The 56,644-nt window shown below is 69.9% G+C and carries 51 protein-coding genes and 1 tRNA gene (1 of these 52 cut by a window edge); 22 read left to right on the top strand and 30 right to left on the bottom strand.

From position 1 onward, the window contains the following. Positions 1-1,283, bottom strand: partial view of a Vgb family protein gene (locus OM076_RS22995; protein WP_270042420.1) — the 5' portion only. The gene continues 334 nt to the left of window position 1, outside the view; 1,283 of the gene's 1,617 nt are visible here — the first part of the coding sequence; its start codon is at positions 1,281-1,283; the stop codon falls past the left edge of the window. A gap of 64 nt (positions 1,284-1,347) precedes the next feature. On the opposite strand from OM076_RS22995, the gene OM076_RS22990 reads away from it, so the two are divergent. Genes OM076_RS22990 through OM076_RS22970 form a run of 5 tightly spaced genes read left to right on the top strand, consistent with a single transcriptional unit; the run spans position 1,348 to position 4,162 of the window. Beyond that, a complete protein-coding gene (locus OM076_RS22990) occupies positions 1,348-1,923 on the top strand; it encodes a TetR/AcrR family transcriptional regulator (protein ID WP_270042419.1) in 576 nt (191 codons plus the stop codon). Next, positions 1,920-2,261 (top strand): cupin domain-containing protein, encoded by a 342-nt coding sequence (locus OM076_RS22985; RefSeq protein WP_270042418.1) that lies wholly within the window; start codon positions 1,920-1,922, stop codon positions 2,259-2,261. Before OM076_RS22990 ends, OM076_RS22985 begins: the two co-directional genes overlap by 4 nt. Next, positions 2,242-3,252 carry an alkaline phosphatase family protein gene (locus OM076_RS22980; protein ID WP_270042417.1) on the top strand — a complete coding sequence of 337 codons (1,011 nt, stop codon included), beginning with the start codon at positions 2,242-2,244 and terminating at the stop codon, positions 3,250-3,252. Before OM076_RS22985 ends, OM076_RS22980 begins: the two co-directional genes overlap by 20 nt. Next, on the top strand, positions 3,249-3,671 hold the full coding sequence (locus OM076_RS22975; protein WP_270042416.1) for a cupin domain-containing protein: 423 nt from the start codon (positions 3,249-3,251) through the stop codon (positions 3,669-3,671). Before OM076_RS22980 ends, OM076_RS22975 begins: the two co-directional genes overlap by 4 nt. After that, positions 3,668-4,162: a GNAT family N-acetyltransferase gene (locus OM076_RS22970; RefSeq protein ID WP_270042415.1), complete on the top strand. Its 495-nt coding sequence runs from the start codon at positions 3,668-3,670 to the stop codon at positions 4,160-4,162. Before OM076_RS22975 ends, OM076_RS22970 begins: the two co-directional genes overlap by 4 nt. On the opposite strand, the gene OM076_RS22965 is transcribed toward OM076_RS22970, so the two are convergent. Next, positions 4,137-5,168 (bottom strand): alanine racemase, encoded by a 1,032-nt coding sequence (locus tag OM076_RS22965; protein WP_270042414.1) that lies wholly within the window; start codon positions 5,166-5,168, stop codon positions 4,137-4,139. The two genes, OM076_RS22970 and OM076_RS22965, sit on opposite strands and share 26 nt — an antisense overlap. 26 nt (positions 5,169-5,194) lie before the next feature. Between OM076_RS22965 and OM076_RS22960 the strand changes: the two genes are divergently transcribed. Then, a complete protein-coding gene (locus tag OM076_RS22960; protein WP_270042413.1) occupies positions 5,195-6,655 on the top strand; it encodes an amidase in 1,461 nt (486 codons plus the stop codon). Here the strand turns inward: OM076_RS22960 and OM076_RS22955 are convergent. Continuing rightward, positions 6,614-7,489: an NAD(P)H-binding protein gene (locus tag OM076_RS22955; protein ID WP_270042412.1), complete on the bottom strand. Its 876-nt coding sequence runs from the start codon at positions 7,487-7,489 to the stop codon at positions 6,614-6,616. The two genes, OM076_RS22960 and OM076_RS22955, sit on opposite strands and share 42 nt — an antisense overlap. 32 nt (positions 7,490-7,521) lie before the next feature. Here OM076_RS22955 and OM076_RS22950 point away from each other — a divergent pair, with 32 nt between their 5' ends. Then, positions 7,522-7,785, top strand: coding sequence for a 4Fe-4S dicluster domain-containing protein (locus OM076_RS22950; RefSeq protein WP_270042411.1), 264 nt, complete (start codon positions 7,522-7,524; stop codon positions 7,783-7,785). 26 nt (positions 7,786-7,811) lie between these two features. Here OM076_RS22950 and OM076_RS22945 read toward each other — a convergent pair whose 3' ends face one another. The 7 genes from OM076_RS22945 to OM076_RS22915 form a co-directional block, all read right to left on the bottom strand. Further along, the gene (locus OM076_RS22945) at positions 7,812-8,957 is read right to left on the bottom strand and encodes an Mrp/NBP35 family ATP-binding protein (protein ID WP_270042410.1); all 1,146 of its coding nucleotides are present in this window, start codon (positions 8,955-8,957) and stop codon (positions 7,812-7,814) included. A gap of 22 nt (positions 8,958-8,979) precedes the next feature. Beyond that, positions 8,980-9,546 carry a response regulator gene (locus tag OM076_RS22940; protein WP_270042409.1) on the bottom strand — a complete coding sequence of 189 codons (567 nt, stop codon included), beginning with the start codon at positions 9,544-9,546 and terminating at the stop codon, positions 8,980-8,982. Positions 9,547-9,640: 94 nt separating this feature from the next. Next, complete coding sequence (locus tag OM076_RS22935; protein WP_270042408.1) at positions 9,641-10,300, bottom strand: response regulator; 660 nt, start codon at positions 10,298-10,300, stop codon at positions 9,641-9,643. Then, positions 10,297-11,265, bottom strand: a complete 969-nt coding sequence (locus OM076_RS22930; RefSeq protein ID WP_270042407.1) for a sensor histidine kinase — start codon at positions 11,263-11,265, stop codon at positions 10,297-10,299. The genes OM076_RS22935 and OM076_RS22930 overlap by 4 nt, the downstream gene beginning before the upstream one ends. 403 nt (positions 11,266-11,668) lie before the next feature. Beyond that, positions 11,669-12,322, bottom strand: a complete 654-nt coding sequence (locus OM076_RS22925) for a hypothetical protein (RefSeq protein ID WP_270042406.1) — start codon at positions 12,320-12,322, stop codon at positions 11,669-11,671. 198 nt (positions 12,323-12,520) lie between these two features. Next, complete coding sequence (locus OM076_RS22920) at positions 12,521-13,555, bottom strand: Rv3626c family coenzyme F420 biosynthesis-associated protein (RefSeq protein WP_270042405.1); 1,035 nt, start codon at positions 13,553-13,555, stop codon at positions 12,521-12,523. 5 nt (positions 13,556-13,560) lie between these two features. Continuing rightward, positions 13,561-14,439, bottom strand: a complete 879-nt coding sequence (locus tag OM076_RS22915; RefSeq protein WP_270042404.1) for an inositol monophosphatase family protein — start codon at positions 14,437-14,439, stop codon at positions 13,561-13,563. A gap of 20 nt (positions 14,440-14,459) precedes the next feature. On the opposite strand from OM076_RS22915, the gene OM076_RS22910 reads away from it, so the two are divergent. After that, entirely contained in the window at positions 14,460-17,612 is a 3,153-nt protein-coding gene (locus OM076_RS22910) for an ATP-dependent helicase (RefSeq protein WP_270042403.1), read from the top strand. On the opposite strand, the gene OM076_RS22905 is transcribed toward OM076_RS22910, so the two are convergent. After that, positions 17,613-18,482 (bottom strand): PAC2 family protein, encoded by an 870-nt coding sequence (locus OM076_RS22905; protein WP_270042402.1) that lies wholly within the window; start codon positions 18,480-18,482, stop codon positions 17,613-17,615. Positions 18,483-18,527: 45 nt separating this feature from the next. Between OM076_RS22905 and OM076_RS22900 the strand changes: the two genes are divergently transcribed. From OM076_RS22900 to OM076_RS46250, 4 genes are read left to right on the top strand one after another with little or no spacing between them, the layout of a single operon-like run. Beyond that, a complete protein-coding gene (locus OM076_RS22900) occupies positions 18,528-19,397 on the top strand; it encodes a 3'-5' exoribonuclease YhaM family protein (RefSeq protein WP_270042401.1) in 870 nt (289 codons plus the stop codon). Between the two features lie 6 nt (positions 19,398-19,403). Beyond that, entirely contained in the window at positions 19,404-20,342 is a 939-nt protein-coding gene (locus OM076_RS22895) for an NAD-dependent epimerase/dehydratase family protein (protein ID WP_270042400.1), read from the top strand. 52 nt (positions 20,343-20,394) lie between these two features. Then, positions 20,395-21,483, top strand: coding sequence for an imelysin family protein (locus OM076_RS22890; RefSeq protein WP_270042399.1), 1,089 nt, complete (start codon positions 20,395-20,397; stop codon positions 21,481-21,483). A 4-nt stretch (positions 21,484-21,487) separates the two neighbouring features. Beyond that, entirely contained in the window at positions 21,488-23,911 is a 2,424-nt protein-coding gene (locus OM076_RS46250; protein WP_270042398.1) for an FTR1 family iron permease, read from the top strand. Here the strand turns inward: OM076_RS46250 and OM076_RS22880 are convergent. The 3 genes from OM076_RS22880 to OM076_RS22870 all read right to left on the bottom strand — a co-directional run bounded on the left by OM076_RS22880 (position 23,816) and on the right by OM076_RS22870 (position 28,765). Then, on the bottom strand, positions 23,816-25,294 hold the full coding sequence (locus OM076_RS22880) for a right-handed parallel beta-helix repeat-containing protein (RefSeq protein ID WP_270042397.1): 1,479 nt from the start codon (positions 25,292-25,294) through the stop codon (positions 23,816-23,818). The genes OM076_RS46250 and OM076_RS22880 overlap by 96 nt on opposite strands. A 75-nt stretch (positions 25,295-25,369) precedes the next feature. Next, positions 25,370-27,853 (bottom strand): laminin G domain-containing metallophosphoesterase family protein, encoded by a 2,484-nt coding sequence (locus OM076_RS22875; RefSeq protein WP_270042396.1) that lies wholly within the window; start codon positions 27,851-27,853, stop codon positions 25,370-25,372. Positions 27,854-27,925: 72 nt separating this feature from the next. Beyond that, a complete protein-coding gene (locus tag OM076_RS22870; protein ID WP_270042395.1) occupies positions 27,926-28,765 on the bottom strand; it encodes a hypothetical protein in 840 nt (279 codons plus the stop codon). A 75-nt stretch (positions 28,766-28,840) separates the two neighbouring features. On the opposite strand from OM076_RS22870, the gene OM076_RS22865 reads away from it, so the two are divergent. After that, positions 28,841-28,933: transfer RNA gene (locus OM076_RS22865), tRNA-Sec, on the top strand. Positions 28,934-29,038: 105 nt separating this feature from the next. Here OM076_RS22865 and OM076_RS22860 read toward each other — a convergent pair. After that, positions 29,039-30,235, bottom strand: a complete 1,197-nt coding sequence (locus tag OM076_RS22860; RefSeq protein ID WP_270042394.1) for a tyrosine-type recombinase/integrase — start codon at positions 30,233-30,235, stop codon at positions 29,039-29,041. A 1,026-nt stretch (positions 30,236-31,261) separates the two neighbouring features. On the opposite strand from OM076_RS22860, the gene OM076_RS22855 reads away from it, so the two are divergent. Continuing rightward, positions 31,262-31,864 carry a hypothetical protein gene (locus tag OM076_RS22855; RefSeq protein WP_270042393.1) on the top strand — a complete coding sequence of 201 codons (603 nt, stop codon included), beginning with the start codon at positions 31,262-31,264 and terminating at the stop codon, positions 31,862-31,864. Further along, entirely contained in the window at positions 31,861-32,121 is a 261-nt protein-coding gene (locus OM076_RS22850) for a hypothetical protein (RefSeq protein WP_270042392.1), read from the top strand. The genes OM076_RS22855 and OM076_RS22850 overlap by 4 nt, the downstream gene beginning before the upstream one ends. A 192-nt stretch (positions 32,122-32,313) precedes the next feature. Here OM076_RS22850 and OM076_RS22845 read toward each other — a convergent pair whose 3' ends face one another. From OM076_RS22845 to OM076_RS22830, 4 genes are all read right to left on the bottom strand, one after another. Continuing rightward, a complete protein-coding gene (locus tag OM076_RS22845) occupies positions 32,314-33,702 on the bottom strand; it encodes an ImmA/IrrE family metallo-endopeptidase (protein ID WP_270042391.1) in 1,389 nt (462 codons plus the stop codon). Between the two features lie 47 nt (positions 33,703-33,749). Beyond that, a complete protein-coding gene (locus OM076_RS22840) occupies positions 33,750-34,529 on the bottom strand; it encodes a hypothetical protein (RefSeq protein ID WP_270042390.1) in 780 nt (259 codons plus the stop codon). An 18-nt stretch (positions 34,530-34,547) separates the two neighbouring features. Continuing rightward, positions 34,548-35,561: a tyrosine-type recombinase/integrase gene (locus OM076_RS22835; RefSeq protein WP_270042389.1), complete on the bottom strand. Its 1,014-nt coding sequence runs from the start codon at positions 35,559-35,561 to the stop codon at positions 34,548-34,550. Between the two features lie 162 nt (positions 35,562-35,723). Further along, positions 35,724-37,292 (bottom strand): TIR domain-containing protein, encoded by a 1,569-nt coding sequence (locus OM076_RS22830; protein WP_270042388.1) that lies wholly within the window; start codon positions 37,290-37,292, stop codon positions 35,724-35,726. A gap of 454 nt (positions 37,293-37,746) precedes the next feature. Here OM076_RS22830 and OM076_RS22825 point away from each other — a divergent pair, with 454 nt between their 5' ends. Next, a complete protein-coding gene (locus OM076_RS22825) occupies positions 37,747-39,483 on the top strand; it encodes an AIPR family protein (protein WP_270042387.1) in 1,737 nt (578 codons plus the stop codon). An 84-nt stretch (positions 39,484-39,567) separates the two neighbouring features. Here OM076_RS22825 and OM076_RS22820 read toward each other — a convergent pair whose 3' ends face one another. Next, positions 39,568-40,470, bottom strand: coding sequence for a hypothetical protein (locus tag OM076_RS22820; RefSeq protein WP_270042386.1), 903 nt, complete (start codon positions 40,468-40,470; stop codon positions 39,568-39,570). Positions 40,471-40,508: 38 nt separating this feature from the next. Then, positions 40,509-42,209: an N-6 DNA methylase gene (locus OM076_RS22815; RefSeq protein WP_270042385.1), complete on the bottom strand. Its 1,701-nt coding sequence runs from the start codon at positions 42,207-42,209 to the stop codon at positions 40,509-40,511. A 702-nt stretch (positions 42,210-42,911) separates the two neighbouring features. Between OM076_RS22815 and OM076_RS22810 the strand changes: the two genes are divergently transcribed. The 6 genes from OM076_RS22810 to OM076_RS22785 all read left to right on the top strand — a co-directional run bounded on the left by OM076_RS22810 (position 42,912) and on the right by OM076_RS22785 (position 46,444). Next, positions 42,912-43,799, top strand: a complete 888-nt coding sequence (locus tag OM076_RS22810; RefSeq protein ID WP_270042384.1) for a hypothetical protein — start codon at positions 42,912-42,914, stop codon at positions 43,797-43,799. Between the two features lie 306 nt (positions 43,800-44,105). Beyond that, positions 44,106-44,471 carry a hypothetical protein gene (locus OM076_RS22805; RefSeq protein WP_270042383.1) on the top strand — a complete coding sequence of 122 codons (366 nt, stop codon included), beginning with the start codon at positions 44,106-44,108 and terminating at the stop codon, positions 44,469-44,471. Positions 44,472-44,511: 40 nt separating this feature from the next. Beyond that, positions 44,512-44,640: a hypothetical protein gene (locus tag OM076_RS22800; RefSeq protein ID WP_270042382.1), complete on the top strand. Its 129-nt coding sequence runs from the start codon at positions 44,512-44,514 to the stop codon at positions 44,638-44,640. A gap of 284 nt (positions 44,641-44,924) precedes the next feature. Then, positions 44,925-45,263, top strand: coding sequence for a hypothetical protein (locus tag OM076_RS22795; protein WP_270042381.1), 339 nt, complete (start codon positions 44,925-44,927; stop codon positions 45,261-45,263). Between the two features lie 85 nt (positions 45,264-45,348). Continuing rightward, positions 45,349-45,735: a hypothetical protein gene (locus tag OM076_RS22790; RefSeq protein ID WP_270042380.1), complete on the top strand. Its 387-nt coding sequence runs from the start codon at positions 45,349-45,351 to the stop codon at positions 45,733-45,735. Between the two features lie 343 nt (positions 45,736-46,078). Next, positions 46,079-46,444: a hypothetical protein gene (locus OM076_RS22785; RefSeq protein ID WP_270042379.1), complete on the top strand. Its 366-nt coding sequence runs from the start codon at positions 46,079-46,081 to the stop codon at positions 46,442-46,444. Here the strand turns inward: OM076_RS22785 and OM076_RS22780 are convergent. From OM076_RS22780 to OM076_RS22740, 9 genes are all read right to left on the bottom strand, one after another. Next, a complete protein-coding gene (locus OM076_RS22780) occupies positions 46,441-46,980 on the bottom strand; it encodes an RNA polymerase sigma factor (RefSeq protein WP_270042378.1) in 540 nt (179 codons plus the stop codon). The genes OM076_RS22785 and OM076_RS22780 overlap by 4 nt on opposite strands. Continuing rightward, positions 46,977-47,543 (bottom strand): hypothetical protein, encoded by a 567-nt coding sequence (locus OM076_RS22775; RefSeq protein ID WP_270042377.1) that lies wholly within the window; start codon positions 47,541-47,543, stop codon positions 46,977-46,979. Before OM076_RS22775 ends, OM076_RS22780 begins: the two co-directional genes overlap by 4 nt. Before the next feature lie 177 nt (positions 47,544-47,720). Continuing rightward, entirely contained in the window at positions 47,721-48,245 is a 525-nt protein-coding gene (locus OM076_RS22770) for a zincin-like metallopeptidase domain-containing protein (protein WP_270042376.1), read from the bottom strand. A gap of 472 nt (positions 48,246-48,717) precedes the next feature. Then, positions 48,718-50,232 carry an arylsulfatase gene (locus OM076_RS22765; RefSeq protein WP_270042375.1) on the bottom strand — a complete coding sequence of 505 codons (1,515 nt, stop codon included), beginning with the start codon at positions 50,230-50,232 and terminating at the stop codon, positions 48,718-48,720. Between the two features lie 250 nt (positions 50,233-50,482). Continuing rightward, positions 50,483-51,124, bottom strand: coding sequence for a hypothetical protein (locus OM076_RS22760; RefSeq protein ID WP_270042374.1), 642 nt, complete (start codon positions 51,122-51,124; stop codon positions 50,483-50,485). 14 nt (positions 51,125-51,138) lie between these two features. Further along, positions 51,139-52,026: an HAD family hydrolase gene (locus OM076_RS22755; protein WP_270042373.1), complete on the bottom strand. Its 888-nt coding sequence runs from the start codon at positions 52,024-52,026 to the stop codon at positions 51,139-51,141. Between the two features lie 614 nt (positions 52,027-52,640). Then, positions 52,641-53,048 (bottom strand): ArdC family protein, encoded by a 408-nt coding sequence (locus OM076_RS22750; protein WP_270042372.1) that lies wholly within the window; start codon positions 53,046-53,048, stop codon positions 52,641-52,643. Positions 53,049-53,123: 75 nt separating this feature from the next. Next, positions 53,124-54,812 carry a ParB/RepB/Spo0J family partition protein gene (locus tag OM076_RS22745; RefSeq protein WP_270042371.1) on the bottom strand — a complete coding sequence of 563 codons (1,689 nt, stop codon included), beginning with the start codon at positions 54,810-54,812 and terminating at the stop codon, positions 53,124-53,126. 902 nt (positions 54,813-55,714) lie between these two features. Then, a complete protein-coding gene (locus tag OM076_RS22740; RefSeq protein ID WP_270042370.1) occupies positions 55,715-56,251 on the bottom strand; it encodes a DedA family protein in 537 nt (178 codons plus the stop codon). Positions 56,252-56,644: the final 393 nt, after the last annotated feature.

Here is a 56,644-nt window from a genome sequence, read left to right as displayed (position 1 = left end):
CTCGGGTCGCTGACGGTCGCCCTCGCGCTGACCACCGGGGTGAGCGTGACCGTCTGGGCCGGCGGCGAGTTCGTGGCGGGAGGCGTGGCCGGGGACTGCTCGCCGCCGCCACCGCCGCCGCCGCCGCCGGGGCCTGGATCACCGGAGAACGCGTTCCCGAGCCGCCCGAACCCGCCCGGCCCACCGAATGACGAGCCGCTGAACCAGACGTTGCCCTTGGTGTCGGTGGCGATCGAGGTGGGTGCGATCGCGGCGCCGATCTTGTAGACCGTCGCCTGCGGCGCGCCGACGCCGGGGACGAGCTTCACGATCGCGTTGGCCGCCGGCTTCGCGAACCCCGAGACCGCGAGCCAGACGGACCCGTCACCGGCCGCGGCGAGGGCGAACGGCTTGCCTCCGCTGAGCGTCGGGTCCATGCTCACCAGGCTGAATTCCTGATAGTCGTGTGACGCGGGGTTGAAGCGGCCGACGGTGGAGTTGAACTCGTTCGTGTACCACAGCGTCCCGTCCGTTGCGGCGACGACGTCGGTCAGCGCGGTCACCCCCGATCCGCACGGGCACAGCCGGTACTCCTCGTACTCGGCGCCTTTGGTGGTGCCGATCCGCCAGCCGGGGTTGCCACCGTCGGAGGAGACGAACCACGGCTTGCCGTCGACGCCGATCGTCATGCCCTTCGGCTGGGCCGCGTAGCGCAGGCTGTCGAGTGTTGTCCGGCCGCCCTGCAGTGCCAGGTTGACCTGCTCATTGGGACCCCCCAGCGCACGCGAGACATAGGCGATCCGGTTGCCGGCGTACGCGGGGCCAACGTTGGACGCGCCCTTCTCGCTGAACCAGGCACCACCGTCCGGCGCGGCGGCGATCCCGAACGGCTCGATATTGCCCGTCAGCGTGATCGACGACATGCCGGTCGCGTCGAGCTTGCCCACCTGACCGTCGCTGCGCGTCCAGAACAGCGCGTTGGACTTGGCCGAGTAGGACATGTCGCGGAAGAGCCGGACGCAGCACACGGCCGGGTCCGGGTGGGGCGGCGACGCGATGAGCGTGACGCCCTTGGCGGTTCCCGCCGAGACCTGCGCCGGATCGACCTTGGCGATCGGGGGCGTCTTGGAGTTGTCGTCGGTGCCGACATAGACCGTCCCGTCCGGCGCGGCGGCGATCCCTTCGGCCGATTTGACCCCGATGGGAAACGTGTACGTGTCGAGCGTGGGGTCCGCCGACGCGGTCGGCACGGCGGAGACGAGCGCTCCGACGACGACCGCGAGACCCGTGATCAGGCGTCGCATGAAGGCGATCATCTGTCGCGGTTGGTCGCGGCGTCCTCCCCGACAGCCTAGGATCGGCGGCCGGATGCCGCAGATTGACGCCCCGACGGTCGCCGAGCATCGCGCGCAGCAGCGTGAGGCGCTGCTGGATGCCGCTGAGGCGATCCTGCTCGAGGACGGGCATGCCGCCTTGTCGTTCCGGGCGCTCGGGGAGCGGACGGGGCTGGCGCGCAACTCGATCTACCGGTACTTCTCGTCGCGCGACGACCTGATCGCGGCGCTGTGCGAGCGCGACATGCCGCGGTGGCTTGAGGAGCTGGAGGCGGCGATGGCCGCGGCCGACGGGCCCGATGCCCGGGTGGCGGCGTTTGTGTCGACGCAGCTGCGGCTCGTCGCGCACGGGAGCCACCGGATGGCGCAGCTGCTCGGCGACGCGCCCCTGGGTCCCGCGGTGCGCGCCCGCATCAATGCGCTCGCCTACCGCCCCGCCGCGCTGCTGGAGCCCGAGCTGGGCGCGGAGGACCCGAAGCTGGTGGCGCAGCTCGTGCAGGGCGTCGTCAATGCGGGTGTGCGGCTGCTGCACGGCGCGGGGACGCTCGAAGAGGTCGAGCCGCTGACCGTCACGCTCGCCCAGACCCTCGTCCGCTCCCGCGCGCGGTGAAGCCGGCGCTCGAGTTCTTCCCGGTCGCCTCGATCGAGTGGGTCGAGGTCTCGCCCGGGGTCTCCGAACGGGTTCTGGCGCGCGATGACGCCGGGCAGACGCTCACGCGGATGCTCCGCTGGGCCCCCGGGACCGACACGTCGCCGCAGGGCGTCGCGGTCCACGACTACGTCGAAGAGATCCTGATCCTCTCCGGCTCGATGCGCGACCTGACGCTGGACCGGACGTTCCGGGCGGGTGACTACGCCTGCCGGCCGCCCGGGATGGAGCACGGGCCGTGGACGTCCGAGGAGGGCTGCGAGATGTTCGAGGTGCGCCATGGCGACAGGCTTCGCTGAGCTGCCGCAGCGGTTCGCGGCGCTCACGCGCGAGCACGAGCGGGTCGCGGTCGTCCTGCTCGACGCGTTCGGGTGGAAGTTCGTCCAGCGCCACGCCGACCACCCGTTCCTGCAGCGGCTGGCGATCGAGCCCGTCGCCTCGCAGTTTCCCTCGACGACCACGGCGCACCTGACCACGCTCTACAGCGGGCTCCCGGTCGGCGAGCACGGGCTCTACGAGTGGCAGATCTATGAGCCGGCGGTCGACGGGATCGTGCTGCCGCTGCCGTTCGTGGACCAGCAGGGCGAGCCGTTGACGCTCGACCCGAAGACGTTCGTGCCGAGCCCGACGTTCTTCGAGCAGCTCGAGGTGCCCGCGACGGCGCTGCAGCCACAGGCGATCTGGCCGTCGACGTACAGCTCGGCCGCGCTCGCGGGAGCGTCGGTCGTGCCGTTCGCGACCTTCGAGGAAGCGGCGGCGCAGCTCGGGACCCGCGACGGCCTGACGTACGTGTACTGGGACGCGATCGACGCGGCGGGTCACCGGTTCGGCCCGTCGAGCGCCGAATTCGACGCGGCGGCGCTCCATGCCCTCGACGCACTCGACGAAGTCCGCGACACGGTGATCGCGGTCACGGCCGACCACGGGCAGCTCGACGTCGGCGAGATCGACTACCTCGACGCGCTCTGGCCGCCGCTCACCGAGCACCTCCGGCACGGGCCGGCCGGCTCGGCGCGCGACTGCTTCCTGCACGTCAACGACCCGGAGACGGTCGTGGGTGAGCTGGCGAACGCCCTCGGCGAGCGGGCCGAGGTCCGTCTCGCCTCCGAGCTGTTCGATGACCCAGGTCCGAGATTGCGAGCGCGCCTCGCCGACGTCTGCGTCCTGCCCGCGCCGGGCCGCATGGCCTGGCTGGAGGCCTACCCGTCCCGCCAGCTGCGCTTCAAGGGCCACCACGGCGGCCTCACGCCCGAGGAGTCGCAGACGTGGATCGGCATCATGCAGGCATGAACTCCGGCGTCAGCTACACGTCCCTGCAGCCCGACACCGAGGAGCGCTTCACCTCGCTCCGCCGAGAGCTGGGCGTCTCGACCTTCGGCATCAACCAGATCATCCTGCGCCCCGGTCAACGCGGCCGCATCCACCGCCACAAGACCCAGGAAGAGGTCTACATCGTCCTCTCCGGCACGTTGACGATCGTCTACGAGGACGAGGTCAAGGCGCTCGGGCAGGGCGAGATCGCACGCGTGGGGCCGGAGGTCCGCCGCTACATCGCCAACCGTCACCCCGAGGACGTGCTGCTGATCGCGCTCGGCGGCGCGCTCGAGCACGTGGGTCGCGACGGGGAGGCGTTCGCGACCTGGGAGGACACCGAGCCGACCTCGCCGCAGGAGCTCCCGCTGCCGCCCGACGAGCCCGTGCAGCAGTGATCGAGCACGAGGACGGCTTCGCCGACTTCGCCGCGATCATCGACGACGAGGTCGATCCGTTCGGGCTCGACGACGTGGCGATCGAGTGGCGCACGAAGACGCACCACACGGTCCAGCGCGACGCCGCCGGGCGGCCGATCGCCCACGTCGGCCTGCTGGTGGCCGAGGTCGCGGTCGGCGAGCAGACGATCGAGGTCGTGGGCGTCGGCGGCGTGATCGTCACCCACTCACAGCGCGGGAAGGGCCTGCTCCGGCCACTGCTGGAAGCGGCGCTGAGCCGCGACCTCGGACCGGAGCGGGCGATGCTGTGGTGCACGGCCGCGAACGCCGGGATCTACGCGCGCCTCGGCTTCGAGCACATCACCGCGCCGGTGACCGTCGAACAGGCCGCGGGCCAATATGTGATGCCGATGCCGACGATGTGGAAGCCGCTGCGCCACGGAGCGACCTGGCCCGCCGGCGAGGTCAGGGTTCCCGGGCTGCCGTTCTAGCCGCGGCGACCGGCCAGCGGTGCACCGTGCCGTCGGCCTCGACGGCGTGCAGCGCCGCGTGGAGGTTGACGGTCGGGTCGACGTGGGCGGGGATGAGCAGGATCGCGTCCCCGACCGCCAGCTCGCTCTCCGCGGAAACCGTCAGCGTCGCGTGCTCGTCGGCCAGCCCGACGACCTCGATCGCCGGGTCGACCGCGAGTGGCAGGCCGTACTCGGCCGAGAGCGCCTTCAGGCCCGCGTCGCAGACGGCGCGGGTGCCGTTGCGCGAGACGATCGTCGTCCGGCACGCGAGCGCGAGCTCGAACGGCAGGTCGACCTTGGCGTAGCTCGCGTCCATCAGGACGTAGGAGCCGGCCTGGATCTCGTCGAGGTGGGTCGAGAGGTCGTAGGTTCCGGTGCCGCCGCCGGAGACGAGCTCGCAGTCGAGCACCGAGCGGAGGCGGTTCAGGATCGTGGCCGCGCGCTCGACCTGCTCCTCCCGCGACACCCGCTCCGGCAGCAGGACCGCGTGGCCCTCATAGCCCTGCAGGCCGCGGAAGCGTTCGCCGGCGCGCTCGGCCAGCGCGACGATCGCGGCAACGTCTGCCGGATCGAGCCCACAGCGGTCCTGGCCGACGTTGATCTCGATCAGGACGTCGCAATCGATGCCCTGCAGGAGCTCGAGGTGGCGCGGGCTGTCGATCGCGACAGTGATCCGCGCGTGCTCGGCAGCGCGGCGCAGCGACGCGAGCCCGCCTGGGTCCGCGACCTCGTTGGCGACGAGGATGTCGTCGTGCAGGCCCTCGCGCGCGGCCACCTCGGCCTCCCACGCGGTCGCGCACGTGACGCCCGTGCAGTCCCCGCCCGCCAGCTGCCGGCGCATCAGCTCCGGGCACTTATGGGCCTTGAAGTGCGGCCGGAGCCGGACGCCCGCCGCGGCGATGTTGCGGTCGGCGGCGACGAGGTCGACGACGAGCGCCGGCGTCGCCAGACCGGCGGTAGCTCCGAGCAACCGTTCGATTCCCATATGCGCGATGGACCCTAGTAGGTAGGGTGCCGGTCCTCGTGGACGATTTGGGGTTCGTCTCGGCCGCAGAGACCGCCGCCCTCGTGCGGACCGGCGGAGCGAGCGCGCGCGAGGTCGTCGAGGCCGCGCTGCGGCGCATCGAAGCGCTCGACGGCCCGATCAACGCGTTTACCGAGGTTGACGCCGAGCGGGCGCTCGCCGCCGCCGACGCCCTCGTGCCCGGCGACGGCGCGCCGTTCGCCGGCGTGCCGATCGCGATCAAGGGCAACGTTCCGGTCGAGGGCTACGAGATCAGCGCCGGCTCGCGGTTCCTGGCCGGCTACCGGCCCGATCACTCCGCTTACCTCGTCCGCCGGCTGCGCGAAGCGGGCTTCGTGATCGTGGGGATCACCAACCTGCCGGAGTTCGCGATCCTGCCGACCACCGAGCCGCGCCACAACGGCCCGACCCGCAACCCCTGGGACCTCACCCGCACGCCGGGAGGGTCGAGCGGGGGCTCCGCGGCCGCCGTGGCCGCGGGGATGGTCCCGATCGCCCACGGCAACGACGGCGGCGGCTCGATCCGCACCCCCGCCTCGGCGTGCGGGCTCGTGGGGCTCAAGCCCAGTCGCGGGCGGGTGTCGAGCGGGCCGGATCTGGGCGAGTCCTGGCTCGCCGCCAACGGCGTGCTCACCCGCACGGTGGCCGACACGGCGATCGCGCTCGACGTGCTCGGCGGCTACGAGGTCGGCGACGCGAACTGGGCCCCGCGCCCGCCGGAGCCGTACGTGACGTCGATGCGCCGGTCCCCCGGCAAGCTGCGGGTGGCGCTGACGGCGACGAACCCGTTCGACGCGCCCGTGGACGAGGAGGCGATCCAGGGCCTGCGCGTCGGCGCGGAGCTGCTGCAGGCGCTCGGGCACGAGGTCGTCGAGGCCGCCCCCGCTTGGCCGACGCCCGAGTCCCTGCGCGTGTTCATCAGCGTGTTCGGCCCGGGCATCGCGCTCGGGATCGACGCCGCGACGCGGCGGGCGGGTCGCGAGCCGGGCGAGGACGAGATCGAGCCGCTCTCACGGGCGGTCTACGAGCGCGCGAAGCAGACGCCGTCGGTCAGCTACCTCGGCGCGGTCGCGCAGATGCAGGCGATCGCGCGCGGGCTCGTCGCGTTCTTCGCCGACTACGACCTGCTGATGACGCCGGGACTGGCGGAGCGGCCGCTGAAGATCGGCGAGTGCAACGGGCTCGGCGAGGACCCGATGGCCGACCTCGAGCGCTCCGGCTACTTCACGCCCTACAACTCGCTGTTCAACGTCACCGGCCAGCCCGCGATCTCGATCCCCGTCGGGTTCGGCGCCGACGGCCTGCCGACCAACGTGCAGCTCGTCGGCAAGCCGCTCAACGAGGACCGGCTTTTGCAGGTCGCGCTGCAGATGGAGTCCGCCCACCCGTGGGCGCACCAGCGGCCCTCAACCGAGGACGTCGGCGACGCGGCGGGGCCGGACGCCTAGCGTCTCGGCGTCGCGCGTCCCGCGGGCGGAGAGCATCTCCACGGCCAGCATCTGGGCGTCGTCCCACGTGACCAGCGCGGCGGGACCGGCCAGCGTCTCCTCCGCCTGCAGCGCCGCCCGCAAGCCGACGAGCGGCAGCGGAACCGTTCGCCGGCGCCGCCCGCTCGCCGCCAGGACGGTGCGCACGAACTCGCGCTGGGTAAGCGTCTCCGGGCCGGCCAGCTCGTAGCGCACGTGGTGATCGGGAGCCCGCCCGTCGAGGGCCGCGATGACGCAGTCCGCGGCGTCCTCGGCCCAGAGCGGCTGCGTGCGGGCGATCCCGCGACCCACCAGCGGCACCGCGGGCAGATAGCCGAGGCGCTCCAGCCAGCGCAGATGGCGGTCGCCGGGGGCGTAGATGAGCGAGTGGGCGAGCGTCGTGGTCGGGATGGTCGACTCCTCCAGCGCCGCGGCGGCCAGGGCCTTGGCCCGCTGCATGCGCATCGGGTGGTGCGGGGTCGCGCCAAGCGGGGAGATCCAGACGAAGTGGCGCGCACGCACTCGCTCGGCAGCGCGCAGGAGCCGCCACGCGGCCAAGCCGTTGAGCTCCTCGACCGTGGCCCGCGGCTGATCGCGGGAGCCGCCGGCGAGGTGGACGACGGTGTCGACGCCCCGCAGCGCGTTCCTCCAACTTGCGGGGTCGGCGAGATCCCCGATCGCCAGCTGCACGCGTACGCGCTCGGGCCCGAGGCGGCGCGGGTCGCGCACGAGGCAGCGCACCGGGATCCCGTTCGCAGTAAGCCGTCGGACCACGGCATGGCCGAGTAGTCCTGTGGCGCCGGTCAGCAAAAGCATGCTTGGCACCAGCCTATGCGAGGATTAGCGCCATGGCCTACGTCATCGCCGAGCCCTGCATCGGAACCAAGGACAATTCCTGCGTCGAAGTCTGCCCTGTCGACTGCATCCATCCGACGCCCGACGAGCCCGACTACGACAAGGTCGAGATGCTCTTCATCGATCCTGAGGAGTGCATCGACTGCGACGCGTGCGTCGAGGCGTGCCCCGTGGACGCGTGCTTCGCGGAGGACCAGCTCCCCGAGGAGTGGGCGAACTTCGCCGAGCGCAACGCCGCGTACTACGCCGGCCGCTAAGGCCGGCGTAGCAGCACGCGGTTGCTCTAAGCCATCGGAAGGGACATGCCGACGGGCTGCGGGGGACCTGCCTGCACCACGTCGAGGACCGGCAGCGCGATCGGCGCGGCCGGTGTGAGGGCGATCAGGCCACGCGCGGCGTGGCGGATCGCCTGGGAGGCCGGATCGTCCGGATCGACGGCCACGAGGGGAATGCCGGCGTCCGCGTGGGCGCGCAGCGGCATCGTCAGCGGGACCTGGCCCACCAGCGGCACGTCGAGCTCGTCGGCCAGGCGCTGACCGCCGCCCTCGCCGAAGATCGGGAAGCGCTCCCCGCTCGGCGTGGTGAAGCCGGACATGTTCTCGATCACGCTCGAGATCTCGAGGTTGACCTTGTCCGCCATCTGCGCGGCGCGGCGCGCGACCTTCTGCGCGGCGTCCTGCGGCGTGGTGACGATCATGAAGGTCGCCTGCGGCAGGAGCTGGGAGAGCGTCATCGAGACGTCGCCCGTGCCCGGCGGCAGGTCGATCAGCAGGTAGTCCAGCTCGCCCCACGCGACGTCCTCGAGGAACTGCGTGAGCGCCTTGTGCAGCATCGGCCCGCGCCACACGACCGCCTCGTCCTCCTTGAGGAAGAAGCCGATCGAGATGACCTTCAGGCCGTGGGCCTCGAGCGGGAGGATCTTCTTCTCCGGCGAGACCTTCGGGCGCTGGCCGCCGAGGCCGAGCATGCGCGGGATCGAGTAGCCCCACACGTCGGCGTCGAGCACGCCGACGGTCTTGCCCTCGGCCTGCAGGGCCGCGGCGAGGTTGACGGTCAGCGTGGACTTGCCCACGCCGCCCTTGCCGGAGCCGATGCAGACGACGTTGGCGACCTGCGCCAGCGCGCCGGCGGGCAGCCCGTTCGGGCGGCCGAGCGTCTTCTGCAGGCCCTGCTTCTCGACGTCGGAGAGGACGTCGAAGCCGACGCCGACGGCGGTGACGCCTTCAACAGACTTCACGGCGCTGGTCACGCCGGTCTGGAAATGGCCTTTGATCGGGCAGCCGGGGGTCGTCAGCGAGACCGTGACATTGACGGCCCCCTGCTCGGAGATCTCAACGGAGCGGACCATGCCGAGCTCCACGATGTTCCGATGCAGCTCGGGATCGATGACGACCTTCAGCGCCTCGAGAATCTGATCTCTCGTGGGCATGCCGTCATTGTCGCAGCCTGGGCTACGCGGCCGCGAGGGGATGCCGTCGCGCGGACGCCGTGAGGCGCGAGAGCATCGCCCAACGACGCGCCTCGAGCCACTCCGGCTCCAGCCCGAGCGTGACCGCGATCTCCTCCGGACCGACCCCATGCGAGAGCATGCCGAGGATCGGCAGGTCGGCGGCGTCGAGGCGTTCGCCGATCGCCCGCAGCGCGCGGGTGTCCAGCTGGGTCTTCGCTCCGAACAGCAGTGCGTCGAGCAGCAGGCGGGGCGCGGTGGCCTTCGGCAGCACGCCCTCGGCGCCGGCGATCACCCCTCGCACGGCCAAACCGGCGTCGGCGAAGGCGGAGTAGATGATCACCCGCGGCGGGCTCGGCAGGCTGCGGGTGCGCAGGCAGAGCGACAGGCCGTCATCGTCGGGCAGGTGGAGGTCGACGAGCGCGACCTCGGGCTGGGTGTCGGCGATCGCCTCGAAGCCTTCGCGCGCGGTCGCCGCGGTGGCGGCGACGCGGAGCCCGTCCTCGTCCTCGACCAGCCCGCGCAGCCCCGCCCGCACGGCGGGGTGATCGTCGACGAGCACAATGTCCATCAGGACATGGTCCTGACGTGCGGGGTTCCGGTCCATCCGGGAGAACCCCCAAATGGGCGTGGTCCCACCCACCACCCCCACCAGCCGGTGACCCCTACGGTTCGACGAGCCCGCGCCGGATGGCGTAGCGGACGAGCTCGACGCGATCGCGCATGCCGAGCTTGGCGAGGATGTTCGTGCGGTGGCGCTCGACGGTCTTCTCGCTGAGCACCAGGTCGGCCGCGATCTCGCGCGTGGTGCGCGCCTCGGCGATCAGCTTCACGATCTCGACCTCGCGCGGCGTGAGCGGGTCATCCGACGGCGTCTCGCCGCGGCGGGCGCGCTCGACGAAGTCGCGCATCAGGCTGCGCACCGCGCCCGGGTACAGGAACGGCTCGCCGCGCATCGTCGCCCGGCACGCCTCGACGAGGTCGCGGTCGGCGACGCTCTTGAGCACGTAGCCCGAGGCGCCCGCCCGCAGCGCCTCGAACAGGTACTGCTCGTTGTCGTGCATGCTCAGGATCAGCACGCGCAGGTCGTCGCGGCGGCTCGTGAGCTCGCGCGCGGCCTGCAGGCCGGTCATCCGCGGCATCGAGATGTCCAGGACGGCGAGGTCGACGTCGTCGTGCAGCCCGCGCTCGACCGCCTCCGCCCCATCGCCCACCTCGGCGACGACACGCAGGTCAGGCTCACCCTCGAGCACGAGCCTCAGGCCGCGACGGACGACCGCGTGGTCATCGGCGAGCAGGATGCGGGTATGGAGGCGTTGGTTCACGTGGCGGGCAGCTCGAGGGTGACACGTGCGCCGCCGAGGTCGCTGCGACTGAGGCGCAACGTGGCGCCGATCAGGACCGCCCGCTCGCGCATTCCGCGCACGCCGCCGCCCTCGCTGCCGTTGCGGGCGAAGCCGCGGCCGTCGTCCTCGATCTCCAGCAGCGGGCGGCCGCCGGAGAGCTCGAGCCTGACCTGGGCGCGGTTGGCGTGCGCGTGGCGGGCGACGTTGGTCAGCGCCTCCTGCGCGACGCGGTAGACGACGAGCTCGGCGTCCTCCCCGAAGTCCGGGAGGCCGGGCTGGACGTGCACGTCGACGTCGAGCTCGGAGTGCTCGGCGACCCGCTCGCCGAGCACGTGCAGCGCGCTCGCCAGCCCGAGGTCGTCGAGCGCCTCCGGGCGGAGCATGCGGGCGATCCGGCGGACCTCCTCGAGGCTGTCGCGGGCCGTCTCCTGCGCTTCGAGCACCCGCTCGCGGTCGGGTTCTGGCATGTCGCGCGCGGCGCGCCCGAGCTGCAGGACCACGCCGGTGAGCGACTGCCCGACACCGTCGTGGAGCTCCTGGGCGACTCGCAGGCGCTCGCCCTCCTGCGCGGCGAGGGCGCGGGCGACGCTGTCGCGGCGCTCGACCTCGAGGCGCTCGAGCATCTCGTTGAACGCCGCCGCCAGCTCGGCGGCGTCGGAGTCGCCGCCGGCCACGTCGAGCCGATGCCCGGGCTCGAGCGGGTCGATCCGGCGCGCGAACGCGGTCAATTGCCGCAGCGGCGCGAGCGCGCGGCGCAGCAGCAGCAGGTTGACGGCCAGCATCAGCGCGAGGCCACCGATGAAGATCGACAGCTCGCGCAGCGCGACGTCCTGTGCTTTGGGGCTGAACACGAGCGCCGTGATGGTGCAGGCGGCCGCGAGCACGGCGGCATTGCCGATCGCCAGGCGCCAGAAGAGCGCGGGTCCGCGTGAAGGTGCGAGCACGGACCTCAGTGTGACCGTTGGATTCGGGCTCCACCGGCACGCCAACCGAAGCGTGCTCGAGGGGGTCTGGCCGCGAGCACGCCGCCAGTGAGACGGTCGGCGATGCCGGTGGGCCCTACGTCCATGTCGCAAGGAGAAGAATGCCGCTCGCGATAGCCCGTGCCCATAGGGGGAAACCCGTATATGAGAGTGGGGGGAGTCCTAATCGAACGTCGGAACACGGCGTTTAAAGACCACCGCCGCGCCCTGGACGGGCACGGCGGCGGTTGAGGGAGGAGAGGGTGCTACACCCGCCCGGCAAGATATGAGGCCGGACGAGTCCTACCGGCGAGATATGAGGCCGGGAGGCGTACCCGCGAACGCCGCCTCTCCAGGTCGGCACGCGGGGGAAATCGGGTGGTGCTTACGCGATGGCCGCGATTCGGTCCTTGGCGAGGGTGCCGACGCGCTGCGCGGTGGCGACGCCCACCTGGGCGGCGTCCTCGATGCGGCCGGAGACACCGGCGAGCTGGCCGGTGACGGGGTTCGGGCGACGCGCCGCGTCACGCTCGACGGCGTTGCGGTTGCGGCGCACGACGCGCTCGAGGCGGGTGCGGGTCTTCTTCACGTCGCGCTCGAGCTGGTTGCGCGAGGTGGTGCCGCGACGCTCGTAGCGGGCCTGGAGCTTCTTGAGCTCGCGCTCGGCCTTCGCGCGGGTGCCGAAGGTGTCGGTCACCGTCGTCGCGGCGTCGATGACGCGGTCGCGCGCCTCCAGCGTGGCGCCGACGTAGGTCAGCGCGGCGCGCTCGACGAGCGACTTGCCCTGCTCCGCCGTGGTGCGGGCGGCGCGGACGTTGGCCTTGGCGGCGTCGCGGGTCTCGTTGCGGGCCTGCGTGCGGACGCGGCGGCCGGTCGACTTCGACGGCGTGGTCGCCGTCGCCGAGCGGGCGGCCGGGCGCTTGCGCGCGGCCGGCTTGCGCTTACGAGCAGCCGCCGGCTTCTTGGCGGCGGCCGGCTTCGCAGCGGCGGGCGCGGTCGTGGTCGGCGTGGTGGTGGTGTTCGTGTCGTTCTCGGCCATGGTGGCTCTTTCCCCCTGCCCTGAGGTTTGGTTTCGAATCTGTGTTCGCCCTATGTGTTCCCAGCGAACATATGTACGTAAACCGAAGTCCTGGACGGGTTACAGCGATCTGCCTACTTTGTATCACGCCGGTCCGATCGGCACGTGAACCAGCCGTAAACCGGGCGATACTTTGTGCGTATAGGAACGCAGGTTCGTTCAGGCGGCGGGGTCGAGCCGGAACGGCTCGGTGCGGGCGAGCCAGCCGAGCGGGTCGCTCAGCTCGGCCACGGTGGGCATCGCCTCAGGCCCGATCCAGACCCGGTTGAGGCCTTCGATGCCCGCACGCGCGACGACGCCGTCGCAGAAGCTCTTGCCCTGCTCGTACTGGCGCAGCTTGAGGTCCATCCCCAGCAGGCGATCGAGCAGCTTCAGCAGCCCGGAGCGGTCGCGGCGGCGCTTGCCCAGCGAGGAGCGCAGGCCCGGGAGGTCGTCGAGGATCGCGGCGCCGGCGGCGTCCATCACGTGCTCGGCGTAGCCCTCGAGCACGGCCATGAAGGCCTGCACGCGGTCCAGCGACTCGCGGCGGTCGCCGCCGATCATCATCGTCGCCAGCCCGTCCTCGCGCACCCGCTCGACGAGGTTCTTGAGATCTGTGACATCGGGCACACGGAACAGGCTGCGCGGGTTGAACTCCAGCGCGCCGAGCAGCTCCGTGAGCATCTCCTTCAGGTGCGGGCGCAGCCACGGGACGCCGCCGAACTGGAGCGCGTGCGTCATCTCGTGCAGGGCGACCCACCGCAGCAGCTGCTCATCGGCCGCTTCCAGGCCCTTCGCGGCGTGCGCGAGGTTGGGCGCGACGAACAGCAGCCGCGCGGGCGCGTCCGGCTCCAGCACCGGGAACTCGTACTGCCCCAGCACGCGCCCCGCGAGGAACCCGGAGACCGCGCCCGCCTCGATGGCGACCACGCCGCCGGCGAGCGTGCCCAGCGGCCCTGCGTTGCCCGCGATCCGCACCGCAGCGGGCTCCAGCACCGCCGCCAACCCGGTCAGGTTGGCCTCGATCCAGCCCGCCCGATCGACGGCTTCCGCGACGGGCACCGACTTCACCGGCACCAGGCCGGTGTAGGCCGAAACGAGCCGTTCAGCCTCTTCCGCGGGCCCCGCGAGCTGCTCGAACGGGGTTGGGTCGCCGGCGGGTTGCAGGTTCGCGACACCGCGAGCCACAGTCCCGGCGAGCTTCCAATCGATCACTTACTTCAGTGTGGCAGGGGCCCGCGCTCGGCCTGCGGCCACACCGGCACCTTGGCGACGTCGGCGAGCCCCGCCGCGGTCCGCGCGGCGATCACCGGCGAGTGACCCTCGAGGTCCAGCGGCGCGGCCAGCGGGTCCTCGAACGCGATGAAGGACACGAGGCCGCCGGCCTCACGCACGATCAGCTGCGCGGCGGCGGCGTCGACGGCGCGGCAGCGCTTCAAAGACGCCATCGCGTCGAAGCGGGCGGCGGCGACCTGGCACAAGGACACCGCGATCGCCCCGATCGCGCGGATCCGGTGGGTGGTCTCCTCCAGCGCGTCGACCGACTGCACGACCCAGCGGGGATCGGCCGACTCCACGCCCACGACCTCGAGCTTGCCGAGCCGGTTGCGCCGCTCCACCAGCGTCGGATCCAGGACCACCCCGTCAAGCCAGGCACCTTCGCCGCGCATCGCCAGCCACTCCTCGCGCGGCCCGAAGTCCTGCACGAAGCCGAAGAACACGTCCGCCATCGTCGGCCCGTCGGCGACCGCGACCGAGAGCGCGAAGTGCGGCAGCCCGCGCTTGGCGTTCAGCGAGCCGTCGATGGGATCGATGACCACGAGGAGCTCGTCCGAGCCGAAGGAGACCACCCCGCGCTCCTCGCTCACCGCGGTGAACCGCGCACCCGCGTCGTAGAGCCGTTGCAGCTCGCCAAAGACGACGTCCTCGGCCGCCTGGTCGATCTCGAGCGTGCGGTCGCCGCCCTCGCCGCGTGTGCCGGTCTCGATCACCCGCTCGGCGATCGTCGGCTTGTCGGAGAGCATCGTGCGGATCGCGGCCACCGACCGCCGGCACGCACCGAGCCAGTCGGGTGCGTCAGCGGGGGATTGAGCGGCCATCTGAGGCCTATCCTACGGCGGTGCCTGTGCTGACCTCCGCCCAGCGCGAGGCCGTCGAGCACGCCGGCGGCCCGCTGCTCGTCCTCGGCGGTGCCGGCAGCGGCAAGACGACGGTCTTCGTCGAACGCTTCGCCTGGCTCGCCGAGCGCTCGTCGGCGGGGGTGGGTGGTGGGCCCGAATCGGTTCTCGGGCTGACGCTGGGCGAGAACGCCGCGGACCGCCTGCGCGAGCGCGTCGAGGACCGGATGACCGTCCCGTACGAGGAGCTCTCGGTCACGACGTTCCCGGGCCTGTGCGCGCGGCTGCTGCGCGACGAGGCGCTGGAGGCCGGCCTGGACCCGTTCGCGACGCCGGTCGCCGCCGCCGACCGCCTCGCGATGCTGCTCGAGCGCATCGACGACCTGCCGCTGCGCCATCACGACCTGCGCGGCAACCCGAGCGCGACGCTGGGCGCGATCGTCCGCCGCGTCGACCGGCTCAAGGACGAGCTGATCAGCGCCGCCGACTACCGCGCCTGGGCGGCGTCGCTGCCCGATGACGCGCGCGGTGCGCGCGAGCGCGAGTTCGCGGAGCTGTTCGCCGCCCACGACCGGCTGCTGGGCGAGGCGGGCGCGCTCGACGTCGGCGACCTCGTCCTGCACGCGTTCCGCCTGCTGCGGGAGAAGCCGCACGTGCGCTCGCGCCTGTCCGCGCGCTACACCCACGTGCTCATCGACGAGTTGCAGGACGCCAGCTTCGCCCAGGGCCTGCTGCTGCGGCTGCTCGTCGCCGAGCACGGCGGGATCACCGCCTTCGCCGACGACGACCAGGCGATCCACCGCTTCCGAGGAGCGGCGACGAAGAACATCCGCGACTTCCGGGCCGAGTGGCCGCTGGCGACGGTCGCGCGCCTGAACGAGTCCCACCGAAGCGGCGCCCGCTTGCTGGCCGCCTCCGGCGCCGTGGTCGAGCCGATCGACGACCGGCTCGACAAGACGCTCGGCGCGACGCCGGGCGCTCCCGGCGGCGAGGTCGCGTTCTGGCGCTGCGCCTCCGAGCGCGCGCAGGCGCAGGCCGTGGCGGCGGAGGTCGAGCGGCTCGTCTCACGCGAGGACGTGGCACCCGAGGACGTGTGCGTGCTCGTGCGGTCCGTCCGCGCGGAGGGCCAGGCGATCGCGGTCGCCTTCGAGGAGCGCGCGGTGCCGTACCACCTGTCCGGCGCGGCGGCGTTCTTCCAGCGCGCCGAGGTGCGCGACCTGCTCGCCTGGCTGCGGCTGCTGGTGGACCCGGGCGACGCGGGCGCGGTCGTGCGCGCCCTCGCCCGCCCGCCGGTCGAGCTGCGGGCGATCGACCTCGCCCGCGTGACGCAGATCGCCCGCCGGCGCAAGCTCGACATGGTCGCGGCGCTCTCCGCCGCGCTGGAGTCGCCGCAGATCCCGCCCGAGGCGCGCGAGCGGATCGTCATCTTCCTCAAGCTCTACCGCAGCGCGGCGGCCGCGCTGGACTCGTCGCGCCCCGATCTCTACGTGCACCGGCTGATCGAGCGGCTCGGGCTGCGGCGGCAGCTGCTGTTCGCGGCGACGACCGAGGTCGTGGAGCGGCTGCGCAACCTCGCCCGCTTCGCGGAGCTCGCCGCCGCCTACGTGCGCCGCGCGCCGCAGGCCACCGCGCGCGAGTTCGCCCGCTCGATCGCCGCGGTCGCCGAGGCGGGCCTCAGAGAGGAAGAGGCCACCGACGACGAACGCGCCCGCGGCGTGCGGGTGATGACGATGCACGACGCCAAGGGCCACGAGTTCGATCACGTCTACGTGCTCGGCCTGATGAGCGCGCGCATGCCCGGTCCCCGCCGGCAATCGCTGGAGCCGATCCCGGACGCGCTGATCAAGGAGACCGTCCCGCCGCTCTCGCGCGCCGCCCACGCCGCCGAGATGCGCCGGCTCCTCCATGTGGCGATGACCCGCGCCCGCAAGCGGCTCGTCCTCGCCTACCCGGAGAAGACCGACCGCGGCGCGGCGCAGCAGCCGTCACCGTTCGCCGAGGAGGCGCGCGCGGCCGTCGCGGGCGAGTGGGAGCCCCGCGAAGAGGAGCTCTTCGGGCCTGCTGAGACGCTGCAGTCGACGTTCCGGCTCCTGCGCGACGAGCTGTTGACGACGGTGCAGCAGGTGGGCGGCCGGCTCGGCGAGCTGCGCTTCGACACCGACCTCGACGTCTCCCACGCGGTCGTCCGCTACCTCGAGCTGATCAAGCTCTCCGCCCTGCTCGAGCGCACCCGCACGGGCGAGCAGTCGGTCGAGGAGGCGCTGCCGGAGATCAACCTGCGCCTGCTGCAGTCCTCCACCTCCGAACAGCGCGAGATCTTCGAGACGTCCTCCCTGGACGAGTACCTGCTGGACGCCGAGCGCGACGAACGCCTGCGCGCCCGGGCCGTCGCCGCCCGCAACGAGCCGTCGCTGGAGCCGTTCCTGCCCAAGCGCGGCGGCGGCCTGCTGCTCTCCGCCACCGACATCGAGACCTACCGGACCTGCCCGCTGAAGTACAAGTTCGCGCGCGTCTTCCGGATCCCGAACGAGCCGACGATGAACCAGCGCTTCGGCATCCTCGTCCACCAGGTCCTGGAGCGCTTCCACGGCGGCGCGAACGAGGCGGGCCTGCCGGAGATGCTCGGTCTCCTCGAGGCCGGCTGGCGGCGCGGCGGGTTCGGCGACTCCGAGGAGGAGCGGCAGTTCCGCGCCAAGGCGACGCAGGCGCTCGTCCGCTACCACGATCGCTTCAAGGAGGAGGACGGCGAGCCGGTGTGGTTCGAGCGCGCCTTCCAGTTCCGGCTCGGCCCGCACCTGCTCCGGGGACGCGTCGATCGCGTCGATCGCCTGCCCGACGGCGGCTACGAGCTGATCGACTACAAGACCGGCCGGCCCAAGACCGCCGCCCAGCTGCGCGAGGACGTCCAGCTCTCGCTCTACGCGGTCGGCGCGCGCGAGTCGTGGGAGCTCGAGGCCGCGTCGCAGTCCTACTACTACGTCCTCGACGACGAGAAGGTGCCGGTCGAGCGCTCCGAGCACGACCGCGACTGGATCACCGAGACCGTCAACACCGTCGCCGACGGCATCCTCTCCCAGGGCTTCGAGCCGACACCGAGCTGGTCGGCCTGCTCGATGTGCGACTACCGGATCGCGTGTCCGGCTGCCGAAAGGTGATTACTGCTCGCCGCGCTGCCTGAGGAAGCGCTGGAACTCGCGCGCGAGGACGTCGCCGGAGGGCAGGGAGCCCGGGTCCGGGCGGCCTGACTCCTCGTCGGCCGCGCGCTCGAGGCGCTCGACGAACGCCTGCACGTCCGGGTCCAGCTCGACCGCACGCGAGACCTGCTGCTCGTAGTCGTTGGCGGCGTCCTCGAGGTCGGTCGCGTCGACCGTCACACCCACGAGGGACTCCAAGCGCCGCAGGAGCGCCAAAGCGCCCTTCGGGTTCGGCGCGACCGCGACGTAGTGCGGCACCGCCGCCCACAGCGAGGCCGCGGGCAGGCCCGCGTCCTGGAACGCCTGGTGGAGCACGCCGACGATGCCCGTCGGGCCTTCGTAGCTCGGCGGCTGCAGCGCGAGCCGCTGGATCAGCCCCGGATCGGTCGCATGGGCGGAGACGCTGACCGGTCGCGAGTGCGGCACGTCGGCCAGCAGCGCGCCGAGCAGCACGGCCATCTGGACGTTGAGCGCTTCGGCGAGGTCGACGACGATCTTGGTGAACGTGCGCCAGCGGAACGCCGGCTCCGGGCCCGAAAGGAGGACGAGGTCGCGCGGGGCGCGCGGGATGCGGACGGCGTGGACCTCGAACTCGGGCCAGTCGATCGTCCGCGAGACGCCGTCCTCCAACCGCACCATCGGCCGTGTGGCCTGGAAATCGACGAAGTCCTCGGGGTCGATCCGGGCGAAGGCCTCGGCACCCAGGCTCCCGGCGATGAAGGTCAGGGCGGAGGTCGCGGACTCGCCCGCGTCGTTCCAGCCCTTGAACGCGCAGACCATCGCCGGGGCGCGAAGCCCGTCAGGACGGCGTTCCCAACGCAAGGGCTGCATCAGATCCACGGTACCGCGTCCGCTGCGTCGGCCACCATGGATGGGATGTCCACACCGCCCTCAGCGGAGGTCACGATCGCCGGCCTGCGCGCCGGCGACATGGTCGACGCCGTCTTCGCGTGTTCGCGTAAGGACCGGCTGACGGCGCGTTCGGGGTCGCCGTACCTCGCGCTCGAGCTGCGCGACAAGACCGGGGCGATCCAGGCCCGCGCGTTCAAGGACGCCGACGTGTTGTCCGGGCGCTTCGACCGCGGCGACCTCGTCCGCGTCGCCGGGCGGGTGGACCGCTTCCGGGACGAGCTGCAGCTGGAGATCCGCAACATCATCCGGGCCGAGCAGGCCGATCCCGCGGCGTTCCTGCCCGTCGCGTACCGCAACGTCGACGAGCTCGAGGGCTTCCTCGAGCACCTCGCGCGGGAGGTGCATGACCCGGCCTATGCCCAACTGCTCCAGCGCCTGCTCGCCGACGACGGGCTGCGCGCGGAGTGGCGTCGCGCCCCGTGCACCCGCGGCGGCCATCACGCCTACCTCGGCGGGTTGCTGGAACACACCGTCGCGGTCGGCACCCTGGCCTTGGAGTGCGCCCAGCTGCACCCGCGTCTGAATCCGGACCTGCTGCTCACCGCCGCGCTCGTGCACGACCTCGGCAAGACGCGCGAGTTCACCTACGGCGCCGAGATCGGCCTGACCGACGAAGGGCGGCTGCTCGGCCACGTCGTCCTCGGGCAGCGCATCCTCGACGCGTTCGAGCTGCCCGACGACCGCCGGCTCGCCCTCGCCCACTGCGTGCTCACCCACCACGGGCCGCAGAACGCGCCCGGCGGCCGGTTCGGCTCCGCCGAGGCGCTCGCGCTGTACCGCTTGAACGCGCTCGACGCCTCGGTCAAGGGAGCACTGGAACACGGGCTACCATAGGCAACCATGCGGTTGCTTATTCTCGGCGGAACGGTCTTCCTCGGCCGTCACGTCGTCGACGCGGCGCTCGCCCGCGGACACGAGGTCACGATCTTCACGCGCGGCCGGCACGGAACGGCTCCGCACGGCGTCGAGCACGTGATCGGCGACCGCGCCGACGTCACGCCGTTGCAAGGTCGCGCCTGGGACGCCGCGATCGACACCTCCGGCTACGACCCGGCGCAGGTCGACGCCTCGAGCGCGCTCGACATCGGCCACTACGTGTTCGTGTCCTCCTGCAACGCCTACCCGGACTGGCCCGACAAGCCCGTCGACGAGGACTCGCCCACCTGGGAGGACGGCGAGGGCTACGGACCCGACAAGGCCGCGGCGGAGCGGTTCGTGCTCGCGCGCGGCGGCGCCGTCGTGCGCGCCGGGTTGATCGTCGGCCCGCACGACAACATCTTCCGGCTGCCGTGGTGGGTGCGGCGGGTCCGCGAAGGCGGAGCCGTCCCGGCGCCGGGACGCCCCGACCGGCCGCTGCAGATCATCGACGCCCGCGATCTCGCGAGCTGGATGCTCGATCTCGCAGAGCTTCGGATCGCCGGCGCCTTCAACGGCACCGCGCCGATCGGGCAGACGACGATGGAGGAGCTGCTGCGCGCCGCCGATCCCGACGCCGATCTGCGCTGGATCCCCGAGGACAAGCTCGAGGAGGCGGGCGTCGAGCCGTGGATGGAGTTCCCGCTCTGGCTGCCCGAGCGCTTCGAGGGGACCTGGCACATCGGCACCGAGAAAGCGCAGGCGGCCGGGCTGCGGACGAGACCGGTCGGCGAGACCGTCGCCGACATTGCAACGTGGCTGGAAAACGGCGGTGAAGCGGAGCTGGATGAGTGGCGATCCGAGCATCGTCCAGGGAAGATGAGCCCGGAGCGCGAGGCTGCACTATCCCGACTTCTGTGCTAGGAATTAGGCGCGCCTAACGCGTTTGGGTGCCCTAACAACCCGCACTGGAGTCATGCGCCGCTTCTTCACTCTCCTGGTCGTCGGCTGCCTCGCCCTCGTTGGCTGCGGCGGCGATGACACGTCGAACGAAACCACGCCCAAGGCCACTCCGGCCGCGGCCGCCAACGTCGATCTCGCCCCGATCAAGGACTACTTGCTCGAGCACACCGATCGCCTGGTCACCTCCGTCGAGCTGCTCAACCGCGACGCGCAGGAGTACTACAACCTCGCCGAGGCGGCGGACTTCGACTACGCGAAGCTGCTCAAGGACAACCGCGCGGAGGTCCAGACGGCGCTCAAGGAGCTCCAGGGCGCCCACATCCAGGCAAACCCGGCCTACGAGGAGATGGAGGGCGTCGTCGCCGGCGTCCCGTCGCTCGCGGACTACGACGTGATCATCGACGCCGGCTCCGACGGTTCGGACCCGGAGAGCGCGGTGCCGTTCAGCCTGACCACGAAGGCCGGCAAGGAGTACAAGCAGCCCGGCAACTTCTTCGCGCTCGTCGAGACCTCCGTCTTCGGCACGGAGCCGAAGTTCCAGGTCAAGGGCGTGACGCCCGACCTCGACGGCGACGGCAAGGTCACGTTCCCCGAGGCGCTCCCGGACGCGGACTTCCTGCTCGCCGCGACGACGGATTTCCTCAAGTACGCCAAGGAGCTCGACACCAAGGCGAAGGAGTGGCAGCCGACGCTCGAGGACGCCTACACCGCGGTGGTCGTGATGACCCCGACGATGTCCGAGTACTTCGACGCGTGGAAGAACTCCCGCTTCATCGCCGGCGGCAAGGCCGAGGAGAAGGGCTTCGTCGCCACCTCGCGCCTGAGCGACATCCGCGACATCCTCGGCGGCATCGTCCTGATCTACGACTCGATCCAGCCGAGCGTCGAGAAGGTCAACGCCGACCAGGCCGCGCAGACCAAGACCGACCTGGCCAAGCTGCACGAGTTCGCCGGGCGCCTGCTGAGCGAGGAGGAGGGCGGCAAGAAGTTCACCGCCTCCGACGCCGACACGCTCGGCACCGAGGCCCAGCGCAACGCCGAGGCCATCGCCGGCCAGGTCTCCCAGGCCGCGGGCCAGCTCGGGCTCAAGCTGGAGGACTGACCCGGTGCGCGGTCGCCGTCTCGTCTCCTTCGCGGCGGCCGCCGCCTTCCTGCTCGCTCCGTCGGCGGCGCACGCCGCCGACGCGCCGTGGCAGGACGCGGGCCGCGTCACCGATGGCCTGTTCGATGCCCAGACCGAGCTGGTGCTCGACGGCCAGGGCGCGGCGACCAAGGACGTCGCGCGGGCAGTGGGCGCCTATGACGGTGGCCTGCGCAGCACGATCCGCAAGGCCGATCCGGCCGCCGACCAGGCGATCGAGGACGGGCTGAGCGCCGCGGCCAAGGCCGTGCGCGCGGACGATCAGACCGCGCTCGCCTCCGCCCGCGGAGCGACCCGCGCCGGGCTCTTCCGCGGCGCCTACGCCGTCATCACCGACGCCACCCGGCGCGGAGACGCCGCGACCGCCAAGCGCTGGCTGCTGTTGCGCGAGTACCGGACCTCCACGCGCTTCACCCGCCCGGGCGCGCAGGGGACGCTCGCGCTCGACCAGCTCGCCCGCGGCAAGATCACCGCCGAGGCGGCAACCCAGGCCGTCAACAAGGACCTGCTGGATGCCTACCAGGCCCGGCTGCGCGACCTGATCAACGACGCTCGCCACGGCATCGAGCAGGACTTCCCCGTGCGCCGCGCGGAAGCCGCCGCGCAGGCCGCGGGCTACTTCACGATCCTCGCCCCGCGCTACGCCGAGGATCGGGGCAAGGCCGCCGAGGAGCAGGCGTCGGCCGCGTTCGCGGCGCTTCCCACCGCGGGCGATGGCCTCGGCCCCGCACTCGACGCGGCCGAGAAGTCGCTCGAAGGCTTCACCGCCGCGCCCTTCACGCCCGAGGAGGCCGCCCGGCGCGCGCAGCAGCTCCTGCAGTTCCTCTCGCTCGTCCCGGTCGAGTACGGCCGCGGGACCAAGGGCGACCGCGTCACGCGCGACTTCGAGATCACCGAGGCCGTCGCCTTCCGCACCGCCGCCGTTGGCGCGTTCGGCGACCTCCGCGACCAGCTCGCCAAGCGCGACCGCGCGCGGACCGAGGCCGCGGCCGCGGCACTCACCGAGCTGGGCCGGCTGGTCACGATCGCCGCCAAGCAGAAGGAGGGCGTGCCCGAGCACGCCCAGGTCGAGAAGGTCACCGCCCAGGTCGACACGGCGCTGCGCGCCGCGATGCCGAAGCCGTGGACCGAGAAGACCGACGAGTCCGACTACGACCTGATCGGGCTGACGCTGGACCGCATGGAGGCCGCCGCCGGCGCCGGGCAGTATCGCCAGGCCGAGGGCGCGCGGCTGGAGGCGTACGCGTTCTTCGAGTTCGGCCCGGAGCGCCGGCTGCGCTCGTTCGACCCGGGCCTCGCGCTCGACATCGAGGGTCTGATCTGGTTCGGCACCGGCGATCAGGACGGTCTCGCCAAGCAGATCGCCAAGCGCGCGGCGCGGCGCGACATCCGCGAGACGCGGCTCGTGCTCGACCAGAAGCTGGCCGACGCGGCGGCGACGCTCGGCGACTCGGCGAACAAGACGACGGTGATCACCAACTCGGCGATCATCGTCTTCCGCGAAGGCCTGGAGGGCGTGCTGATCCTCGCCGCCATCACCGCCTCGATGGTCGGCCTGCGCCGCCGGCTGCGGCGCCCGGTCTTCGTCGGCGCGCTGGCAGGCCTCGGCGTCTCGATCTTCACCTGGGTGTTGGCCCAGACGCTGCTGCACTCGCTCGACCAGTACGGCGAGAAGCTCGAGGCGGTGGTGGGCCTAGTGGCGATCGCCGTGCTGTTGCTGATCACCAACTGGTTCTTCCACAAGGTCTATTGGTCGGAGTGGATCGCCAAGTTCCACCGCCAGCGCAAGCGCTACGAGCAGCTCGAGAAGCGGGGCTTCGTCTCCGCGCAGGCGTTCGGCCTGTTCGTGCTCGGTCTCACGAGCGTGTACCGCGAGGGCTTCGAGACCGTGCTCTTCCTGCAGTCGCTGCAGCTCAGCGCCGGTACCGCGACCGTTCTGGAAGGCGCCGGCCTCGGCCTGGCGATGACGTTCGCCGTCGGCGCCGTCACGTTCTACTTCCAGCGCAAGCTGCCCTACAAGAAGATGCTGATCGTCACCGGCGTCTTCATCGGCTTCGTGCTCGTGGTGATGGTCGGGCAGACCGTCCGGACCATGCAGGGCACGGGCTGGGTGCCGATCACGCCCTTGGAGATCGACCTGCCCTACTGGCCCGGGCTGTGGCTCGGCGTCTACCCGACGATCGAGACGATCGGCGCGCAGCTCGCCGCCGCGGTCTTCGTCATCGGCTCCTACTTCCTCGCGCAGGAGATGAAGGTCAAGGGCCCGCGGCGCAAGCGGGCCCGTGCCGCCTCGTCAGAGACTCCGGTGGGCGCTGACGCGGTTGCCGGCGAGGTCGACGACGTCGACGAGGACGCGGTAGTGGCCGGTGCGGAGGCGCAGCGCGACTGAGTTGGCCCCGGCGCGGCTCGTCTTGGTGAGCTTGCGCGCGATGACGTAGCGCTTGCCGCGCTTGCGCTGGACGGTGACCTTGGCGGTCGCGGCCTCGCTGAGCGTGAAGGTGAGCTTCGCGCGCGTGAGCTTGAGCTTGGTGAGCTTGGGCGCGGTGCGGTCGGTGTTGGCGGGCGGCGCCGTCGGCGGGGCGGGGGTCGCGACCGGCGCCGGCGTGGCGGCGGGCGCGACCGGGACGCAGGGGGCGGCCGCCGTCTCGTAGGCGCCGGGGTCGCGGCGGGCGACGCAGTCCCCGGTCCCGTCGGAGATCCGCGGGTCGCCGCTGAGGTCCCACGCGGACTCGTCGGCCGCGAGCGGCGCGTCGGAACCCGTGTCGACGAGCGCCGATCCCGGGGCGAGCGCGAACGGCGCGGTCCCGAGACCGGCGAACTGCGGCGCGATCGTGATCGGGTTCGCGTCGACCACGGCGCCGATCTCCTTCGCCGCGGGGTCACGGACGACGTGGTCGAGGCTGATGGTGGCGGGCGCGCCCGCGCTGTAGGCGGTCTGCATCCCGGCCACGATCGAGTCGCGGACCTTCAGCGCGCCGGAGCCGGTCGCCCGCAGGCCGATGCGGCCCGGCGTGTCCGCACCGACGATCGTCACCTGCGCGACGTCGGCGCGCGCCGACGCGTCGATGCCGTGCCCGCCTTCGCGGACGTCGAGCAGCGTGCTCGACACGCGCGTGTTCCCGCCGGAGAGGTTCATGCCGGTCGCGGCCGAGGCGATCCGCGTTCGGCGCACGACCGCGTCGCCGAGCCCATACACGCCGATCGCGGCATTGATGTCGAGATCGGAGACCGTGACACCGTCGCCGCTGATCTTGACGCCGATCATCCCGAGCAGAAGGCCGCCGAGGCGGATGTCGGTCCGCGTCAGGCTCGCGCCCGCGCCGAGCTCGATCCCGGTGTCGTTGATGGCTCCGGACGCCGCCGTGACGGTGATCCCGTCGCCGCTCGCGCCGCCGTCCAGCCGCATGCCCATCCCGAGGACGGTCGAGTGGCCGAGCTCGACGCCGACGTTCGAGACGGTGGACGAGGAGCCGGTGATCGTCAGGGCGGGGGCGTTGTTGACGTCCGGGGCGATCGTCGTCAACGGACCCATGCCCGAGATCCGCACGGGCCGCCCGGCCGCGTTCTTGAAGTGGCCGGTGTACTCGCCGATCCCGAGCTCGATCGCGTCGAGCTCGGGCGTCTGGTCCGCGGCGGTCAGCGCGGCGGTCAGCGTCGGCTCGGCGACGCCTTGGCAGGTCGGGTCGCCGACGCAGTACGTCGCGGCTTGCGCGCTCGGAATCAGGACGAACGTCGCCAGCGCGGAGGCGACGAACAGCAATCTCATGGGCATGGTGCGGGAGCCTTCCAGCGGCTCCCGCACCGGCCTATGTGGATCTCCGCACGCCGGGTGGCGGAGAACCGACGACTACGGGTTGGTCGTCGAGAGCGTGAACGTCAGCGTCTTGCTGTACGCACCGGTGCGCAGTGCCTCGTTGGCGCCTACGGCCTGCTTGAACGTGACCGGCACCGCGTCGTTGGAGACCGGGCCGGAGTACGACTTGATCGTGCCGAGGCCCTGGATCGGCGAGGCGAGCGCGAACGTGCCGTTGACCAGGTAGCCGGTGTGGTCGGTGCTCGGGTCGGCGACCGTGAGCGCCGCGTCGGCGGCCGTGCTGACGACGTTGGCGACCGTCGTCGCCGAGTACTCCTTGGCGACGCCAGGGATGAACGCGCCGAAGCTCGCCGCGTTGCCGAGCGTCAGGGAGAGGACGGCGGGAACGGTGCCGCCGGTGTTGGCGTCGGCCGGCGTCTGGAGCGTGGGCTGAAACTGCTTGTCGCCGGCACGCAGGTGCAGCGTGGTCAGCGGGCCGTTGTCGAGCGTGATCTCGACGCGGGCGCCGTCGCCCACGCCGGCGTACTGGACGTCGCTGAGCGCGAACGTGGCCTTGCCGCTGGAGACCGCGACGCTGCCGAGCTTGTAGCGCTCGCCGGTGTGGCCCTCGATGACTTCGGCGCGGGCGCTGGTCGCGGTGCCGTCGACGGCGACCTCGACGGTCTTGTTCACGAGGTCGACGCGGGTGGGCGTCGCGGCCGGCTTGGGCGCGCGGGCGGCGTTCATGAACTGCGACGCCGGCAGTGCGTGGTCGACGATGCGGACGTCGCCGATCAGCCCGTCGAACGTCTGCTCGACGACGTTGGCGTAGTCGATCGCACCGAGCATCCAGTACTTGCCGGAGTTGCCGAGGCCGATCGCCGGGACCATCGGGTTGCGGCCCATCAGCGCGCCGTCGATGTAGAGGTCCGTGTAGCGGCCGTCGTTGGTGACGGCGATGTGCGTCCAGCGGTTGGTCGCCATGCTGTGGCCCCAGGCGGTGGTGATATCGCCGCGGTTGGTCGGCCAGACCGCCCACTGCAGCTCCGGGCCGCCGGACAGCGCGAGCTCGATCGTGCCCTCACCCGGGTCGCTCTGCGTGCGGCCGATGTCGGCGCCGGTGCCCTGCTGGCCGAGGATGCCCATCCAGTCGTGGCCGGAGCAGCAGCCCGCCGGGACCTTGATGTAGGCCTCGATCGTGTAGCCCGACTTGAACTGGTTCGCGTTCAGCGGGGCGTTGTCGGCGGTGCGCAGGTACGTGCCGCGGTGCTGGCTCTTGTTCGAGGTGAACTTCAGCGACTTCGCCGACGGCTGCGTGTCCCCGTGGTCGTCCTGGAGGGAGACCTGCGTCTGCTCGCCGGTCGAGCCGTTGAGCGTGGCGGGCGTCAGGTCGTTGCCGTTGCCGCTGAGGTCGTCGAGCTTGGTGACGTTGCCGGTGCCGGACGGGCGCCACAGGGCGACCGTGCCCGGGACCTTGAGCGCGTCGGTGGCGACCTCGGTCGGGGCCGGCTTCGGGTCCAGGCGCTGCGCGAGCGCCTTGAAGTCGACGGAGAGGTTGAAGCGCGACTCGGGGCCGGTCTTCTCCAGCATCTCGCGCTCGTAGGCGTTGCGATCGGACTCCGGCTGGTTCTGGATCCACGGCGAGAAGGTCGACACGTCGATCGTGTTGCGGTCGATGTCGAACGCGTACGTGCGGATGATGCCGGCGCCGCCGTAGTACATGTCCTGGTAGTCGGCGAGGTTGAGGTAGACCGTGTGACCGAAGTCGTTGGTCATCGTCGTGCGGCCCACCGGCCAGTTGTGGCCGCCGATGCCGAGGATGATCTGATCGTTCTTCTTGACCAGCTTGGTCCACAGGTTGTTGCCGTTGCCGCTGAGGCTGGAGACGCCGCTCGCGTTCGCGCCGCCGAGCAGGTCGTGCGTCGTCAGGATCGTCGGCACCTTCTTGTTCGCATCGAGGATCGACTGCGCCCACGCGATGCCCTGGTCGCTCGAGACCCAGTCCATCGAGAGCACCAGCCACTCACGGCCGGCGGCCGTGAACTTGTGGGCGGTGTCGTAGCCGTTGGTGCCGTACGCGCCGACGAACGTCGGGTCGTTCGCGTAACGCGCCGGGCCGAAGTACTTGCTGTACGGCGTCGCCGGGCGGTTGTCGTTGGAGCCGGGGATGTCGTGGTTGCCGGCCAGCACGCTGTACGGCAACTTGCCGCGGTCGAGGATCTTGAACGCGTCGTCGGCGCGCGCGACCTCGTTCTCGAGCCCGTCCTGCGTCACGTCGCCGAGGCCGGCGGCGAACGCGATGTTCTGGTCGGCGCGGTTGTCGACCATCCACTTCAGGGCGTCCGTGACCGGCTCGGAGTCCCCGGCCTCGTTGTCGAACAGGTACTGCGTGTCCGGGATCACCGCGAGGGTGAAGCGGTTGCTCTTCGCGTCGAAGCTGGGCGCGCCCGTGGGGGCATCGCTCGCTCGCACCACAGCGGCGACGAGGAGCGCGAGCACGAAGCCCATCGCCACCCCGGCGCGCACGAAACGGGTCATGCGTCGTCCTTTCAGTCGGTAGGGCGGCGACGCTATGACCGGCTTGGCGCCGGGATGTGACGGAGTCGTGTGTTACGCGTGAATTCGGTGTGCTCGCCGGGCGCGGGGCGCGCGCGTGCGGCGGAGCGGCAGCGCGGGCCGCGCCGGCTTGCGAACCGGGACGCGCTCTTGGGCCTTGGGGCCGATCTCGAGTTCGAGGCCGTGGCGGTTGGCGACCTGCTCGATGATGTGGGCGTCGAGCGAGCCGAGGCGCTCGAGCACGAGCCGGCCCGTGTGGAACGCGACGATCGACGTGCTGCACGGCAGGTGGCGCGGGTACTGGCGGCGGACCTGCCGCTCGTTGCGATGGCCGATCAGCACGACGTCGTCGCGGTGCCCGAACTCGCGCTGGATCTCCCGGATCTCGAAGTGCGCCGCCTCGATCTGCTTGGAGACGTGGCTCGACGTGTTCGCCGACGTGATGTAGAGGATGTCCTCTCCGATCAGGTCGAGGATCTCGGCGACGAGCGCATTGCTCGGGCACACGTCGCCGGGAGAGATCACCTGGACGGTGCGGATGCCGTCGTCCGTGACGGTCAGATGGTCGGGGATCATCTCGGCCGCCGGCCCTCTGAACCCGATCGGCCCGAGCGTGTGCAGGTCGCCCATCACGGCCACGAGCGCGCTCCACGGCAGCGCGATCGCGTCCCAGTCGAACGCGAGCTTCGTCCGCTCCGGCGTCGTCGTGACGCTGCCCACCTGATCCAGCGGCCGCCCCTTCAGGCGGTTCATCGCCTGCAGTGAGGCCAGATCGGGCTTCGCCGCCAGCGCACAGAAGTTGCCGAACGCGTAGAAGAGCGCGGCACCGGCGGCGGTGGCCTCGGCGGCCTCCCGTCGCTGGGCCAGGTCGGCGATGTCGAGGATGGGCTCCATATACCGAGCAGCCTGTCCGACCCGCTTTGGCGCTTCCTTGCCCGGACCTTGGCGACCCGGGTTAGCCTCCTTCGCGGAGTGGCCGGGGCTGGTGCCCCAGCCGGTCTTCAAAACCGGTGAGCCGTCGTAGCCCGGCGGTGGGTAGGTTCGATTCCTGCGCCGCTCCGCTTCGCGAGAAACCGAAGCCCACCAGGGCTTTTCAGAGGGTCAGAGGGATAATTCATCATCATGCGTGAGTGCCGCCTGGGGCCGTTGGAAACCGCTCCAGGGGGGTCAAGACTTCCCCGCGGTTTCCCCGCGATCGGGATCCGTGGGTACGTGTGACTTGATCTGCGTGCGTTCAAGGTACTGGTCGAGCAGGACGCCAGCCTGCTGCTCAGAGCCGGGGAAGAGGTGCCCGTATCGGTCGAGTGTGATGCTGACCGAGGCGTGCCCCATGAACACCTGGAGTGCCTTGGCGTTGACGCCGGCGGCGATCATCAGGCTCGCGAACGTGTGACGGCACTCGTGGAGCGTGATCCTTGTCAACTCCGCCTGCTTCCAGGCCTTGGTCGCGCGATCGGCGACGGACCAGGGCTCGAACGGTCGCTCGGGATCGATGCCGAATGCGAGGGCCGTGGTGTCTTCGTGGACTTCGACTAGGTGGCGACGGAGGGCCGTGGCGATCGGAACCTTGCGCACGCCGGCGCGCGACTTCGGCTCAAGTTCGCCCTCGACTGCGTCCCAGCCACGTCGCACGTGGATGACGCCACTCGCGAGGTCGACGTCGGACCAACGCAGGGCGCGCAGTTCGCCGCGCCGGAGGCCGGCGTACATCGCGGTCGCCCACAGGGCGCGGTCTAGGTCAAGGGCGGCGATCAGAGCGGCTGCCTCGATCGGATCTGCGACGCGGTCGCGTGATGACCGGACGGCGCGCAGTTCGAGTCCGGTCGTGGGGTTGGCTGTGATTTGGCCGCGTGCGAGTGCGCGCCGGCAGATAGCGCGTAGCGGAAGCAGAGCGTTGCGAACCGTCGACGCGCTGAGACCCGTTTCGTCCAGGCTGTCAACCACCGTCTGGACGTCCTGGCGGGTGATCTCGCTGAGCTTCGCGCCGCCAAGGTCCGGATAGATGCGATCACGCAGCGCTTGCTCGTACCCACGCAATACCGAAGGCTTGTACTGGTCGCCCGAGCGGTTGCGGACGGTCCCGGCCTTCGCATCGCGGATCCACTTATCGCCGACCTCCCGCACGGTTGTCGGTCTCGGCACTCGCAACACGCCTCGGCGCAGATCTGTCTTGGCGTCTTCTCGCCAGGTCCTGGCCGCGCGAGGCGTGGAGAAGGTCCTCTGGATCTTGCGCTTGTCGCGCTGGCTCCACACCGCCGCGCGGTACGAGGGCGAGCAGTCACAAGACCCGCCGCGCCGTGCCTTGCAGCGCCGCGCATGACGGACTTCGATTCCCGTCATGTCCGGCTGGTTCGTGGCCGTCATCGCCCGAGAGTCCTCTCGGCACTCTTGTCGAGCCAGTTCGTGAGTTCGGCGACCGGGATCAGGCGCCGGCGGCCGCGACGCACGATGCGCAACTCGTGCATCACGTGCTGCTCGAAGAAGTCAACGCTGACGCCGAGCGCGTGAGCCGCCTCGGCCTTGGTAAGCGCGAGCCGGGTCCGCGGCTGCTGAGGGTGAGCAGTGGGTTCCATACCGCTTAAGCCCGCCGACGGGGACGACGGGACAAACGAATGCGCACGGCGTGATCATCCGCAGTTCCGCGGCGACGGAATACGCCCGGCGGCGTCTGGAACGGAATCACCCCGCTCCGGCGAGGGCGGACGGGCGGGTTGGCGCCGGCCCGCACACACGCGATTGGTGGGCGGGGTTTCACAGGACGAGACGTCTCGGGTGAAGGTCCTGGCCTCTGGGCGAACGCGGACGCGACACACGCGGCTAGCTGTGGCTAGCCTCGCGACCTCACGGATGCCGCGGATCTTTCACTTCACGGACATCAAGACCAACCGGCAGATGATCGAGGTCCTTGCAGTCGCCGCTCGGCCGTTGCTCTAAGGGCTGGCCGAGCGGATCGCCGACCTGCGGGCGGTGCTGGTGGCGTTCGCACGGCCGTTGCCGCGCATATGACGCGATCGCAATGGAAGCCCGATTGGCCTCATGCCCGCGGACACGCTGAGCGCGCCCAACAGCCGCTGGCACGACATGTCAGCCCTCCTTCGCATTGTCTTGCTTTGTCTACGCATTTACTCAGCCTTGTCTCTCGTTGAAAACCACTACCGCTGGTAGCGCAAACGTCGGCGGTCCAGCCACGGTAGTAACCGTCGCTGGCATCGCTAGGTTTGTGGCATGACGAACTCAAACACAGATCCCGCCTCGAGCGAAGTCGCGACGCCGCAAAGCACCCGCGAAGACCTTATGGCCGGCCAGCAGCGCCGGGGTACCCCCATCCGGTCCTCGTTCCTCCAGCAGCGAGGCGGTGACCGTGCTCCAGGGCCACTGCATCGATTCGTGGTGGAACGACGACCACTGGCCCTGCAGCTCTACCTGCTGTTGCACTGCGTGGCCCGCGCTGACCCCTGGCACGGGTGGCTTCCCGCGATGGCTTGGGCCCGGGCGCTCGACAAGACGCAGCCAGGAGCGGAGGCGACCATCTCCCGAAACTGGAGCTGGCTGGAGTCCGAGCGCCTGATCCGCTCGGACCGCTACAAGCGTCTGCGCCGTGTCTTCTTGCTTCGCGAAGACGGCTCGGGCACGGAGTACACCCGCCCTACCGGCAACTACTTCACGCTGCCGCTCGCCTACTTCCTCGACGAGTGGCACCAGAAGCTCTCGCTCTCGGGCACTGTCGTGCTGCTGATCGCTCGGGACCTTCAAGTTCCGTTCCAGCTGCGCAAGGAACACGCCTCGGGCTGGTACGGCGTGAGCGCCGACACCCTGCAGCGGGGGATCGATGAGCTCCGCGACCACGGACTTCTCAGCATCACACCGAAGCGAATCGCCGCACCTCGGACACGCCAGGGCTGGACGATGGTCAACGAGTACCGGCTCCTGGCCCCGTTTACGAAGCCCGAGCCCCCCTCGGACAACCCGATCGAGCTGGAGGCCGCCACATGACCTCCACCATCCTGACCTTCGCCAAGAAGATCGTCACCTACGTCACCGCCCTTTGCGTCCTCATGGCCACCGCCTCAGGCTGCGTGCAGGCCGTCCAGTGGGGCACCAAGACGATCGGCGTGGTGCCCGTCGCCATGATCGGGATGTTCGTCCTCGGGTGCATCGTGACGGCCGCCGTGATGCACGCCCGCGACCCAAGACCCATCATTCCGCCTGCCCCAGACACGACAGGCACCACCGGAGCGGCGGGTAGGTGAGGTCGAACGGGCAACCGCGTGCACGTCGATGCCCTCCCGATCCGATCGGCACACGCCGGCCGACTCGCGCCTGAAGGTCCGGGCGCGCCGCATGTCTCGCCCCTCGGGTGACGTCGGAGGTTGCTCGCCGCCCTCGAGCGCTTGCGGGCACAAGGGGCAGAGACCTCAAGCCTCGGATGGAGCAAGCCGACGCTAGTGCTTGGTGTCCCTCGGCGGGTTGGGGTCGCGGCGGTTGATCGTGTCGGAGTCACGGATGCGACCGTCGGGACGGTGGGTCACGACCTCAGCGCCGCCCGGCTGGTTGCGGGCGACCTGCTTGGCGGCGGCCTCCGCTGCGGCCTGCGTGGGGTGCACGGAGGCGGCGCGGGTCGCGCCTTCCGGCTTGTCCTGCCATTGGCCGTCGGGCCGCTTGGTCACATGGCGGCGGTTGGGATTACTCACGGGTGACGCTCCTTCGGATCCGGACGAGGGCATGGTGGGCGCGACCGCTCTCGGCCGACGCGGGTTGTCTTGCTCCTCGGCGAGGAGCGCTTCGGCGGTCAAGGCCGGCTTGGGCGGCCCGGTGTCGTCGACGAGCCGCTCGATCGTCTCCAGCGAGAGATGCAGCTCGGCGGCGAGGGCGTGGTGGTAGTGAGGGCCGAAGGCGAGCTCGGCCGCTCGGGAGAGCAGCTTGGGCTGCTCGACTGGCCCGAGATGGATCGGCTCCTTGCGCCGGCCATACTGTCGCGAGAGGGTCGTCACGGCCCAGCGGTAGCTGTTCTCAGTCAGGCGTCCGAGCTCGCGGGCGCGATAGAGCAGCGCGGCCAGCGAGACTCCCCAGCGCCGCTTGAGCGCGGCGAACGTGCGGAAGTCCCAGCGCTTCGGGAGCTCCTCGAGGATCTCGTCGCGCGGCATCAGCAGGGCGCCAGCGAACGCGTCGGCTTGGCGCTCAAGCGTCCGGTTGCCCGGCTCGGGATCGGCGTGCAGCACCAGATGCCCGAGCTCGTGCGCGGAATCGAAGCGCAGCCGCGCGCGATCGTCGCGATCGGGCGAGAGCATCACGATCGGTCGGCCGGCGATCCACTGCGAAAAGGCCGAGAGCCGATCGTCACCGCCCGGTAGGCGTGCGATGACACCGCCGTGGGCTTCGATCAGTCGCACGACGTGCGCGATCGGGCCCGGGGGAATCGCCCACCGACTTCGAACGGCGTCCGCGGCCGCCTCGATCGCGTCAGGGTCGGCATGCTCGCCGAGGTGAAGATCATCGGGCAGGTCGAGTTTCGGGAAGCGTACGCGACGCTCCAGGACCGCCACGAGCTCCCAGGTCAGCTCGGCCCACGCGACGGCGCGCTGGCGCTCGAGCTGGGGCGTCGCGCGCAGACTGCGAAAGAACGCCGCCGCGGCGTCCGGCTGCATCTGCGGGCGCCCGTCCTGCACGAAGAACGACGCCGGCTGACCGAGCGCCAGCGCGAGCCGCGCCAGGGTGGCCGGGCTCGGACGGTTCTGGCCGCCCTCGTACTGCGTGATCGCCGCCGGCGTCACCTCGGCCAAGCGCGCGAGCTCGACTTTGCGCAGCCCGCATAGCTCGCGCGCCAGTCGCAACCGCGATGGATCAAACAGCGCAGCTGCCTCACGTGAGGCCGAGCCGCTCATTCTTCTTCGCGCTGGTCGACGTCCGGTTCGTCGCGGACGTCGAGATCCAGCTCGGGCTCTTCGCGCTCGTCGAACGACAGGTCGCGCTCGTCGTCCTCGGCCGCGACCGGGTCCGTGTCTGAGCGAACCACGCCGAAGTTAGCGGTGGCGGCGATCACGGGGAGTTCGACCTCCTGGACCCACGCCCAGAAGGATCCGTCGCGCTCAACTTCCAGCGGCGCGCCCCAGAACAGCGCCGCGAGACCCTTGTCGGTGCCGAAATGCACGATCGCCAACTCGTTCGGCGCGAAGCCGGCCTCCAGCTGCGCGGCCGTCTGCGGCGGCAACGCCGCCGCGAGATCGAGCACCTGCTGCATGTCCGCGGAGTTGTCCTCGCCCATCTGCCGCTTGACCGTGCTGCACGGGTCCAGCCGATGCCGGCGGATGTCAGACGGAGCAACGCGGCCCATCTTGTAGACACGCAGCGTGGTCTCACCGACCTGCAGCCGCCACGCCAGGCCACTCTCCAACACCTCGATCTCGACGCGGTCGCCGAGCTGCTGGGCGACGCCATAGCGCGAGTGATGCAGCACGTTCGTCGCGAAGGTGTACGCGTTGTCGCCGACGGACGGATCGAACTCCCGTGCGTTGCGCTCGTAAGCGGCGGCGAGCTCCCGGCAGACCACACCGACGGCCTGCTCGAGCATCTCGGCCTGCTCCGGGCCGACGCGCCGCGCGAGCGGCTCAGGTACGAATTCCACGCCGACAGATTTAACAGACACGCGCATCCGTGTCAAAAACTTAAGTGACGCCTTTCAGAGCCCGAGCTTCGCCGAAGGGTTGTCTACGAACAGCTCGCCCTCATGGATATATCCCCGCATGGCCTGGCTCGTGGTCCAGCGGCCCTGGCGCATGATCCGATGCTCCGCTACGCCAGCGCGGGCCGCCGTGGTGGCAAAGCCCGAGCGCAACGAGTGCCCGCTGAACAGCTCGGGTGCATAGCCAGCTGCCACGGCTCGGCGCTTGACCATGCGGGCGATCCCGTCGCCGGCGATGCGGTCAGGCGTCGTCCGGCCATGCGGAAGGCGACGGAAGGCCGGGCCATCTTCGATCTCGGCGGCCTCGAGCCACGCGCGCCACGCGCGGACCGGACACGTTGGCGGGTTGGAGCCGTAGGTGATCCCGATCGTGTGGCCCTCGGCCTCCTGGTCGGTCTTGGAGCGAGCGACGGTGATCTTCAGGCCCTCCCCGGTCTCGACGACGTCGCCGACGTCGAGCCCGGAAAGTTCCGAACGGCGCAGGGCGCCGGCGAAGCCCACGAGCAGCACGGCTCGGTCTCGCACGTCGATAAGACGCTCGCCCAACGGCGCGACCATTGCCGCCACGACCTCGGTCACGGCCGCCTCTTTGGCGTCGGGCGCCGTGCCGTGCGCTCGGCGGATGCCGGCCCATGTGACGCGCACAGCGGAGTCCACGGTCGGGTTCGAAAATCGAGCCGCCTGGTGGGCTTCGGAGATGGCTGCCAGGCGCCGGCGCAACGTGGAGACGGCCAGGCGCTCGGCGTGGTCGACGAGGTACAGCGCCACGGTCTCAGGCTCTGCCGGGAAGGCCGTGAGCGCTCGGGCATCGCACCAGGCGCCGAAGTGGCGGAGATCGGACTCGTAGGCCCGCAGCGTGTTGGCCGCCTTCGAGCCGCGGGCATAGCTGCGCGCGCGCTCGGCCAACTCCGCCAGCGGCGCGAGGGCTCCCCCATCAGCATCGACCGCGACCGCCGGCAGGACCCCGGGCTCGTCGCCGAGCGCGGCCGCGACATCGAGCTCGGTCGTCATGGCCGCCACCCTAGGCCGCGGAGAGGACGGAACCGACTCCCGATATGGGGAAGTTATCGGGAGTCGGAGAGGCGGCCCGGTGGGTTCCGCGAGCGCTCGCGACGTCCACCGCGGCCGGCCAGCGCCACGGTCCCCTCGTGCCCTCAGCGGCGACGGCGCTCGTTACACGACGCCCGGCGCCGGTGCGGACGGCGGCGGGTCGTCGGCCACGATCGCGCTGTCGATATCAAGCTGAATCTGAGGAGTGCCGGTCGTGTCGCGCATTGCTTGCGAGTGCTTCTCTTTAATGACCGTCACCAGGCGCAACGCTTCATCGTGAGGGTCGGCGGCCGAGTCGAAGGTCAGGTAGCCAATGTTGCGAGTCCCGTCGAACCGTGTTGGCCGAGCGTCCTTGTCCCAGATCGGGATGACATGTCCGTCGTCGAAGCGCTCCTTGAACTGCTCGCTTTCGAAGATCGTCCAGCGTTTCTCCCCGTACCTCCGCCCGAGCACGGCGATGACGAAGCGGCTATCAGAGGCATAGATCGGTGCCAGAAACGCCTCGACGTCCTCCCCGACGATCCGGGCCTGCTCGTTGAGGTCGTAGAAAACTACGTAGTCGTCCGCGTCAAGCAGCTCGTGCAGCGCATCGGCCACCGGCCGGTCCTCGCCAGCGAAGGACAACGCGAAGTCGTACTCGTGCTCGAGCTCGACGTTCTCGAATCCGAGGGCGCGCGGGAAGCGCTGCCAGTCAAGGTTGCGCAGGTAGAAAACCAGCTGGGGGTCCTCGACCGAGAGGACGTTGCCATCGGGGTCATAGTGCAGGATCTCGGCGATGTCGTCGGCGGCGGCATGCCCGGCCAGCCAGCCCTTGTCGACGACCTGACCAACGGAACGGCGGTGTTCAGGATGCCGGGCGATCTCTTCGCGCAGCACAATGTCCCAACGATCGGACTCGGCGAGCCATTTGAGGAGCAGGAGGTAGTTCGCGCGACCGCTGGGCCGGAACCGGGGTCCGCGCGCGAACTTGCGGACGACGGGGCCGAATCGACTCTCCTGCTGCTCCATGACGCGGTGCTTGACGCTGCTGTACGACGCCGTAACGTTGACGTGATCGTCCTGGCGCTCGGTGAGTTCTTCGGCCAAGCACAGCTCGCGGCTAAGCATCTGCACGAGGTAGAAACTTCCCTGCGCGGCAGTGACGATCTGTGCTGCGGCGGACAGCTTGACGTTGAGCGCCGTCTCTCCCAGGCGGACAACCTGCTCGAGCTTCTCGGGCGGCTCGACCTCAAAGCGCAGGACGTCCAGGCGCGCCGCGAGGTCAGGCGCGTGGCGGACGAGCGCATCGCCTGCCCGGTTGATCCCGACGATCACAAGCTTGCTCCTTGGGTCCTCCGCGTCAGCAAGGACCTTCAAGTGGTCGGCAAGAGCCTTCTTTACGTCGAGGGGCAGAACGTGGAAGTCGTCGACCACAACCACCCCGAACCCCGTCGTATGCGGTAGCTCCGCGATGTACTCGACGTTGTCCGGCACGCGAGCCGAGAGGATCTGAGCGCTTCCTGTCATGCCGATCTCGTCCAGCGCCCGCGTCACCGCAGTCGTCTTGCCAATGCCCGACGGGCCTTCGATGACCACGCCTCGTCCGGCGGTGCGCAACGCCACCCGCAGCCGCGGGAACTCGCTCGGCGCGACGAACGTGTGCGTCGGAACCCCTGACGTCTTGAACACTTCCTCGAGCAGCGGCTCGGCCATAGGACCTGACGTTAGAGCCCATGCCTGATCCTTGCGCTTACGCTGAGGGAACCGCGACTGCGAACCCTGCGCGCAACGCGTAGCGCTGGATGGCTGTCGCAGAGCACTCGGGCGGGAGCGCCCTGCGGGATCTTGTCGGAACCGCCTGAGGACCGACTCGGTCGGCTACCGAAGCCGTTGTCACGCGCCCCAGCCGCGGCGAACGTCGCGCAAGGGCGCCTTGTCGGAGCCTCGGGACGCCCATGGCGGCTTGTCGAAACACACCTGCCGGCTGACAGAGGCGGCTCGCTTCGAGACGCCTCGAGCCCGGCTTAGAGCCGACAGTCAATGCCACAAGGCGCATGCGCAGCTTTGGCAGCGCTGCAACGCGACCGCTGGATGCTGCTCGCCGCCCTCGGTTTGTTGGCCGCCTGCGGTTCGAACCCGGGGACGTGATCGAAGTACTCTCAAACGCATGCCGACCGGAGCCGACAACCACGCGCTTCTCCAGAATCAACTCGCGCCACATCACATCGGCAACCGGACGGAGTCGACCGCACTCCTGGCGTGGTTTCTGGAGAACGTGATGCGCGAGGAACCGGATCAGGTCGAGGACGCAATCTGTGACGGCGGAGGAGACAAGGGCGTCGATGCCATCGTCTTCGACGAGGACGCGAACGAGCTGTTCGTACTGCAGTCGAAGCATCGAAAGGCGGCGAAGCCGACGCAGGGAGACGCTGACCTCAAGTCCTTCATGGGCGTCGCGGCGTACTTCGACGGACCGGTAGGGATTGATCGCTTGCTCGCCTCGTCGCCCAACGAGGAACTTGCGAACCTCATCGCGCGTCTCGACCTGCGTGCGAAGTTCGAGACGGCGGAGCCGACCGTCCGGCTCGTGTTCGTCACGAACGCAGCGCGGGACTCCTCAGCCAAGGACTACCTCAAGGCGATTCGTGGCAAGCAGCCGACAATCGACCTCTGGGATCGGCCTCGACTTGTTGACGTCGCGCGCCGAACACAGCGCAGCGGCCTTCTATCGGCAGATTTGACCTTTCATCCGGTTGGCGGCGTAATCGAGACCTCCCTCGCGAGCGCCGCAAGCATGGCGCTCGCGCTGGTTCCCGCTACGGAACTGGTGCGGTTGCCGGGAATTGAGAATCTGACGATCTTCGATCTCAACGTCCGTCTCGGCCTCGGCAATACGAAGATCAACCGCGAGTTGAGAGCCACAATCAAGAGCGCGGACGAGCACGCCTCATTCCCGGCCTACCACAATGGGCTAACGCTGCTGACCGATCGCCTCATCGTCGATGACGAGGGTGTAAATCTCGAAGGGGTCGGAGTCGTCAATGGTTGCCAGTCGCTGCTGTCGCTCTGGCGGGAGCGCGACAGCATTACGCCGGCGCTGAACATCGTCGTGAAGGTCGTCGAGACCGGCGGGCGCGCGGCCCTGGCTGACCGAATCACGTATCGAAGCAACAACCAGAACCCGGTCAACACCCGGGACCTGCGATCGAATGATCGAGTCCAGCGAGATCTGCAGCAACAGATCAAGGACAAGTTCGGCGACGACCTGTTCTACGACATCCGCCGCGGACAGCCAACGGACGGCGCAGAGGCTGTTCTTGACAATCAGCTCGCGGCCCAGATGCTTCTCGCAGTCTGGCTCAAGGAGCCCTGGGCGGCAGTTCGCAAGTTGAAGCTCTTCGATCAGGACTACCACCGGATCTTCAAACGCGCCACGGCTGAGAATCTGTTCCTGGCGTACCTGCTCAACCGAGCAGTCGAGAATGCTCGGGGGGACCTGCGCGCAGAGCTCCAGACGAGCTTCGCATCCGTCCGTTTCACGCTCGCTTACCTAGCCGCCGTCGTGATCCGTCAGAGCGAGGTCGGGGAACTCTTGTTTGAGAGCCCGGAGCGTTGGTTGCCAGGCAAGACCAAGGAGATCACCGAGCAGCTCAAGTTCTACGTGAGCTACGTGGTCGACGAGATGAATTTCTACGTCGCCGACCGCGAGGAAGCGCGGCAGAGCGACCCCGATGCGGCGCCGTTTGATCCAAAGACCATCTTCAAAGCAAGCACGGGCGTACGGCCACTCGAGCGCCAGGTGGTGCAGGCCGTCAAAGCCCTCGCGCGCCGCCCGAATAGCGACATTCTCTTCACGCTCAAACCAGGGCCTGCGCCGCGTCAGCGCCTGCGTGAGCGCGGCTAGGCCGACGCCAGCGAGCCGGGTCGCCGACCACTAGACTCGACGCGGAACGCCGGGCTCCGAGTGCCGGAACGGGTGGCCGGCGGCTTAGTCGTCAGCGTCGATGTCTTCGATCTCGGCGGCAGTTATGTCGGGTAGCCCGCCCTTGGGCTCACCTTCGCGCCGGCGGCGGACTTCGGCGTGCTCACCGGCTGGGGTGCGCTCCGTGGTCGCTTTGACCAGGTCGGCGAAGAAGGTGCCGGCGTCGAGCGACGGGTCGGGCTGGTCGACGGGCCGCACGGTGCCGGCGGGATCGGCTTCGTCCCATTCGGCTACGAGCAGCATCGTGGCGTCGAACGTCTCGCCGGGCCGCCGTAGGCGGGTCAGGATGTTCTGTAGCAGCCCGTAGTCGCCTTCGTTGTCGTAGATGTTGCTGCGGACCAGGAACACGAACCCCATGGCGGCCATGGGGTGCCTGCGGCGCAGGGTGCTGACTTCACCGACGGCTTCCTCGTGGCGGTTCTTGAAGTTGTTGCGGTACGACGAGAACATCGTCTTGGTCGAGACGAGCAGTTCCGGGCCGCGGCGCCAGGACGAGATGACCACGTCGACTTGCTTGGCGTAGAAGTCGCCCAGAATGTAGGCGTCCTTCTCACCGAGGCGCTTGTCGTTGAGGTTGCGGATCGCCCGGCGGACCCGCGCCGGTGTCAGGCGCGGGCCAGTCGCCTCGGCGTCTTCCATTGCCGCGACGAGCTCGTCGATCGCCGCTTCGATGTCGGCGAGGTCGGCCGGCAGGATCCGCGGCCGGCGGGTACGGGGCCAGACCGCGTCGTGCAGGAACCCAGCCCGGCGCAGCTCGTGCGCGATCCACGCGTCGAGGCCTTTGGCGATGCGCCCTGAGCGTTGAGCGCTGCCGAGGGTGAGTTTGAGCAGGTCGCGCAGCAGGTCGAGCTCGGGGATGTATGAGCCCTGCTTCCACGGCGACTCGGTGAGGTCGGCGGAGCGCAGCAACGCGTCGAACTCGGAGAAGACGTCCTGGTCGGCCATCGTCAGGTCGCGTCGGCGGCGGCGGTCCGGGTGCGCCGCGCCCGCAGGCGGGTCGCGGCGGCCCGCATCGAGGCGACCTCGGCGGCGCTCAGCTCCAGCGTCTCAATCAGCAGTGCCCGGTCGATGTGGGCCAGCGCCGTCTCCCAGCAGCCGTGCCGCACGAGTTCGTCGAGGCGGCTCCAGTGCGGTTCGAGCCGCGTCCACGCCTCGACAAGCGCGTCGGGGGAGGGGACCGGAAGGCTGGCGGCCTCCCGCGGCTCCATCTTGAGAATGCCGCCGCCATAGGACCGGCCAAATAGCTCCGCGCCGAGCATGGTTACCGAGTTGAGCGCGACGATCGGTAGTGCGTCACGGGTGATGTCTGGGGCATCCGGACCGAGGGTGATGCCATGCAGCGAGTTCACAATCGTCGCATCGGTCTCGTTGGCGACCAGCCGAGGCGTCACGTGGCTCATGTACGTGAACATCAGGTCCGGGGAGCGGACCGCGGGCGGCCGCCACCACGGTTCACGGATCGTGCACTTATACGCCTCGTGAACCAGGCGCTCTTCGCCCTCGTTCAAGTAGCGGGCCAGGCCGTCACGGCGCCGGGTGTCCGCGGCGGGGTGCAGCATCCAGACCCGTTGCCCGTCGGCGCGCAGCTGCTGCCAGTGGCCTTCGGTGAACCGGGTACCCGGCACATGGCGTGCGCCTGGGGGCACGATGCGCTGCAAGTGATTGCGGCCCAGACCATATTCGGCGCGTGTGGCTTCGTTGAGAGTGAAGAACGCGTTCGAGCCGGTGACGGTGCCCAGCTCGGGTGTGCCGTAGCTGTCGAGGCGGGTGAAGGACCGATCGGTGATCCTGCGGAACAGGCTGCGGCGCTGCATGGGCAACAGCAGGTCGGTCCACTTGTCCTCCGGCCGGCCCAGGGCGACCGGCTCGGAGTCGAACAGGTGCTGGGTGGCCAGTTCGCTAGCGTCGCGCAGCTGATGCAGCGCGAGCGCGCTGCATCCCCCGGAGCCGCGCGCGACGAGGACGACGACCTGCTCTTCGGCGTCGGCGAACTGGAGTTCCTCAAACAGCACGAGGTGCACTGCGGCGAACCGTTCACCGAGCCAGCGGCGGATCGGCTCGGCGTACCCGACGGTCAGCAGTTCGGCCGGCAGCACCATCGCCACCCGGCCTTCAGGCTTGAGGAAGGCGCATGCGTGGACCAGCAACGCCGCCCACGACGACGCCAGCCCGGACAGGCGCACCTTCTGGGCGAACGCCGCCGCCAGCGAACGGCGGCGGGCTTCACCGCGGTGCTCCTGGTATCGCACGTACGGCGGGTTGCCGATCACGGCGTCCACCCACGGCACTGGTGAGCCGAGCTGCGCGGGTGTGGGCAGGGAGAAGAAGTCGTTATCGATGAGTGTTGCTTCGGAATCGACCTCGCGGAGCAAACCCTGCGTCTCCTGTAGCGAGTCGGCGTGAATGTCTACGCCGTAGAGCTGGTCGCGCATGTCTTCGGGAGCTGCGCCCGCGCGCGCGAGATGCTGGGCGGCTGCTAGTAGGAACACGCCCTCGCCTGACGTCGGGTCGAGCACCTTCGCGTCCGGGCGGCCGGCGACGGCCCAGCCAGCGGTGAAGTCGGCGATTTCGAACGGGGTGAAGAACGCGCCACGCTGTTTGCGCAGTGCTGGGCTGTCGCCTGGAAGGATGCGCGAGATGGACGCCATTGCCGGGGCTGCAGGCTACCGACCGGACCGGTCAGTAGGACCGCACTGAAGCCGTGCGTCGAGCTCGACCTCGCGGTGGCAACGCGCAATTTGCGCGCACGCAAGGCGCGAGCTGCGATGGTGTCCGGGAGCAGGGGAACGTCCGGTGCCAGTCGAGCGAGTCATGACTCCAGTCGTCCCAGCCGAGGCGGGCGCGCCGCGCGACAGGTCCAGGTACGGGCGGTCCGGAGCCGCCTCGTGGACCTTGGCGTAGCACGCGTCCCTCTTGGCGCTGCGTCGGAAGGGCGAGCAGCCACCAGCAGATGGGTACGCCCGCGAGGGCTGCCCGCCGGCGCCGGGGTTTTGCAGGTTGCGCACCCGACACCGACGGTATGTGCGACGACCACCTACCGGCGACCGGGGCGGCCCAGGGCTACAACAGCTTGATCAGAAAATACGCTGCACCAGCGGCAGCGAAGGTCTTTTGCCAGCCCTTTGGCAGGAAGCCGAGAGCCGCGAGGGCGCTGGCGAGCGCCAACCACTTGTCGGCATCGCCGGGGCCTTGGCCCACAGATGTTCTTGGCATCGTGAATCACCTCCTTTCTAGGCACCAGGGCGCCCACATGTGCGGCCCGGTCGTTTGCTCGTTCTCCAATGGATTATCCCCGGTCCGGGTGCCAAAAGCACCGATCGGGCACACCAATCCGGTGTAATCTCCAAAAGGTGGCGGACATCCTTGAACCGGGCACGATCGACCAGCTCGTCGACGACGCAGCCCGCAGCGGACACCAGGTCGGGGTTCGCCTCGTGCGGGACTGGACCGAACTCGGGCTGCTGAACTACCCCCAGCGCCGTTCGGCGGGCAAAGGGCGAGGTTCCCACCAGGCTCTCTACTCAGCCAACCAGCGGCAGCTGTTTCTGACCCTTCTGCATCACCGACCAAACAACAAGATCAAGAGTCTGGCTCGCATCCCCGTAGGCATCTGGATGTATTGGGGAGATCAGTTCGTACCGACGGACCAGGCACGACGCGCGATGATCACCTGGCTGGGCGACCCCCGCGTGAGTAAGAAGCAGGCCCGGCACAGCGCGCAGGAGATCCTCCGACGACTCGACAACCCCGGCGCTTCCATCGCGGCGCGGCGCGAGCTACTCAACGCCGTGACCGACATGGCTTACACCCTCCGCCTGGACTACGAACGCCTCGAACGGGCTATACGCGACGTCTTCGAGCCCGGCGACAGCAAGGTCCGCAAAGCCGTCGGTCATCCGGCCGCGCCGATGATGACGGACTCCATGATCGACCTAGTCAAGGCGCGTCTCGAAGCCGTCTCCCGTCTGCGCGACGGCAAGGTGACCGACGAAGAGCTCCACCAGGCCCGTCACGCCCATCTGGTGACCTTCGCCGAGTACGCCCTACAGCAACCTTCCTTCACCGCCCACGCACCGGCGACCGTGCCGGACATGTACGAGCCCGTTACCGCCGAAACTGCGTTGGCCAACTCCTGCGGTCACCTGCTCACCACACTGGGGATGGCCGCACTCCACCCGGACCGGGCAGCGCTCATCGCCGCAGTTCCCGCGCCCCGAATCACCTTCGCGGCCGGATAGCCCAGGGGTGTGGCCCGGCCGACGCAACGCCGACATCGCCTCAGCGGTGTCGCGCGGCACCGCCGTTCAGGTGCCGGGTCCTCTGTGGCTTGATGCCGGAACCGGGGACGTAGGCATGGAAGCCGTTCGCTAGACGTGGTCCCGGCGAACGGTTCCACCGTCCGCCGGGCCCACGACGTCAGTGCAGACGACGGACGCCGTAAAGCGTGACAAGCGACGCGGCGCTCGCCACGAGGGCACCTGAATGACGCCGACACGAAGAACGTCGCCGGGGGCAAAGTTCTTGCTCGCGCGCCTATAAGGAGCATGACCGAAGACAATCCTGTCCTGCGCGCGATGGACCGAGCGGCTGATGCACTCTCCGAGGCCGCGTCGGAGCTGACCTTGGTGATGCTCGCTGCCGGCCACACCCCACTCTGCAACGACGCGTACGTGCTCGCCAACGCCGTCGACGCCGAGCTCGCAGCCGTCATGACCACGCGGCTTCGCTACACGCCCGAACACATCGCACCCCTAGGCGCCAAAGCTCCCGCCGTCAATTGGCCGCCATCGAACGCCGGGTCCAAAGACACCGATCCGCGCGGTGCACCCAGTTTCATCGCCACACGGGCGCTGCTGCGGTTCGTGATCACGCTCGTAAACGTCGTCCGCCGAGGGCGGCTGGACGGATGAGTGACTGCAGTCGAGAACCTCCAGCTCTACGCTCGCCGTCGTGACGGTGCGCTGCGAATGCTGCGGGGATGTGACCGCCAGCCGCGACGGGCAACGGGTCATCTGCGAACGCTGCGTCGAGGAACTCGAGGGCTGTACGCCGATCGACGTGCCGAGCGAACCGCAATGAGCTCGCCAGACGACGAATGTCCGTGGTGCCGCGGGCAGCCGCTACCGCCCGTCAATGGCCCTGACGGCCGCCTCCTGCGCGGCGTCTGCGGTGTGTGCGCGCCCCTGCCGCGGAGCCTTATCGCCGAAGGCGACGACGAGGACACGGGCCGAGACGATGACCACGGCAGGATCGACGGCTGACGGCGTCTCGCACCGCGTGAACGCACGCGTGATGTAGAGGGGGCGAGATTTCGCGCGCGGCGCCTATGGGAATCGAACGCCCACGTCTGCGGAGGTTCCCAAATGCAGCATCTCACCCGTCTCGCCGTGCTCATCTTCGCCCTGGCCGCCGGGCAGGCCGGCGTCTCGGGCGCGCACCCTGCGGCCGAGCGTTCCTGCGGCCTGATCCGCGACGACGGCGCGCGCATCGGCATCATCGTCCAACGCGGCAGGGTGCCGTGCTCGACCGCCCGCACGATCCTGCCCACCTACTTCCGTTCGCACGCTCTCTGCGGCGGCTCCTCCTGCCTGCGCAAGCACGCTGGCTGGACGTGCCAGACCGCGCTGGCGTCCGAGCTGCCCCGGCTGGCCAGATGCGTCCGCCCCGGGAAGCGGATCGCCGCGTACTCCACCGCCGGCTGACGCAGAGCAGGCCCCGCACGGATGCGCGGTTGCGCGGCTGGCCAGCTGCGCATCCGTCGCCGCGCATGCGAACATGTGTTCGTATATGACGAGCGACGGATCGCCCTACACCCGCCTGACACGCGCCATCCGAGTCGGCAACCTGCCCCTCATCGAGGCCACCGCCGCCGAGCTCGGCTGGGTCGCGCTCCGCGACGCGCTGGCCATCCTGCTCGTGATCGAAGCGAAGGACGACAAGCGCTTCGAGCGCTCGGCGATCCGCTGGGCCGGCCGGCTCGCGCTCGAGGTGCCGGACCTCGAGCTGGCGGAGTTCGCCGGCGCCCTGGAGTCGCTGCACGCGCTGCCCGACGAGCATGCCCAGCGCGTGCTTCTCCAGTTGGCCGACCGCGCCCGCAAGCCGCCGTCGCCGGCGGCGGACCCGTCGCCGGCGACGCGCCGCAGCCAGGACCCACGGCGGCGGCGCTTTCCGTAGTCGCCGTTGCCGCGCACCGCCCCGTTGCCGAACCGGCCCGACTTGGTGCCAACGGCGTAGCCGTCCCTGCGGCCCCGTTGGGACGGCACGTCGGCGACGCGAGCACTCACCGAGACCCCGAGCCGCCCCGTGGGCCTGCTGGCGGCGAGATCCGAGGGGCGAGAATGTGATCCTTGCGCCTATAGGTGGTGACCGGCTACCCGTCCGGGGCGGGCGCGCGGCGCCGAACACCGACGGCCGCGCCCCCGCCGAAGGGGTCCTGCATTCGGCGGTTGGGCATCCCCCACGCGATCCTGCAACGAGGGGATACCGGACGGACGCGGCATGCGCGAGCGTGCGGGCAGTGACCTACGAAGAGCTGCTGACGCTGCTGTTGGGTTGGACGGGGCGGCGCGTGCAGGTCGCGATCGTTGTGGGCGAGCCGCTGGTGACGATCGCGATCCTCGACGGCCTGCTCGCCGGCGGCGAGAAGCTGTCCGACGGTGGCGTGGACGCGGTGGCGGTGGCGTTCGCGGACGCAACGGCGGGGTTCCTGATCACCGCGGCGTTGCTCGACGGCGCCGGTTGGGATGAGCGCGATCGCGCGACCCTCGTCGTGCGGATGGGTCCGGTTACGCTGTGGATCGCTCTAGAGGCCGACCAGGCCGACATCCCGCCGTTCGAGCGGACCTCGATTAGCACGAACCCGGCGGCGGGCCCTCGTGCCTAGCTCGCGGACGCGTCTCGCAGACGGGCACGCCCTCGCGTGATCCGGTGGTTGACTGCGGTGTAGGTGCTCGCGGTGAGCGTGGCGATCTCGCGGTAGCGATAGCCGCCCGCCAAGAGCAAGAGATCACGCCGCTCGCTCGCGATCAGCTCGGCAAAACGCGCAACGCGTTCTCGGTGCAGCTCTGCGGCGAGGACGCGATCGAGCGGGTCGCTGGCCAGGCTCGGTGGATCGGTGAGCTCGCGATCGTCCTCGCATCTCGTGGCGAACGTCCCACAGGGAACTTCGCGGCAGTCACGCTTGGTACGCCATGCCTCGTGCATCGCGACGGTCGCCAGCCAGCCGAAGCCGCGGTCGTCGAGCGTGACGTCGGTCCGGCGAACGAGCGTGAGCCAGGCGAACGCGCACGCGTCGAGGACGGCCTCGGCGCCGGCGCCGCCGGCCTTGATATGGACGAGGCGCTGGAGGGATCGCTGGTGGGCGTCGTAGAACGCCGCGAGCGCCTGGCGGCGCTCGCGAGTCGCTTCGGTGGTGGTCATCGTCCGAGCTCCGGGTTGGTGGGAACGAGGACGGCGGGTTCGCCGCGGTCGACGCTGTCGGCGATGTAGTGGGCGATGAGGGCGTCCATCTCGTCCTGGCTGTGGACGTGGCGTTCGACGAGGTAGACGCGGCCGTGGCCGCTGGTGGGGCGGTCGCTGATGGCGACGCGGCCGCGGATGCGTTGGGCGAAGAGCGCGCGCTCGGTCCCGTCGGGGAGCTCGTAGCTGGCGAGCTTGCGCTCGGCGCCGGCGGTCGGCGCGGGCCGCTCGTCGGGATGGTGAGTCCAGTGCGCGCCCGCGCCGTGGCCGGTAACTTCGTCCTCGCGGTAGGCGGCGGCGTCGGCGGGCAGCTCGACCTCGCGCTGGAGGCGGTCACGTTCGACCTCGCGCTCGAGCCGGCTGTCCTCGGCGAGCTTCTTGAGCCGGCGGATCTCGGCGGAGGCCTGATGCTTGGTGGTCGGGTAGGTGAAGGTCTGACCGGCGCGGTTGGCGAGCTGGCGCAGGTAGCGCAGCTGGTTGGCCGTCGGCTTGTCGGGGCGGTTTGTGGTGTGGGGGCTGGGCATGCGGATGCCGAAGCCCGGGAGGGCGCGAACGCACGCGCCACCTGCGCCGCGAACCTGTGAGCGGGCACCCGCAGGGCGCAGGTGGCGTGGCGGATTGCGCCCGGACGAGGCAGCATGCGAGCAAGCCCGGTCCCCACTCCCACACCCCGGCCCACGCCGACGCCGGGACGGATGCGCCTACCCCGCAGCGCTCACCGGTGCCGTGCCGACCGCCTCGTCGCCGGACGGGTCGAGCGCGTCTTCGAGGCGCCGTGCGAGGCGATCGACGAGCCCAGCGACACGCTCAAACGCGTCCGCCGCGGTGCTCTCGCGCCACGCCGCGAGATACGGAATCGAGTTGCCCGAGGTATCGAGGCCAACGAACCCGCACACCACGTGCGCGACCGACTCGGCCACCAGCTCCTCCATCGCGTAGTCCATCGCCGGGTCCTCGCCGTGGCGGTCGAGGTCGACGAGCGCGTGCGCGAGCTCGTGCACCACCGCCGCGGCCTGCTGATCGACCGACATCGCAGTGTTGATCGCGATCCGTTGCTCACGCGGCCGGTACCAGCCGTCGTGCCCCGCCACCATCGCTTCCCAGAGGACCTCGACGCTGAGCACGGTGGCGAACGTGGTGAGTTCGGGCAGCGCCCACGCGAGCGTGTCACCCGTGATCGGGGCGATCGGCGCGTCCAGCGGCGCCGGCTCGGCCGGAGGCGGCAACGGATCGACCTGGGCACGGTCTTGTCTCGTGATTTGTCCGGTGAGCCACGTACGGTCGGTGCCGCTGATGGCGGGTGGACTGTCGAGCGATGCGATCGGCCGTCTGGAACGGTTGGACGGCGGCGATCAGGCGGTGGCGTTTCTTGAGGTGCTGGTCGTGCGCGGGTCGAGTTCGTACACGGTGCGGACCTACGGCCTGGGGCTCGTGCACTTCTTGTCCTGGTTGGCGTCACGCGGCGGCGTGTTGGCGTCCCGCGCTACCGCTTCTGAACGCACGAGCGACGCGTTCCGGCACTCTCCGTGCGTTGGACGCGCGGTTGGACGATGCTTAGCTGATCGACGGCCGTGGTGAGTCAGCCACGGATGATCGCGCGGAATCCGAGGCGGGATGTTGAGGTGGTGTCGATCGACTGCGGTACTCGTCGCCTGTCCGGTGCGGCTCGCGGCACTGCGTCGTGGGCTGTCACGGCTGCTAGTTCCCGTGGCGCTGAGCCGCGGCCGCCAGCACCGCTTCGACTAGTCCTTGCGGGTTGAAATCGGCCGGCGGCTGGCGCGGCGGGAACGCGTCGAACGTGGCCACGTGCTGCTGGACGATCGCGGCGGCGGGAAGGACGGTCCAGAGCTTCTCGCCGGCATACAACGGGTAGTAGGGCGCGTCCATGTGTTGCTCGAGCGGATCGTTGCGCAGGTTGACCGGCTGCGGCACCGTGGGTCGGACGAGCGCCCCCGCGAACCAGTCGTCCTTGGTCTGGAAGTGGACCTTCCAGTTGTTGTAGCGGATGGCGAACAGCTGACCCTCGCCGTAGTAGAAGAACTCGTGGCGAGCTGACTCCTCGCTCTCGCCAGTGAGATACGCGAGCTGGTTGTAGCCGTCGAGGTGGACGCGGAAGTGCTTCTCGCCCGCCTGGTAGCCGTCGAGCAGCCGCTCTTTGACGTCGGTGACGCCGGCCGCCGCCATCACGGTCGGAACCACGTCTTCGAGCGAGAAGATGCCGTTGAGCACCTGTCCGGCCGGGATCTTGGCCGGCCAGCGGATCGTGAACGGCGCGCGGAAGCCGCCCTCCCAGCCGAGGCCCTTCTCGCCGCGAAACGGCGTGGTCCCGCCGTCGGGCCAGGTGAACTTCTCGGCGCCGTTGTCGGTCGCGAAGATCACGATGGTGTTCTCGGCGATTCCGAGGTCGTCGAGTTTGGCGAGCAGTTCGCCCACGACCCAGTCGAGCTCCTGCATCCCGTCGGCGTAGACGCCGAGCCCGGTCTTGTCCTTCCAGCGTTCCGACAAGCGCGTCCAGACGTGCATGCGCGTCGTGTTGTGCCACAGCAGAAACGGCTTGCCGGCCTGCTGCGCGCGGTCGATGAAGTCCCTCGAGCGCGCCAGCAGGTCGTCCTCGATCGTCTCCATCCGCTCACGCGTCAGCGGGCCGGTGTCGGTGATGGTCTGCTTGCCCACGCGCCCGAAACGCTCGTCCTCGGTGGGGTCGTCGACGTCGCTCGCGCGGCAGTCCAGTACCCCGCGCGGGGCGAACAGCTTCTGGAAGATCGGCCGCTCCTTCGGGTAGTCGGGCTGCTCAGGCTCCTCCTCGGCGTTGAGGTGATAGAGGTTGCCGTAGAACTCGTCGAAGCCGTGGACCGTCGGGAGGTACTCGTTGCGGTCGCCCAGATGGTTCTTCCCGTGCTGGGCCGTCATGTAGCCCTCGGGCTTGAGTAGATCGGCGAGCGTCGGGTCCTCCGCGAAGATGCCCTGCTTGGCGCCCGGCATGCCCACCGTCGTCAAGCCCGTGCGAAGGGGGATCTGACCGGTGATGAACGCGGCCCGCCCCGCCGTGCAACTCGCCTGCGCGTACGCGTCGGTGAACATCGCGCCCTCGGCCGCGACACGGTCGATGTTCGGCGTTCGGGTGCCCATGATCCCGCGGTGATACGCGCTGACGTCAAACCAGCCGACATCGTCGGCAAGGATCAGCAGGACGTTGGGTTTGTCCGTGGCCATCGAGACCCCTCTTCCGGCTTCGCGGTTATCGACCGACTCGCCCAGGTTGCCTGCCTCGCGGCGCCGTCCTGCCAACCCGCCAAGGTTGCGGTCATGGCTCCAAGCCAACGCGACCGAACGCGACCACGCATCGCCCGAAACGGATGACAGGCGCGACCTGGGCGCTCCCGCGTTCGCCTCGAAGCACGCGCCGCCGACACCGCTCCATCTGCCTCGAAGAGCAGCGCGTCGTGGGTCCGACGCGTCGCCTCTAGGTCGTCAGCGGCCAGGTCTTGAGGAGTTTGCGGGCGGTGCCGTTGTTGCCGAGGTGGTAGACGGAGATGCTGGTGGGGTGCACGTCGAAGGCGTCGAAGGGCTCGGCCTCGATGATCTTGAGGTCGTCGAACTTGGCGACGCCGACGGTGATGTGGGGCAGGTACTTGCCTTCGCCGATCTGGTTGGGGACGTAGGCCTCGACCCAGTCGATGATCGTCGGTTCGATCGTCTCACCGGGGTCGGTCACGAACGCCGCGGCGGTGCCTCCCGCCTCGACGAACGGGGCGACGGCGGCGACGAGGGCGGCCTGGAACGCGAGAACGTGCGAGTCGACGTCGACGAGCAGCACGGTCGGTCCATAGCCGGGGAACCCCCAGTCGGCGTGCGTGATCCTCACGGCCTGGTAGGAGAGCGCGGCGATATCGGTCGCCGCGACGGTCTGCTCGATGGCGTCGTAGACCTGATCGAGGTCGCCGGTGCGCACGTAGCGTTGCAGGGTCGTGATGTGCGGTTGGTGGGTGTCGTCGAGTACCCACCCCGGCATGCTCTTCAGCACCCGGGCGTTGACTTCGCGGGCGCGCGCAAGTGCGGCCTCGTCGGGGTCGATCAGGACGTCGATCGCGGTCAGATCACTCATGCGGCTCCCCTGCTTTAGAAGACGGTGATCCAGTCGTCCTTCATGCTGACGACGGTCCAGCCCAGCTCCTTAGCCCGGGCCAGCGACGCCTCACCGCCGCTGGTGTAGGCGAACTCGCGCTCCTCGTCGTCATGGCTGACGAGCACGGAGAACCGGGCGGCCTCAAGCATCTCGATGTCGACGTCGGCGTTCCCGCCGGCCAGCGCGGGAAGGCGGCCCGTCTGCGCGAAGATGTGCTCAGGCTTGCCCGGCCCGACGTTCAGGCTCCCGAGGGCGTGTTCGGCGCGGACGATCCTGCCGTCGGCGTATCTGTACTCCGCTGCGGTGCCGATCACGTTCTCCTTGAAGATGCCCCACGTCTCCTCGGCGAACACGCGCATGAAGTCGCGCCCCCCACCGGAGCACACGAACACCCGAAACTCGTGCGCCCGCAGCAAATCGAGCAGCTCGAGCATCGGCTTGTAGACCAGCTCGATGTAGGGCACGCCGAGCTTCGGCTGCTTGACGGTCTGTAGCCACTCGCGGACCTGCGCGTCGAACTCCTCCGGAGTCGTGCCCTTCCACGTGCGAGCGAACGCCGCCAGCAGCGCCCCGACGACCTCCGGGTCCTGGGTCGCGACGCCCGCAAAGAACGCCGGGTCTCTGGCGATGATCGCCTTATAGGGCTGCTGCTCAGCAAGCGACGGGTCCTGCTTGATCTCCTGCGCCCAGCGCCGGAACACGAAGTCAAACTGCGGCGGCAGCGGCTGCTCGACCCACAACGTGCCGTCGTTATCGAACGTCGCGATCCGGTCCGCGACCGCGACGAACCCCGGGCCCGGCGTCGTCGCCAACGCGACAAAGTCCACGATCGCCTGCTTGACCGGCCCCTCCCTCCAACTCGCAAGCACGGACTCAGTCACGCCAGCTCCTTCGGATCGACTTCGGCCATACGACGGGAAGCGCCCGGCGATGACCGATCTCGCCGCAGCTAACCGTGCCGGATCGGTCGACACATCACCCACAGCGGATGATCGGTCGCTTCCGCTCTCGGGGCATGCGAGCGGCACGATGACGGCTTGGCGCGCCACCCGGCACTCTCGCTCTCGCGCCTGAACGAAGCAGCGCGCGACCTGCTCGAGAGTTATCCATATTGTGGATTCCGAGCACTTTCGTCACGGCGTCGCGGACCAGCTGGCCGCCCGGGCCCGGCAGTCGCGACGTGCTGGCACCGCCGAGATGGCGCTGCCGACGCGGCGACCGAGTTCGCCGACGGTCGCTGGCGAACTGGTCGACGGCATCAACACGCCATGTTCGCCGCCAGCGACGCTAGTCGTGCTCGTCGAGCACCACTCGTTCAGAGATCGGCACGCTTGCTCCGGGCCGCGGGCGCCCGCAATGCGCTCCCGAAGGATGCGACGATCAGGCGGTCAGGCCAGCACGGGGGGAACCCGGCAACCACCGACCACCCCCGCCGCGAAGCGGCGCACGGCACGGGCTCGCTGCTCAGGCCTGCTAGCGCACCATTCGACACTCTTCACACATCACGAGATAACGTGTCGAAAACCGCCTCTAGGCGGTAGAACGCCCGCGGCTTCTCCGACGGAATGGCACCGGCGTCGCGCCACGCCTGCACCTTCTTGCGCGACGGCTCGCAACGCGCCCACACACGGACCCGCGCGTGTTCGCCCTTGCGCACGCAGTAACCGAGCGTCAGCCAGGCGCGGAACCCGGCCACGCGCGACGCGTTCGGGTCCTGCAGCGCGATCAGCAGCTGGTTGCGGACGCTGTAACGGCGCAGCCCGGTGCGCCCGCGCACTTGCAGCCATCGTTGCCAGCCTGCGCTGCTGCGCAGTTGCTCAACTGCGCGGACGGTCAGCTCGCGATCGCGGGCGCGCTGTTCTGTGCGCTCGGCCTCGGTCAGCCGGCGGCGCGGAGTAGACATGCGGACTCCTCTCTCGGAAGTCGAAGACGGCCGGGCGGCGGCGCGGCGCAACCACGCCGCCGCCCGAGAGCTCAATCAGGCGCCGGCCAACGGGGCGTCGGCCGGCGCAGCGTTCTCGCGCGCCTCCGCCTCGGCGACCCTCTGCGCGGCTTCCCGCTCGCGGCGGTCGCGTAGCGCCTGGGTGAGGTGCTCGGGAAGCCGTTCGAGGGCGAGGTCCTCGGCGAGCTCGACGACGCGCCGTCGCCACGGCAGCCCCGTCGGCGTCGCCCCGGGGATCTCGTATGTCGAGGGCTGGTAGTCGTGGAGCGAGACCATCGAGCGGTTCGACCGCGCGAGGCAGGTCTCGTCGGCCAACACCGCCATCACGACCAGCGCCAGGCAGCGGCCGGCGATCTCGCCGGGCTCACGGGCGCCGTCGAGGTACTCGTGCGCCTTCGCCGCGGCCTGGTAGCGCTCCAGGTAGACGGTCTTGGTCTTGTCGCCCTTGGTCTCCTCGACCGGCCAGCCCGGGAACCCGTAGCGCGCACCGCGCGTCGCCAGCGCTTCCACGTCGTCCTTGAAGTCGACCGCGCTGAGCACCTGCAGCACGCGCGCGTCGAGCTTGACCTTCGCGAAGGCCTTCACGACCGCGATCCCGAGCTCGAGGTTGAACGCCACCGCCGTCGCGCGCGCCTCGAGCTCCGCGGCGCGTTCTACGCGCCGGCGCTCCTGCGCCTGCTCCTCGCTCTCCGCCGGCGTGGTATCGCCGGCGTCGTTGCCCGCGGTGCTCGTGGACGTCTGCTCGCGGCGGACCCGGGCGCGGGCCCGCTCGTCCTTGAGCGCGTGCTTGAGCTGGTCGGCCACGAGCTGGTCGGCGACCTCCTGGCCGACGATGATCGCCGAGTGCCCCCGCTCGGAGAGGTGTGCGGCGCGGAGCTTCTCCGCCGCCGCGATCGCGTCCCGGCCGAAGCGCACCGTGACCGCATCGCGGTTCGCGTACGCCGGGTTGAGCTTCGTGAGAGCGGCTAGGTTCTTCTCGCCGCGCTCGTCGAGCCCGAACGCCGACAGCGGGTAACCCGCGTGAGCGTCAAACAGACCCGCCGGCAGATCCGGCTGCTCGTTGGCGTACTGCGCCGTGACCGCGCCGATCGGATCGGCGATCACGTCCGCCCACGACACCCGCCGCCGCCAGGACTCCGCCGGCTCGCTCGTCACCCGCCGCAGCGCACCCGCCGGCAGGCCCGGATCGATCTTCGCCAGGCCACACAGCGTGCGGATCGCCTTCAACGGGATCGTCCCGTCGTCGACGCTCGCGTGCAGCGCCTCGTCGAGCTCGAGGATCTCCAGCCGCTCGCGCACCAGCTCGCGCGAGACCTGCAAGCGCTCGCTGACGCCCTTGCGCGTCAGCCCGGCCTCCAGCAGCCGCGCGAACGCACGGGCCTCCTCGACCGGCGTGTGCGGAGCCTTGTGGAAGTTCGCCGCCAGCGCGTCGACCAATCCGCCCGTCTCCGCTTCGCGCGGGCGGATCAACGCCGGGATCTCAGTGAGGCCCGCCTTGTGTGCCGCGCGGTAGCGGCGCTCGCCGTCGACGAGCTCGAACTCGCCCTCACACTCGGCCGGCTGCACCAGCACCGGCTGCAACACACCCGTCTCGCGGATCGACTGCGTCAACCGCTCAAGCTCGACGTTGTCGAAGCGAAGGCGCGGATTGAAACCCTCGCGCACCGTGATCGCGCTCAACGCGATCGTACGCGCAACCCCGCTGGCGGTGATCGTCTCAGCCATCGTCTGGCCTTTCTGATCTCAGTGGCCCCGCCGGGTGCAGGACCGATCCCCACCCACCCGCACGCCGCCAGGCGTGCCACCCTCTGGGTGGGTCGGTCCTACACCCGTCGCATCGCCGGACTGCCGAGCGCCCGTTCGTCTGAGTGTCGCTGTTCCACAACATGGGCACGACCCGAATGTCACGAAGCGCTGCTCCAACCAGGCGAAAGGACTAGCGAGCGGCCGGTTGGCTGCGCCGCTCCCTTCTCGCTCCTTGTCTGTGCTCGTCTTCGCCGTCAACCGCGTCGACGGCGGTGGAGCGTGAGCCTGGTGGGTGGTGCGGGTGCGGTGCGCGCGGACGCCCAGCCTTATCTCGGTCCGCGATCCGGGGTGGCTCCGGGTCGGCGACATGATGGGTGATCGGGTGTTCCGTGATGCAGTGCGGCCGCTCGGTCTATGAAGCCGTCCACTCGTGAGTGGCGGCACGAGCATGCCGGGAGCCGGCCGCGGGGCATCGGGTTTGAGTGAGGGCAGCGCGGGAGGCCGGTGGGTCATGCGGGCGCCGGCTGACCGGCCGCTCGTCGGGATGTCGCCCGACACGCTTCGATCGTCGACGAACTAGATGTAGGCAACGAGCAGCGCGAGCGGGGAAGTCCAAGCGTTTGCGCTCAAGCGGTGCTGTCGGCCACCTCGGCGGGCTCCGGCTGGGAGCTTGCTGTCTGAGCCTGCTGCTCCTCGTAGCTGCGTTTCAGGGATTTGTAGAGGATGGCGAGAACGCCCCCTGTGACCACCGCTGATGTGAGAAGCGAGAGCAGTGAGTATTCGCCGAGCACGGTCGAGCCGATGAGGTAGGAGAACCCGCAGTTGAAGGCCGCCCAGAGGAAGCCACCGAGCAGCGAGAACGGGAGAAACCGGGTGTACGGCTAGCGTTCGAGGCCCATCGTCACCCCGATCACGAACCGCATGCCGGGCACGAACCGACCGGCGACGATCACCAAGGGGGCGTTCGCACCGAGCACCTCGAACGCCGCGCCGATCTTGGGGTCTTGCTTCGCTTTCTCAAGCTGTTCCGCCGCGTACTTGCGACCGACCGTCCTAGAGAACCAGTACAGGGTGCTGTCGCCGATGACCGCGCCGAGTCCGCCCACGAGGGTCAGCAGCCAGACCTGGAGGTCCAGGTCTCCGGATGCGATCAGCGTCGCACCTGTGTTCAGGAGCGACTCGCTCGGGAAGACCGGAATGACCGCGTCCCACCAGACGAACAGGAATGTGAGGAGGTAAGGGCGCTCGACGCCTTGGATGTCGATCGAGCCGAGCCCCGCGATGATCTCCGGCACGACCCACAGGAGAGCGAGCGCGCCCAGCGCGATGTAAATGAGTTTGCGCAGGGACGGCAGCTTCCGACTCTCGGACGAATGGGCTTGTTCGTTCGTCGTTTTCGACTGCATATTGCCGTCCATCGCAACGCCCATTCAACGCTCTGAGGGTTGCCCGCGCGTCATCCTTCCTGGATGAAATCAGCGCCCGGGCGCAAGATCGAGCCTCCAACACGCGTTCGGTCGTCCGCAGCGGGCGTCTCGGGATCGGGTCTTGAAGCTGGTCGCGGAGACGTCGGTGTTTCATCCCGCCTGGATGATGAGGAACGGCTCCGGGACCCATACGGTCGTGGCGTCAACAGCACCACGAGCGAAGACGGCACGGCCGGCGATGCGCGATCGGCGCGTTGACGGCATCCCCCGCGCCGATCCGGTGCGGTGAAACCGCCGAGCAGGAGGACGTCGATGGCTACAGCGACCAAGCCGAACATCGTGTTCGTGCTGTGCGACAACGTCGGCTGGGGGGATTTCGGCGTC

Source organism: Solirubrobacter ginsenosidimutans, assembly GCF_027587205.1.
The sequence above is the reverse complement of the archived record's forward strand: the minus strand, read 5'-3'. Positions and strand labels throughout refer to the sequence as shown.

What these genes read in the sequence shown, in the direction of transcription:
- OM076_RS22990 (WP_270042419.1), top strand. Translation starts at nt 1,348, where the DNA reads ATGCCGCAGATTGACGCCCCGACGGTCGCCGAGCATCGCGCGCAGCAG.
- OM076_RS22980 (WP_270042417.1), top strand. Translation starts at nt 2,242, where the DNA reads ATGGCGACAGGCTTCGCTGAGCTGCCGCAGCGGTTCGCGGCGCTCACG.
- OM076_RS22975 (WP_270042416.1), top strand. Translation starts at nt 3,249, where the DNA reads ATGAACTCCGGCGTCAGCTACACGTCCCTGCAGCCCGACACCGAGGAG.
- OM076_RS22965 (WP_270042414.1), bottom strand. Translation starts at nt 5,168, where the DNA reads ATGGGAATCGAACGGTTGCTCGGAGCTACCGCCGGTCTGGCGACGCCG.
- OM076_RS22955 (WP_270042412.1), bottom strand. Translation starts at nt 7,489, where the DNA reads ATGCTTTTGCTGACCGGCGCCACAGGACTACTCGGCCATGCCGTGGTC.
- OM076_RS22950 (WP_270042411.1), top strand. Translation starts at nt 7,522, where the DNA reads ATGGCCTACGTCATCGCCGAGCCCTGCATCGGAACCAAGGACAATTCC.
- OM076_RS22945 (WP_270042410.1), bottom strand. Translation starts at nt 8,957, where the DNA reads ATGCCCACGAGAGATCAGATTCTCGAGGCGCTGAAGGTCGTCATCGAT.
- OM076_RS22940 (WP_270042409.1), bottom strand. Translation starts at nt 9,546, where the DNA reads ATGGACATTGTGCTCGTCGACGATCACCCCGCCGTGCGGGCGGGGCTG.
- OM076_RS22925 (WP_270042406.1), bottom strand. Translation starts at nt 12,322, where the DNA reads ATGGCCGAGAACGACACGAACACCACCACCACGCCGACCACGACCGCG.
- OM076_RS22915 (WP_270042404.1), bottom strand. Translation starts at nt 14,439, where the DNA reads ATGGCCGCTCAATCCCCCGCTGACGCACCCGACTGGCTCGGTGCGTGC.
- OM076_RS22905 (WP_270042402.1), bottom strand. Translation starts at nt 18,482, where the DNA reads ATGCAGCCCTTGCGTTGGGAACGCCGTCCTGACGGGCTTCGCGCCCCG.
- OM076_RS22900 (WP_270042401.1), top strand. Translation starts at nt 18,528, where the DNA reads ATGTCCACACCGCCCTCAGCGGAGGTCACGATCGCCGGCCTGCGCGCC.
- OM076_RS22895 (WP_270042400.1), top strand. Translation starts at nt 19,404, where the DNA reads ATGCGGTTGCTTATTCTCGGCGGAACGGTCTTCCTCGGCCGTCACGTC.
- OM076_RS22890 (WP_270042399.1), top strand. Translation starts at nt 20,395, where the DNA reads ATGCGCCGCTTCTTCACTCTCCTGGTCGTCGGCTGCCTCGCCCTCGTT.
- OM076_RS22880 (WP_270042397.1), bottom strand. Translation starts at nt 25,294, where the DNA reads ATGCCCATGAGATTGCTGTTCGTCGCCTCCGCGCTGGCGACGTTCGTC.
- OM076_RS22875 (WP_270042396.1), bottom strand. Translation starts at nt 27,853, where the DNA reads ATGACCCGTTTCGTGCGCGCCGGGGTGGCGATGGGCTTCGTGCTCGCG.
- OM076_RS22870 (WP_270042395.1), bottom strand. Translation starts at nt 28,765, where the DNA reads ATGGAGCCCATCCTCGACATCGCCGACCTGGCCCAGCGACGGGAGGCC.
- OM076_RS22860 (WP_270042394.1), bottom strand. Translation starts at nt 30,235, where the DNA reads ATGACGGCCACGAACCAGCCGGACATGACGGGAATCGAAGTCCGTCAT.
- OM076_RS22850 (WP_270042392.1), top strand. Translation starts at nt 31,861, where the DNA reads ATGACCTCCACCATCCTGACCTTCGCCAAGAAGATCGTCACCTACGTC.
- OM076_RS22835 (WP_270042389.1), bottom strand. Translation starts at nt 35,561, where the DNA reads ATGACGACCGAGCTCGATGTCGCGGCCGCGCTCGGCGACGAGCCCGGG.
- OM076_RS22830 (WP_270042388.1), bottom strand. Translation starts at nt 37,292, where the DNA reads ATGGCCGAGCCGCTGCTCGAGGAAGTGTTCAAGACGTCAGGGGTTCCG.
- OM076_RS22825 (WP_270042387.1), top strand. Translation starts at nt 37,747, where the DNA reads ATGCCGACCGGAGCCGACAACCACGCGCTTCTCCAGAATCAACTCGCG.
- OM076_RS22815 (WP_270042385.1), bottom strand. Translation starts at nt 42,209, where the DNA reads ATGGCGTCCATCTCGCGCATCCTTCCAGGCGACAGCCCAGCACTGCGC.
- OM076_RS22805 (WP_270042383.1), top strand. Translation starts at nt 44,106, where the DNA reads ATGACCGAAGACAATCCTGTCCTGCGCGCGATGGACCGAGCGGCTGAT.
- OM076_RS22795 (WP_270042381.1), top strand. Translation starts at nt 44,925, where the DNA reads ATGCAGCATCTCACCCGTCTCGCCGTGCTCATCTTCGCCCTGGCCGCC.
- OM076_RS22790 (WP_270042380.1), top strand. Translation starts at nt 45,349, where the DNA reads ATGACGAGCGACGGATCGCCCTACACCCGCCTGACACGCGCCATCCGA.
- OM076_RS22780 (WP_270042378.1), bottom strand. Translation starts at nt 46,980, where the DNA reads ATGACCACCACCGAAGCGACTCGCGAGCGCCGCCAGGCGCTCGCGGCG.
- OM076_RS22775 (WP_270042377.1), bottom strand. Translation starts at nt 47,543, where the DNA reads ATGCCCAGCCCCCACACCACAAACCGCCCCGACAAGCCGACGGCCAAC.
- OM076_RS22765 (WP_270042375.1), bottom strand. Translation starts at nt 50,232, where the DNA reads ATGGCCACGGACAAACCCAACGTCCTGCTGATCCTTGCCGACGATGTC.
- OM076_RS22760 (WP_270042374.1), bottom strand. Translation starts at nt 51,124, where the DNA reads ATGAGTGATCTGACCGCGATCGACGTCCTGATCGACCCCGACGAGGCC.
- OM076_RS22750 (WP_270042372.1), bottom strand. Translation starts at nt 53,048, where the DNA reads ATGTCTACTCCGCGCCGCCGGCTGACCGAGGCCGAGCGCACAGAACAG.
- OM076_RS22745 (WP_270042371.1), bottom strand. Translation starts at nt 54,812, where the DNA reads ATGGCTGAGACGATCACCGCCAGCGGGGTTGCGCGTACGATCGCGTTG.
- OM076_RS22740 (WP_270042370.1), bottom strand. Translation starts at nt 56,251, where the DNA reads ATGGACGGCAATATGCAGTCGAAAACGACGAACGAACAAGCCCATTCG.